The sequence below is a fragment of the Allotamlana fucoidanivorans genome (assembly GCF_006265225.1).
Lineage (GTDB): Bacteria > Bacteroidota > Bacteroidia > Flavobacteriales > Flavobacteriaceae > Allotamlana > Allotamlana fucoidanivorans.
Window position 1 is genome coordinate 1 of the sequence record NZ_VDCS01000014.1, and the last position, 57,671, is coordinate 57,671.

Sequence of the window (57,671 nt, forward strand, 5' to 3'; positions counted from 1 at the left end):
ACTCTTCCAAAGCGTATCAAAGTAGATAATGGAAGTGAATTTATTAGTAAAGTTTTGGATAAATGGGCCTATGAAAACCAGATAGAACTAGACTTCTCAAGACCAGGAAAACCTACAGATAATCCCTTTATAGAGAGTTTCAATGGTTCTTTTAGGGATGAATGTTTAAACGTAAATTGGTTTCTGTCAATGGAAGATGCGCAAGAAAAACTAGATATGTGGAGAGAAGAATATAACAACTTTAGACCTCACAGTTCCTTGGGAGATATCCCTCCCAATGAATACATCGAAATGAATTAAAATAGCTCGGATCCTCTACTTTTAACTGGTTCTTAATTTGGGAGGAGATCAAAATTTTGAGGTGTCCTAAAAAAGGAATAGGCTACAATGGGATAGTTTACAGTTTAATATAGGTAGAATTATTTAAAAAAACCTATTAACACAGAAGATTAAAACTTCACGTTAATAGGTTTACTATTTGTTAACTCAAAAAAACTATACCCTTTTAACTATGCAGCTCTTTTGTTATACTTTTAAAAGTATTCATTATTAATCCAACATCAACCGCATAAGAAATATATTGAACCCCTATTTCACGCCACATTTTAGCTTTTTCTACAGACTCAGTGAAGGTTCCTACTGCTTTATCATATTTTTTTGCGGTTTCAACGGCCAATTTCATGGCATCAACAACTTTTGGGTTATCAACCTCTCCTGGTACGCCACAAGATTGTGATAAATCATATGGTCCTAAAAATATCACATCGATACCGTCAACCTTAACAATCTCTTCAAGGTTGTTAATACCTTCCATGCCTTCTATATGAATAATAGTGATTACAGAATCATTAGCTTTTCCAAAATGATCAGCTGGTCCTATATTAGTATATTCAGCGGCTCTAACATACCGACACATCCCTCTTTCTCCTTTTGGATAAAACTTGGTAGATTTTACTAACTTGTCGGCATCAGCTTTTGTACATATTTGTGGAACTTGAATACATTTAGCACCAATGTCTAAAGTTCTTAAAATTAAAGTCTCAGAATTTTCAGTTACTCTAACCACTGGCGTAATACCTCTTGCCTCTGCTGCTCTAATCATATTTTGAACAGACTCAATACTATATGGGCCATGTTCCATGTCAATAATTACAAAATCAAAACCACTATACGCCGCAATTTCAACAATGGCAGGATCCTGCATTTTACAAAAAGGACCATATACTGTTTTTCCTTCTTTTAAACTTTGTTGTAATAAATTCTTTGTCATAATTTACAATGCTGTAGACACGCGTTTTTTAACTAAATAATCTTCAAGAGCCAAGTGTGAACAGTCATGCCCAATACCACTATTTTTAAATCCGCCGTGTGGTAAATAAATAGAATATTTCACACCATTAATCTGAATTTCACCAAACTCTAATTCTTCTGTAAAACGCTCAATACGCTTATGATTATTTGTAAAAATGTAAGATGCTAAACCAAATTCGGTGTCGTTTGCTAATTCTAATACTTCATCATCAGTTTCAAAAGGCATAACACCTGCAACAGGACCAAATGTTTCTTCTCTAAAAAGCTTCATGTCTGTAGTTACCCCAGATACAATGGTTGGTTCCATCCAATTACCGCCTTCTGGTAAGTCTGTTGGAATTTTACCACCATATTCTAGTTTACCACCTTTACCAACAGCATCCTCTATCAACTCAAACATTCTATCTCTGGCTCCTCTAGACGCCAAAGGCCCCATAAAAACATCTTCATTCTCTTTAATTCCGAAACCAACTTTAATATTTGAAGCTCTTTTAACGTACTCTGTTATGAATTTGTCATAAATATTTTTGTGAACAAAAATTCTATTTGCAGCTACACATATTTGCCCTGAATTTCCAAACTTTAATCCAATAGCCAAATTTAAAGCAATATCTAAATCTGCATCTTCAAATACAATAAATGGTGCATTTCCGCCAAGTTCCATGCCTAATTTCTTGATAGATGTGGTACTATCTGCAATAACACGCTGACCTGTTTGTGTAGAACCAATCATAGTTAATACAGCTGGAATCTTACTAGTAGTCATCGGCGTGGCCACCTCGCTACTTGGACCTGCTAATATATTTACAACACCTGCAGGGAAATTAATACTATGCATAATTTCACCAACCATATACGTTGATAATGGTGATATTCCTGAAGGCTTAATTATTAAAGAACAACCTGAAGCCAAAGCTGGTCCTATTTTATACCCTACATTTAGCAATGGGAAATTCCAAGCTAAATATGCTACCGCTACACCTGCTGGTTTTGAAATCATTTTATGCGTATGTGTATTCTCTACATCAGGAATAATCTCTTCCCTTAAATTTTGCATGGCACTTGGATACCATTCTAAAGCTTCGGTTAATCTGTCAATATCTTCTTCTGATCCTGCATAGGTTTTTCCCATTTCATGAACCATAGCAGTTCTTAACTCATACTCCTTCTCCTTGATGGCATCTCTAAGCTTCAACATCCATTGGGTTCTTTCTCCCAAAGAAAGTTTTGACCAATACTTGAATCCTTTTTGAGAAGACTCTAATGCTTTTAAGGCATCTTCTTGTCCTGCACGTGCTACCTGAGCAATGACTTCACCGGTTGCAGGACAAATCACATCATCCTTTTCGCCACTTACAGAGTCTACTAATTCACCATCAATGTATAATTTTTTATAACCGAAATTTTGTGTTTTCATTTTTATTTTACTTTTCAAATTCAGAAGCGTTACTGATAAATTTTAACTTCTTAAACTATTTTTTCTTCTCGTTTTGTTTTGTCGCAAAAGGCATACTTTTCTAACACGTCTTGGTCTATATCAATTCCAAGTCCAGGACGATCAGGTACGGCAATCATACCATCTTCCATTTTAATGGATGGGAATGATAATTTGTCTCGTAAACCATTTTCTGTTTGATCATATTCCATAAAGAAATCAGGTTGATACATTCTACCTGGAACAGACTCTATGTTTGATATAAAGTGAAGTGCCACATGTAACCCTATGGCGGTACCCCAAGTATGTGGAATTAAATCGATTCCATGAGTACTTGCCAATGTTGCGATGCGCTTTGCTTCTGTAAGCCCTCCACTGGCACAAATATCGGGTTGAATAATGTCTACCGATTTGTTTTCAATTAACTGTTTAAAACCAAACCTTAAATACTCACATTCACCTCCTGAGATTGGAATGGTCGTTTTTTGTCTCAATTCTCTGTATTGGTCATAAAATTCTGGAGATAAAGGCTCTTCAAACCAACCAATGTCATACTTTTCAATTTTTCTGGACAATTCAACAGCTTCTCGCAATGTATATGCATGATTAGAATCTACCATCAATTGAATATCTGGCCCAATAATTTCACGCATTTTTCTTACGTTTTCAACATCTTCTTTAATACCCAATCCTACCTTCATTTTCATAGCCTTAAAGCCTTGTGATATGTATAATTTTGCTTCCTTTTCAAAATCTTTTGAAGGGTTATTATAATCTGTAAAATATAACCCAGTAGCATACGGTTTTATCTTATCTCTATGGGCACCTCCTAAAAGTGTTGAAATAGGAAGTCCTAAAATTTTTCCTTTCAAATCCCAAACAGCAATATCAATAGCACTCATGGAGGCTACAAGGATACCTCTTCTCGCAAAATCGAGTGTTTTGCGGTACATTTTATTCCAAATCACCTCATTTTCTAAAGGGTTTTCTCCAACAACAAAAGGCTCTAACAACTTAATACCTGCCTCAAGCACTGTTGCCGGACCATAACCTTCTCCCCATCCATATTCGCCATTTGATGCCGTTACCTTAACCACACAGATGCATCGCTCTGAGTATTCCCATTGTGAAAAGAAGAAACTTTTAGACAACTTATCTTTTAATATGAAGGTCTCTATTTTTTCTATTTTCATAAGTATATTTATTAATAGTTGGTATTAATTAACAATCTAACCACAGGTTAACTTTCAAGGAATAAAATTAGCTATAATGTGCCTTTAATGAAACTCCATTTTTATCTCAAACAAATCAAAAATTACCTTTAAAACTCAGGTTGTTTTTTGCTAAAACACTAATTAACTCTTTTGTTGTAAACTGTTTATAGGTTTAAAAAAAATCATTAGTTAAATAAAATTTTATTTTACACCATTTATATGTATTAACAAAAGCTCTTTTTTTAAAGATTAATTTTCCATGTTCTTTTTCTTTCCTTGAAAAGTTTAAAGCTAATCAATAATTTTTAGTTTTTCACTTTTGTGATTCATTCTACTACGTTTTTAACCAAGACTTATATAACAAAAAAAAGGACTAAAATTTAATTTAGCCCATTTAAAACAACTTATCAATAATTAATTGTAAACTTCCTCTTCACTAATAGTAACATCATGTAAAACGGTTTCTTCTGGATCTTCTTTATATGTAGAAATGACCTCCATGGTACCAATACCATCTTCTTTTGAAGCGTTTGCTGTATACTGTACAGTATAGGTTTCCATTATAACATTACCGTTTTCATCAACAACTTCTTGGCCATCTTCATCAAAAACTGGTCGTTCTCTTTCTACTGTCCATTCAAAGTTATAATCTGTTTCTGATGATGTATCGGTATAATCAGTAGGTGTTTCTCCAATTAAACTCTGCGAATTTAAATGAGTTACCACCAATTGTTTTTCCTTGTACACATTAATGCGCTCTGGACCACCTTTATTAATATCAGTAATGGCATAAATTGGCTTTAGTTTGATATCTGAAGCTGCAAATCTTTCATCTTCCTCACAGGACATCGACACAACCACTAACAGGATTAGCCCTAGTATTTTATTTATAGTTTTCATAAGATTTTAATAATATTTTAGTTATGGTCTAACTTCTATTTCAATGAATTGCAAATTATCTATGTATAAAAGTTGTGGCCCCGTTACACCAACATTTTCAAGTGCATGAGGTCTAAATGTAAACCTTAAATTATCAGCTGCTGTAATATCTGCATTTAATACCACCTGATTTTCAACTGTTACCCATTTCCCCCTTTCTACATTTTCAATATCCCAAATTTGTCTACTAAATTCAGGCTTATTAAACTCCGTTCTGAATGTTTTTAAGGTTGTACCTGGTTCGATAAAAATATCATACGTCATTTTATAAGTACCAGCAGGGATGTCTTGTATTCTTGCAAGACCAAAACTCCATAAGTTCACATTAGGAATAGGATTTGAAGCCAAAGTACTGTATTTCATACTCGCATTACCATCAGACACTGGTACATTAGGTCCTTCTACACGTTCGTAAACATAAAGACCATTAGGACCATCAATAATATTACCATTACCAGTAAAATAATTTAGTGCAAACGCTCTGTTTGCCGCACCACTAGGCTCCTCAAAACTGGCGTGTGCTTTTTCTGGAATAACGTTTCCACCAAAGAACATAGCAACATTTTCAGGGCCAAAAGCCTGAAGCGTTCTATTATCTGCCGATTGTAATCCACCATTACCATCATAAGAAACTGTAATAATATCACTATTGTATATAGGTTGCGCTAAGCTAAGCTCGATAAAAATAGCATTGTCTTCTCTTACTTTGGCTAAGGCTACAGGAATATCTTGATTAAACGCACCATTTTGAACATTAACCGTGAAATGGCTCTCTGCTCCCGAAAAATCATTTACCTCACCATTTACTCTAAAAGAAATAATCTCATTTTCATCCTCTTTCAAAACACCATCAAATTGAAATGGTTGTGATGATTGAATTACTTTTACTTTTAAAGGAATCAATTTTTCAGTGTTTGATGTAGGCAAAGGAGCCGCTCTCAAAGATCTAAATGTACCTGCATTAAAAGTTCCTAATTTGTAAAAATTAATATTGGCTGGTTGTGCAGCTCCTACCCGGCTTGGAACGCCATCTGGAATAAACCAAGTGCCTCCATTAGGGCGTCCTACCACAGAATTATCAACAAACGTCAATGAAGTAGCCGCTTCTATTTCAACAACTGGCCAATTAGCCTCATCTTCTAAACTTGGCATGTCATCTTCTGTTACATTTAAAATCTCAACATCATCCTTTAATACTGAAAATGCTGGGTTTAAAAGCGCATATACATCAAATAAGAAATCTACTTGATAGGTATACACTCCATTTTCTTCTGTAATACTTTCAATAACATGATCTTTATAGGTATCACTCATATTAGAGGTAACAGGGGTGTCAAAGGTATTTATGAGCGTTACCTTGTTATCTCCCGCATTTCTAAATAACACATAGGCCTTACCATTGGTTGATGTTGTTCCTAAATTAGGATCAATAAACAATGGTAATGAATCATTTGTTTTAAATCCTTCCTTTAAAAATTTATTACCTTCCTCAATAATCCATTTTGAACTGTTCGCACCTTGTGCAAGATTAAAAAATGAAATTTGAGTTTCTGCGTTGATGGAAAATTGAGTATCTGCACCAACGTTTGGATTCAATCCTACCAACCAAGAAATATCTTCAAAGTTATCTTGCGGTGGATTATACTCTGCATACTCTTCTTCACAGCCCAAAACAGCTAAAAGACAAAAGAAAAGCGTTAAAAATTTTATATTTTTCATTGTGCTTATTTTTTAATTAATATTTGGGTTGGACGTTGTTTCTGCAAATGGTATTGGATATGTTCCATTTTTATCTTCATTATAATTCTGATTTGACAAATCATACTCATAATCAACTACAATATGGGCTTCTGAAGGTGGTGTATCGCTTCCTATTAAACTTGAATAGTTATTTCTATTAATGGTTTGCCCTGTATCCCAATTGTAATAGGAAAAATGAACTCCGTAATAAACTTCATTTGCAAGTTCTTCCAATCTATCTTTGAAGCTATAATTATCGGATTTTTTCCATCTTTGAAAATCTAAAAACCTAATATTATGACCTTCCGTTGAGAGTTCTAGAGGTTTTTCAACGCGCATTAAATGTTCCATAAGGGATTCAGCGGTGTATACTACATCATCATAAGTACGTCCTGGCTCAGATCCTGTTCCTAACAGTATAAGCCCCCATCGTTTTCTAATATCATTTATTAACTCTAAAGCGCCGTCAACATCACCCGTTTTAATTTTACACTCGGCTTGCATTAAATATACTTCTGAAAGTCTATTAAGTGTAATGTTTTTTGACGAATACGCTTGACCACCTGGTAATTCATTTTCATTTCTAACAATATCATGATTTTGATATTTCTTCCACCATGCAAACCCCCAATTCTCTCCACCAAAACGATTGTATTGACTTGTGGTCCCTTCTAGGTAATAAGTAGTTTGATTATCATCAACCACAGCTATCATCGCCGAACATCTCAAAGGTACCGCACGAAGTGACAAATCACCGTTTTCATCTATATAATAATTTCTAGGGTCTAGCGGATCCATAGGCTCTGTTTTATAAGCATGTACAGCCCAAGCCGGCCCCACGGCAGATCTTGTTTGCGCTGTTCTTACATTAACCCAGTTGGTTCCTGAATCTCCATCCCATGGTTGTAAATCTAAACGCGCTTGTTCAGGTGCAAAATTGATTTCAAAGATAGACTCGCTGTTAAACTCCCCAGCAGTAGTAAACATCTTAGTTAAATCTTTCTCTAATTCATATCCATGGTTATTGATAACGTCATCAAAATACACCATAGCCTTATTATAATCTAACTCATTTAAATAGGTTGTTCCCAAAATAGTAGCGGCGGCACCAGAGGTTACCCTACTTTCATCTCCATCAGGATATGCTCCTTTCATATATAAGTTACCATACGCATATTCCAAATCTTTTCTTATGAAGGCCAAAACTTCTTCCTTTGGAGATACTGCTTTTGCAAAATCCTCATTTTTAACTGGGTTTTTGTCTCTAATAATAATCTCTCCGTTATTATAGGAGGTATAAACATAGTAATGAAAAAGTCCTCTAAAGAAACGAGCTTGTGCCATTTGAGAAATCCATTCAGGTTGTAGATCCTCTGACACCTGTAAATTATTTAAAGCTTCAATAACTTGATTCGCTCTAAAAACACCTAAATAACAGGTTTGCCATTTATTCAACACCTGGTCTGAACTACCCGTATATAAGTGTAAATAGGCCTCTTCGGTATTTTGAGGAAACGGGCGTCCATATCCTGGATATCCCATATCAGACCTCAACATTTCTTCAAATTTATTAAGTAAACTATTTTTATGTAATACTTGATACACCGTATTTAGTGTTCCTCCCGTTTCAGCCAAATTTGTCCAATAAATCCCAGTTGATATCAAGTTAGGATTATCTTCCGACAAAAAATCATTGTCTTGACAAGCGGCCATAAAACTAAGCACAATTGCAAGAACCGTATATTTTAAAATTAATTGTTTCATAACACAATACATCATTTTTAATTAAAAATCAAAGTTTAATCCTAACATCCATTGAGAGGAAATCGGACCTGTATTTTTATCAAGCCCTCTTGCAGCAATACCCCCACCTACTTCTGGATTATATCCGGAATACTTGGTAAAAGTTAATGGGTTCTGTGCTCTTACATAAAAACGTAACCTGTTGAATCCCCATCTTTCTACGGTCTTTTTAGGAATACTGTACCCTAAAGAAACCTGTCTTAATCTTAAGTACGACCCATCTTCCAACCACAAATCACTATATCCCAAGTAGTTATCATGTCTTCTTACATCATTTTGATAAGATGGTATTGTAGAGGTGGGATTCGTTTTCTGCCATTGATACAGTAAATCTTTATGCCTTCCAAACCCGTAGGCCCAAGCGTTAAAACCATTCATAATTTCAGCACCTATTGAAGCATACCAGTTCATTGAAAAATCAAAACTTTTCCAGTTAGCATTAAAAGTATAACCTATTTCATAGTCTGGTAAACCACTTCCACTGTAAACTCTATCTTCAATATCTAAAGAGCCATCGCCATTTTGATCAATGAATCGTGTATCACCCATTTTAGCACTTCCTACAATTTGTTGATACTCTGCTAATTTTTCCTCAGTATCAATTATACCATCCGTTCTCCATAAGAAAAATGAAGCAGCCTCATGACCAACGGCTAAGGCTGTAACTCTAGATTGTTGTGGTGCTCTACCTACCAAACCAAAATCATTAGTTAACAAAAATTCTGTATTGTTATTTATTTTTGTGATTTTATTTTCATTGGTAGAAAATGTACCATTCATTCTAAAATTGACCTTACCTATTTTACCTCTGTAGCCAGCGGTTAGTTCAAGACCACTATTAGTCATATTACCAACATTTAAAACAACTTGCGCATTATTTCCGCCTCCAGTTGATGGTGGAATAAACACAGGAAAAAGCATGTCTTCTTTATCGGCATGGTAATATTCTGCTGAGAACGTTATTTTATTCTTTAAGAACCCTAAATCAATACCTATATTACTTTGAGTGGTTGATTCCCAACTTACTACACTATTCACATAGTTTGTTTGAGCCGCTCCTAAACTCAGTCCACCACCAGAAGTATGGTAATTTAAATCTTGAGTAATCCCTGCTTGAAAGGCATATGACTGAAATCTATCAACCCCTACAGTACCTTGACTTAACCTTAATCTAAAATTATTCACGGTTTTCTTATTCCACCACTCTTCTTCTGAGATATTCCATGCCAATGCCACTGATGGGAAGGTTCCCCAATGATTAAAGCTTGGGAATTTTGAGGATCCATCACGACGCACACTTGAACTCAATAAATAGCGTCCCTTGTAACCGTATTGCACTCTTCCAAGAATCCCTATGCGCGTGTCTGTATAGTCAAAACCTGAACTAACACTTTGCGTTCCTGTTGCTCCATTAAGCACTTCTATATTTGGATTAGTGGCTCCATTTCTTCTTGCCGAAAAAGCCTCACTCGTATTACTCTCAGCAGTTCCAAAAACAGTAAACGTGAATTTGTGATCATCATTTATCTCCTTCTCATAAGTTGCTCCAATTTCAGTAAGAACATTAGTAGTGAATCTGGTTCGCATATCCACATAACTATCTTCTGGCTGACTTTGTAAACGTGGTGGGTTTTGATTATTATATATTTCTTGATAAGGTCTAACAATCTTCCCAATATTATTAACCGAAGTTAAACCAAAGTTTCCTGAAAGGCTCAATCCATCAATAATCTCATAGTTCAAATTCAAGGTAGCATTTGCTCTGGTTGTTTTAAGTACATTTGTGGTACGTAGGCTCTCAATAACCCAACCTAAACGGTTAACATCATCACCTCCTTGATTTAAATCATCAAAATTATCAATATTTATACCATTTTGAGTCGGACGATATACGATGGATTGAGACAAGAGAAAGCCTTGAGGAATATCTCTTTTATCTGTATTTAAACCAACACTCGCCTGAATTCTTAACTTGTTTTTATGATAAACGGTATTTGCTCTTGTATTGAAACGTTTATATCCAGAATTAATTTGCAAACCTTCTTGATTGAAATAACCTAAATTAACACTATAGGTAATATCTTCTGTTCCTCCAGAAACATTTAGATCATAGTTTTGAACAGGGACATTCTGATTGAAAATCAGGTCATTTATATTAGTTTCATTTTGAAATTGAAGTGGCTGTTGTTTTATTTGCAAACTTGCTTGATCATCAAACCCGTTATTTACATTTCTGTTTTGAACAATATCAGCATACGTTTGTTCTAAAGAGTTCATTAAAGGAACAGCTGCATTTCTGTGCTGAATGGCATAACTTGCGTTCAATCTTACCTGTAGCGATCCTGGTTTACCTTGTTTGGTGGTAATTAATATAACCCCTGTAGCGCCTCTAACCCCATAAACAGCAGTAGAAGCAGCATCTTTTAAAATATTAATAGTTTCAATTTCTGTTGGTGGAATTTGCGGATCTCCATTTTGAACCACACCGTCAACTACATATAACGGTGTATTATCTCCTGAAAGTGATGTAATTCCCCTAATTAATATCTGAGCTTCACCACCAGGTTCTGAAGATGCTACAACGTTAACCCCTGAAGCTTGCCCTTGAAGAGCTGAAGCCAAATCGGCCGTTACTACCGAAGTAATATCTTCTGCCTTTACTTGAGTAACCGCACCAGTAACTTCCTGTTTCTTTACCGATCCATACCCAATAACTACTACTTCATCAAGTTCATCTATATCTTCATCAAGAACAACATTTACAGTATTTCCTGTAATCTTTATAGATTGCGACTGCATACCAACATAGCTGAACACCAATGTGTTTCCTATGCTCGTACTAATAGAGTAATTACCATCAAAGTCAGTAACCGCTCCAGTGCTAGTTCCTTCTACCAAAACCGTAACACCAGGAATTGGCATGCCATCAGTTGCTCCAGTAACGGTACCACTAACAGTGACCGACTGCGCAAATACATTTAGGTTACATAGTAATGCTAGCATCAAAGTAAGCCCGCTTTTAACTATGCTTTTTTTAAATAATGTTTGATTAATTTTCATTTAGTTAATTTGTTTTACTTAAACTATTTAGTTCTTCCTTTTACATTGAATATCAAGAATTAGAAAAAGCTTCTAGCTTGTATTCAAAAAATTGGCTTTAACGTAGTTAAGCTTAGTTTTCATTTTATATTGTTGTAGTTAATTTTATCATATCTTATGACATGACTATACAAAGAGACAACAAAACAGAAGATTTCTTTTTATGGCATTTATCCTGTTCTTACCCTATTTTATCCTATATCTTAACCAAATGTTAAATTTTGTGGTTTGACATAAATATGGCATGGCAAAATAGAGCAGTAACATTAAAATTTTATGGATAGAATTATGACACAAAAGATTATTTGTCTACTTATTTTTTTCAAAAAAAAGTAGACTATTTAGTGTTGGGTTTAAAACAAACAAGGCGCCTTAACCAATTAAGACACCTTACAACTTTAAACTAAATAATTATGAATATAAACTATATCTCTGCCAAGTTTCCTTTCCAGCCTTTATTAAACTGGTTAATTAACTCTTTAACTACATCTGGATAATCTTCAGCAATATTTTTTGTTTCTTTTGGATCATTTTCATGGTCAAAAAGCTCAACAAACACAGGTTCTTTTTCAGGGTTTATATAATCTTTCCAAATAACGGCTCTGTACTTGTCTGTTCTCATACCATATCCCATTAATCTCTTTTCAAACAAATCTCTATTCCATTTATCACCTTGTTGTTTTTTAATTTTAGCCTCAACTTCTTCAATAAGTGGGCCAAAATAGGTTTCTCGCATTCCTTGAGATAGCGGATTTGCTGCCCATTCTCTTAAAGCTGGGTTTGGAAACTGACTAAACACCGCTTTTTTCCATTTTTTTTCAGGGTTATCAAGTAAGGGCATAAAACTTTGTCCTTCTAAATGTGATGGCAGCTCAAGACCTGCAAGCTCACAAAGGGTTGGGTACATATCTACCAATTCAACTAAGGCTTCTGAGGTTTTTCCTCGACTTCCTTTTGGCATATCGGGTGTCCAAATCATTAAGGGAACGCGTGTAGCTATTTCATAATTTGTAGCTTTTCCCCAAATACCCATATCACCAAGATGCCAACCATGATCACTCCAAACCATAATAATAGTATTATCTCTCACTCCAGCTTCGTCAAGCGCATTAATCATTTTACCTATTTGAGCATCTACATAAGACACACAAGCTAAATAAGCATGTTTTAGAGTTCTAGCCATGTCATCATCAATAGGTCCTTTTTTCGGAATTCCGTATCTGGCACGTAATTCAAAGGATGGATGCAAGCCCATAGCAGCTCCATTCTCTGGTCCAGACGTTTGATCTGCCAACGTGATGTTTTCTGGATTATACAAATCCCAATATTTTTTAGGCGCTAACCAATCTAAATGTGGCTTTTTCATTCCCATTCCTAAAAAGAAAGGCTTATCAGGATTTTTCTCTAGCATATCCTTAAGTGTCGCAATAGCCAACGCAGCATTGTACCCATCTTCATAAAACGTATCTGGAACATCTGCCTTTTCATAAGCAGGTCCCTTTCCTAAACCATTACGTGGCGCATTCGGCCCATATTTAGCAATCATATCAGCCTGATTTTTTCTAAACATCTCTTGATTTTCCTTTAAAGCAAAACCACCTGGTGTTTTAGACATCTCTACAGTCATTTTATCCTCTGCTGGTGTTCTACTCCAAGAAACATCTAAATCTGCAAAAGCAGGTTTATGGAAAATTTTACCTGTATGCACGGCTTCATATCCATTTTGGATAAAATGTTGAGACAAGGTTACTATATCTGGGTTAGCTTCTCTAAAATAAGTAAAGTTTTCAATGACATTTATGGTTTCTGGTCTTGCTCCTGTCATTAAACTAGCTCTTGACGGACTGCAAATGGCTTCTTGACAATAGGCTCTATTAAACTTTAGGCCATCACTTGCCAAAGCATCTAGGTTGGGCGTTATGGCAATTTCGGAACCATAAGCACCAATTTCTGGACGTAAATCATCAATGGCTATAAATAATATGTTTGGTTTTTTGGAAACTACCTCTGTTTGCTCTTGTTTTGATTTACAACCGCTCAAAACAATGAGTAATACTACTATGATTTTAAAAAATTTCATAAAATATGTGTTTTCTAATTTTATTCTATAATAACCTTACCGCAAATTATAAAAATAAGGACAATACAAATTACTTTATTATACCTTAAACCTCCACTAATTTACCTTGTTTTACTAACCTTGTAAGTAAACCTTAAAAAACTAACTTTTATACTTAAAACGTAAAAACCATAACGATAAAACTAACGCAACCAATATACCCACTAAACACGACCATTTATAAGGAAGCCTAAAACCTTCAGGAGCAACCAAAATATAGGTAATCACAACTGCTGTCATAAATGCTGAAGGCATTAAAATAAACCAAACTGTTTTTCCTTCTTGCTTTACATAAACTGCTATAGCCCAAAGTACAACAGTAGCAAGCATTTGATTAGACCACCCAAAGTAACGCCAAATAATAGCAAAATCTATTTGAGTTAAGCCAAATGCTATTATAAAGATTGGAATGGTAACTAAGAAACGCTTCCATATTATAGATTGGTTAAAACCAAAAGAATCTGCAATGGTTAATCGCGCACTTCTAAAGGCAGTATCTCCCGATGTAATAGGTGCGGCCACGACACCAAAAATTGCCAATATACCACCTATTTTCCCCAGAGTAGTATTACATATTATATTGACTACCCAAGCTGCATTGTGACCTTCTTCGGCCATAGTTTTTCCTAGTGCTTCAACACCTCCAAAAAATGACATAGCAATAGCCGCCCAAACTAAGGCTACAATGCCTTCTGTAATCATAGCACCAAAAAAAACCTTTTTTCCTTGCAACTCATTAGAAACACATCGTGCCATTAAAGGCGATTGTGTAGAATGAAATCCTGAAATAGCACCACAGGCTATTGTGATAAAAAGTAGTGGAAAAACAGGATAGGTTTCTGGATCTGCGTGTAGATTTCTTAAATTTTGAATTGTCAATTCTGGTATGGTATATTCCTGAAAAAGCAGCGCAAAAAACAACCCTAAAGCCATGATCAAAAGAGAGAAACCAAACAGCGGATATATTTTTCCTATAAGTTTATCAATTGGAATAAGAGTGGCTAATAAATAGTACACAAAAATAACTAGAACTAAAATTGTACCACTCACACCTGTTAGCTCCTGCAGTATAGTAGCTGGTCCTTTCACAAAAACAACCCCAACTAAAATTAATAACACTACAGAGAAGATACGCATGAAGTATTTTATTCCTTTTCCAAGGTACTGCCCTACAATTTCGGGTATACTTTCACCGCCATGTCTTATAGACAACATTCCTGAAAAATAATCATGGACGGCACCAGCAAAAATAGATCCGAAGACAATCCATAAAAAAGCTACGGGTCCCCATAGGGCTCCTGCAATGGCTCCAAAAATAGGTCCAAGACCAGCAATATTTAAAAACTGAATCAAAAAAATTTTTCCTAACGGTAATGGTACAAAATCAACACCATCCTCCTTTGATATAGCTGGTGTAACTCTGTTTGGGTCCGCATTAAATTTGCGCTCTATATAGTTGCCATATATAAAATAGCCTAATACTAAAACCAGTATACTTGTAATAAAACTAATCATAATTTATCTTGCTTAAGTTTTCTTTTTAACAGAAAAAAAGTTGCTACCGATAACCCAAAAAGCAGGCATGAAAAAATGAGCAATACTTTCATTTCTGTGGTATTAATGAATGCTAAAATAAGCATCATAAATCCTATGATTGCCAACGTATACATAACCATCTTGGTAGGCAAACTAGAAGACTCTACAACCTCTAAGGCTTGAAATTTATCTTTAGATTTTTGAACACTTATGCTTTTTGGATTGGTCTCTTTTATTGTAAATTCTAAAATAATGAGAATAATTAACGGAACTAAAATTCCAACCGTTAAATCTGCTATTCTCATGTTACTAACTACCCATTTAGAAATTGGTTGTAATATTTCAAAACTTGATAGAAAACCATCCTGAGTCAATCCAAACTTAACCACTGCGGCCGCTAAAAAACCTATCATTGTGGTTCCCCACACAGCTTTTATTCCTATTTTCTTTGAAAATAATCCCCAAATAGTAGGTAACACTAATGGACCTGTGAGTAATGTGGTTAAATCAATTATAAATCGCGCATACCCATATCTAGGGATAAGCAAAGCTCCTGCAATAACAATACCCCCTAATAAAATGGTGAAAATTCGGCCAACAAAAACCAGTTGTTTTTCACTGGCGTTTTTATTAAACATTCTTTGATACACCTCTGTGGTAAAGGCGCCCGCAAATACATTGAGTTGAGATGTAGCCGCACTGGCTGTAGCCGAGGCCATTGCAGCTATCATTAATCCCATCATACCAGCAGGAAGTACTAAGTTGCAAGCCAAAATATAGGCCTGCTCTACATCTTGCCCAGGTTGAATAGTTCTATACACCAATGCAGGAAGCATCCAAAAAATAGGACTGATTAAATACATAGCACCAAAAATGTAAGCTGCCTTTTTAGCATCCTTAGGACTTGGTACACATGTATAACGCTGTACAAATGCCCACTCGCCTCCTATTTTAAAGAAGTGAATTATAACCCACCCTGCTAAAAACCACCATGTAAAATCGGATGCTACAGGAGATAAAAAGCCTTCGGGAGCCTTATCAAGAAAAGCACTCCACCCACCTGCTTTAGATAAAATTAAAGGAACTACAAAAATGACCGAAATAACAAGAATTACAAACTGTAGCACGTCTGTCACTAAAACGGCCCAAAGTCCACCAGAAAAGGTGATTACAATAACAATTAAACATAAAACCACCGATGTAAATGGCACAGAAAGTAATCCCGTTTCAGGATCAACCAATAAATGGCCTTCAGGCAATGGCATCAAAGCGCAAACAATTTTTGAAAGTGCATATATAGCCCCTCCAACCGCAAATATACCAAAGGTACCTTGAAACCATGTGTAAAATTGCACAATAGAACCACCAAAGCGCAATTGTAAAAACTCGGAAGCTGAATTTACACCAAGCTTACGCCAATAACCTGCTAAAAAGTACCCTACCAGAAGTGCGGCAATACCATAACACATATTTATGGCTACAGCAACAAAACCATATTGATACGCTATACCTCCCCAAACAACAAATGTACCTGCTGAAAAAATTGTCATAAAGCCAGATAATCCAGATACCCACCAAGGGGATTGCCCGCCTGCTGCGAACATATCTTTAGAGTTTTTCATTTTACTAGCAAGAATCATTCCTGCCGTTACTACTCCTAGCATATATAGAATAATGACTACATAGTCGGCCGTTTGCATTTTAGTTTAAGTTTAGTTAGTTAGTTAGTTAGTTAGTTAGTTAGTTAGTTAGTTAGTTTGCCTATTAATTATAACAACGCACTTCAAAAAGCTTTACGTTTTTAGCTCCATAGGTCTCATGACATGTAATTCTAAAGGCGGTTATTTCCACTTGTTCAAAATTGAATTTTATCAATCTTTTTTGATTGTTATCTTGAGTACCATAATCCACCCATTCCCCATCTATTTTTAACTCTAGACTTACAGACTTTAAAAGTTCGGGAGGAATTATTGTAGTATAAGCTTGATTTTCTCTGGTGTTTTTTAGCATCATGATGTTCTTTTTAACATTTGTATCGCACTTAATCTCAACAGATTTTAAGGCAATAGGGTTATGCCACTCAAAAACCACTTCAGCGTTTAAACCATTTGATTGCCAGTGATGTGTTTCTCCTAATTCATCTCGAGGTACGCCATCAACTAGCAAGTTTACATCTCCAGACGATATAGATGATGCATAAATTTTATCAGCCGTTTTGGCCAAATCTAAAGCATCATTAGCGGGTCTTTCGGGGATGTAGGCATCATCTCTTAATAGCTGTTCTTGTAACTCCACAATATGCTGATTGGCAATAGTTCTTGGATTTACATTCTTTTTGATACAAAGCGCAGCAGCAGTACCAACCGCTTGCCCCATAACCGCGCAAGTTCCCATAACACGGGATGAGGATAAAGCTACATGGGTTTGACTTACATTTCTACCAGCAAAAAGCAGGTTAGTAATATTTTTAGAGTACAAGGATTTAAATGGAATTTGATAAACTTTTTCAAAATGCTCATGCCAAAAACTTGGGGGCTCAGCCAAATTTTCTATACCTCCAGGATTATGTTCATCTAAAGGCCAACCACCAAAGGCTACCGCATCTTCATGTATTTTATGATTTATTTGATCTGGTTCAGAAAGTATATAATCGCCCATGAAGCGACGAGATTCTCGTCTTCCTGGTAAAGACCCAACCCAATCTAAAACAAAAGTATCAGCTTCAGGAAACTTTCCTGAGTTTTTAACATAATCCCAAACGCCATAAGCAAAGCCCATTAATCGATGCATATCAACTTCTGCATCAGCAATTATATCGTCATTACTACCTACTTCTACCCACCAAAATCCTTCAACAAATGGAATTATTTTTCGGTCTGGATGTGTTTTATCAGCATCAAACTTAATAGAAAATGGCGGGGCTTTATAGGGCATAGGTTTTCCCATATCTTTTGAAGATAAAAGAATTGTAGCTCCCATTTGCCATCCGTCTGGTTCATCAGGCGCATATTTTTCGTTAAACTCTTCTTTTCCTTCTCTTCCTGTTCTATAAATTGCTCCAGCAGTTGCAGCCATTAGGCCATCACCAGAACAATCAATAACCTGTTCTCCTTGAATAGTTAACAACGTTTCTGTAGATAATTGCCAGCATAAAACGGATTCTATGGTAGAATCAACCGTTATGGCACGAACACATTGTGTATTTAAAATCAAGGTGATATTGGGCTCCCGTGTAACAAAATCATACAATACATGATCCCAAACAGTAAATGAATGTTGTTCGTTATAAAAACGGTTCAGTAATAAAATTTCTTCTAAAATACCTGTTTCTCGTTCAGGCAAGCCGCTCTTAAGCTTGGTAACACCATGTACTATAACACGTATTTCACTAGAGGCGTTGCCGCCTAATACAGGACGGTCTTGAACTAAAACCACACGAGATCCATTTCTAGCCGCCGCAACAGCTGCACAAATTCCTGCCATTCCTCCTCCTATTACAACAACCTGCGTGATTATTGCTTTATCTCTTTTGGGCGTGCGCTTTTCGTCACTTCCCATTTGTATCCAATTGTCAGAAGAACGATCGGTAAGATCAACTATGTGTTTCATATAAATTAAGTTGTGTTAGTTTAAAAAAAGATTACAAACGACTTTGATATTTCTCATAAAATTTATCTACCCTTGCTTGCTGTGTTGGGGTTAGTGATTTGGTTTTTAAAACCCAATACGCCTTTCTCGCTTTTAAAAAATCTTCATCTAAGAGTTGTATTGCTGTTTCAATAACAGACGCTGAATTTTTATTTTTAAGTTCCAATAAATCTAATAGTGCTGCCACTTCTTGATAAGAATCTACTTGTGTTAATTGCTTACCAAAATTATCTAAGTATGCTTTTTCAATACTATAGTCGGTATCTACTAAAGATTTTATTGCGGCTAACCTATGTATTTTACCCCCTTCAAAAAATAAACGATTTACAGCGTAGAAATAATTTTCTTGAAGAGCCTTATCTACATATTTGAATGCTGAATTTGTCAAAGAAGGGGTTTTTAAAACTTTTTTTATTACCGTATTTAGAACTTCTTTTGAATAGATGTTTCTATTGATTAATTCTTTTAAAGCGATATGAAAATAGGTGTTATTCTCATTTAGAATAAACATTTTCAACTGTTCTAAAGAAACCGATTTCCCTGTCTGATTTTTTATTATAGACACCACTTCTCCATTAGCCCAATGCCATAAAGTAAAACAGGTTAAGGCCGCACCACGTACCGTATCTTTGTCGTCAAGTTCTAACGCTGTTGCACCAGAAAGGGCATCAACTCCTTCTTCACCATGTTCATCTGGAGCAGTTAAAATGTCATCATAGTAAACATCTTTAAAAGGCGAATTGTCATCGGCCAAAATATAGTTTAGTTTTTCATAATCTTGAGGTTCAAATAGATCTGCTTCATACTTTTCTAAGGTTTTTCCAGCCTCCAGCTCATACCTTTCATATACTCCAATATTATTCCAAAACAGCTTAACGGGTATTATTTTACACACCTCTTCTAAACAAATAACCGAAAACACATTCATGCTATACCCAACAGGTAATCCCGCCTCATTTTGCCTTTCAGTTAAAATAGCTCTAACAGAATCTTCTTCTCCTGGGTGTTTAATAACTACCTCATGATTAATAGTCTTAAATGTATTTTGATGACTCTTCATATTGCTTAACAATAAAAAAGAGAGTATTAACCACCCGTATGTTTTTAAAGATTTAAGCATAGTTAAGCATAACAACGTACTTCAAAAAGTTTTACGTTTTTTGCACCGTAAGTAGCAGTCATGTTTATTTTGATTGCAGATACTTTTGTAGAATTAAAACTAAACTTAATAAGCCGTGTTTTGTTTTCAGAAATTTCTCCAAGATTAACCCAAGCACCATCAACACGTCCTTGAAGTTGTAACGATTTTAACATCTCTTTTGGCACACTATTGCCATATAAATCGTCATTTTTACTATCTTTTCGCATCATAATGTTTCGCTTCACATTAGTATCGCATTTTAATTCAACCTTTGTTAAATTAACAGGGGTTTCCCATTCTAATTGAACATGTGCCCCCAACCCTTCTGATTGCCAATGATTAATAGTACTATCAATATCTCTAGACATACCATTGGTTAAATTTTTAACATCACCTGTCGTGGTAGTTGACGCAAATATGAGGCTCGCCTGTCTTGCTAAATCCAACGGGTCTTTCGCAGGTCTATTGGGTATAAAAGCATCGTCTCTTAGTAACTGCTCTTGTAATGCATTGATATGTTTCTGCGCTACTTCACGAGGTAAAATACGGTTCTTATTGCAAATACTTGCGGCAGTACCCACGGCTTGCCCTTGAAGCGCACAGGTTGCCATGATTCTTGATGATGATAATGCAATGTGCGTTTGACTCACATTTCTACCAGCAAACATTAAATTTGAAATGTTCTTAGAGTACAAACTTCTAAATGGGAACTCATAAATCTTTTCAAAATGATAGTGAAAATAACTAGGAGGTTCTGAAATATTTTCAATACCTCCTGGATTGTGTTCATCTAAAGACCAACCTCCAAAAGCCACGGCATCCTCAAAATGTTTATGCCCTGTCATATCTTTTTCAGACATGATATAATCTCCAATAAATCTGCGCGATTCACGACGTGCAGGCAATGAACCTACCCAATCTAATGCAAGATTTTCCGCTTCTGGAAAATGACCTGAATTTTTTATATAATCCCAAACACCATGCAAATATCCCATAAGCTTATGTCGATTTTTTTCTGCATCGGCAATGATATCATCATCACTTCCTATTTCAATCCACCAGATACCATCTTGAAATCCTGCAAATTTTCGTCGAGGGCTAGCGCCTTCATGCGAATACTTAATGGCATATGATGGCGGAGAATATTTCATAGGTCTTCCCATATCTTTAGAGGACATTAACAAGGTAGCTCCCATTTGCCATCCATCGGGTTCATCTGGCGCATAAGTTTCATTAAATTCAGCTTTCCCTTCACGACCTGTTCTGTATTCTGCACCAGCCGTAGCTGCCAACAAGCCATCCCCTGAACAATCAATAAAAATGGGCGCATTAATAGTAATTAATTTTTCAGTTGTAGCCTGCCAGCATAATGCCGATTTAATAGTATTCCCCTCCATTACGGCCTCAATAGCTTGTGTATTGAGCATTAAAGTTAAGTTTGGTTCGCGTACCACAAAATCATACATAACATGATCAAATACAGGAAACGATTCTTGTTCATTTTCAAATCGATTATGCAACAGTATTTCTTCTATTATACCTGTTTCACGTTCTGCTTTGCCCTTAATATTATTTACACCATTTAAATGCACCCGCATTTCACTAGACGCATTTCCACCCAAAACAGGTCTATCTTGTACTAAAACTGTTTTAGAGCCGTTTCTGGCTGCTGCTACAGCCGCACAAATTCCTGCTGCGCCTCCACCTATAACAGCCACATCAAATCCCACCGTTTCTTTTCTATTAGGCATGCCTGATTTTCCAGTTCCTAAGTGATACCATTTATCTTTATCCTTGTCATAAGCCATACTTTGTGAACTTCCACAAGATGTGGTTACCATTGGTATAACTCCAGCAGCAATTGCTGCTTTTGATCCTTTTTTAAAAAACTCTCTTCTTTTCATGGTTCTTATTCGTTTAGTGGGTGTTATTGTACTATTTCAGGTGTGTGTCCTTTCCAGCCTTTGTTAAATTCAACCAGTAATTTATTTACTAATTCTGGTTCTTCATCGGCAATATTTTTAGACTCGTGAGGGTCTTTCAAATGATTATACAGTTCTAAATAAACGGGAGCTTTATCTGGATGTATTCTATCTTTCCATACTATAAACCTATAGTTCTCTGTACGCATGGCATAGCCCATTAAGTCATTTTCAAAAAGATTTCTATCCCATTTTTTGCCTTGCTGTGCTATAATGCGTTCTTCCACTTCCTCAAGTAATGGTCCGAAGTACGTTTCTCGCATTGCAGGTCTTATAGGAAAAGCTCCCCACTCCCTTAATGCCGGTGATGGAAATTGACTAAACACAGCATTTTTCCATGCTATTTCTGGATTTTCAATTAATGCTTTAAAGCTTGTTCCTTCCACATGATCTGGTATTTCTAAACCTGTTAAATCAGCAAGTGTTGGATACATATCTATTAACTCTACTAAAGCATTTGTGGCTTTACCTTGCGTGTTTTTTGGCATATTGGGTATCCAGATCATCATAGGCACACGTGTAGCAATTTCATAATTTGTGGCTTTACCCCAAATGCCCATATCGCCTAAATGCCAACCATGATCACTCCACAAAATAATGATAGTATTATCTCTTACACCTGCCTCATCCAATGCTTCAATCATTTTACCTATTTGAGCATCAACATAGCTAACACAAGCCAAATAAGCATGCTTTAATGTAATAGCCAGTTCATGATCTATGGGGCCTTTTTTAGGAATACCACTCCGTACGCGCAACTCAAAAGAAGGATGTAAGCCCATTTGAGAACCATTTAATGGCATGGTATCTTGTGGTGTGATTTTTATATGAGACCTATCATATAAATCCCAATACTTTTTTGGAGCTACCCAATTAAGGTGAGGCTTATTAAAACCCAACCCCAAAAAGAAAGGTTTATCATTTTTTGCCACTAACTCTTTCAAGGTTGCAATAGCCAGCTCGGTGTTATATCCATCACTATAGGTATTATCAGGAACGTCAGCACATTCATAAGCTTGCCCCATAGCTAATCCATATTTAGCCACATCACCATATTTTTTAATCATGGCTTTTCGCGTTTCATTCCGCTCCTTAATGTTTTTTTCTAAAGCAAACCCCACAGGTTCTTTAATACCTCTAAGGGTCATGCTATCAACAGCAGGTAATCGGCTCCAAGATTTTTCATCATCTAAATCACCGTGATGAAAAATTTTTCCCATATAAACCGTTTCATATCCATTATTTTTAAAATGCTGTGGCAGTGTTATTACATCTGGGTTAACCTCTCTAAACTTTATATAGTTATGAAATACACCACTGGATTCTGGACGAATTCCAGTTAACAAACTTGCTCTCGAAGGGCCACAAATAGCTTGTTGGCAGTAGGCACGATTAAACTGTAACCCCTGACTTGCCAATTTATCCATATTAGGAGACATTGCTATCTCTGAACCATAAGACCCCAATTCAGGGCGCAAATCATCTATGCCAATGAATAAAATATTTGGTTGCTTCGATTGTTGAATTATGGGCTCTTCAAAATTTTTACAGCTAAAACATAAGACAAAAACAATACATATAACTTGGGTAGTGCTCATTAGATAAATGGATTCAATATTGACTTTAAAATTCGTCAATAACCAGAAATTTCACATGCTCACATTTATCTAACCTTTGTAATATATTACCTGTATTTAATAGAATTTGTTGATTACTTTTTCTTCCAAACCCGAATATAATCAACATACATGGTTGTAGGCATGCCTTTCAATTGTTTTTTGGCTTCTTCATCAACCAGAGGATTTACAGCCCTATTAGCATTATTAGAGAATTTCACAAAGGGTCTGCGTAAGCCCAAAGAAGCTGTAACATGCATTGGTCTATACCAATAAGTATTGGGTTTACTTCCTATTTTTTCGCCATCAACATACCAAATAATCTCTTTTTCATTGACTTCACAACCGTAAATATGATAGTTTTTACTAGGATCATCAGATAACCTAAACTTATTTAATTGGGCCTCTGGATACTTTTTGGGTCTATACCAAACGCCTTTTCCGTTTTCTTTCTTAACCAAATGAAGGTTGTGATCTGAATCCATAATGTCATCTTGATGTCCTTTATGCCAATCGAATTGTTGTAATTCTACAACATCAATTTCGCAGTAAATCACTTCTCCATCAGCCACGTCTCTATCAAAATCACTGTAAAGCCAAAACGAAGGACAAACGCCATAACCATTTTTAGGTCCAGAAACCGCTATTGCCGCCCCTTTTATTCTTGCTTCTACATAGCCCGTTGTGAAAGTGGCTTTCGATTTTAAAATTCCTGATTTAAAATACGTGCCATCATCAGATTCATTATCCGCATTATGCTGCATTGTTAAAGCTGCTACACCATTCTCAATTTTAGCATTGGCATTATTATTCCATTTCCAACCTGTAGTATTAGGCAACTTATCCTCTTTGTACCATTTACCCCAATCTAACTTGGCTCCATCAAACTCATCAGACAAACTCTTAACCAATTGCCATGAGTCACTAGGATTTGAAGTTTTAACAGGTACTTGCCCATGCACTGGAACAAATACCACTAAAACTAATAGGGCTATCAGTTTATTCATGGCATTACTTAACTTTTAGCAATAGCACCTCTTCTGACGCTAAATCAAATTCAGCATCAACAGGGTTTTCCGTCATCAAATCATGAATAGTGACAGGGGTTCCAGACTTCAATGACAGCCTAATCTTTGCAGTGTCATGCCCTACATTAAGTAAATTTACTAGGTAGGTTCCATCTTCCTGTTTAACCACGCGTGAAATGGTTGTTTTATAATCTTTTCCATTGTTTGATTCAATGATAACATCAGGCATATAATCAGCCACCTCTTCTAAAGCTACTTTTTTAATTTCTGCCATATCAACATTCTTCATCTCCATTAGTTTGCCTTTGCCTGCCGTTAACTTATTGCTACGTTTTTTACCGTACTCGTTCATAGACAAACTTTCTTCTGAATCAATAATTACAGTGCCGCCATTATTTAAATACGATTGCAATGCATTAAATTCAGCATCCGTTATATATTTTGTTTTATAAACTACAACGGTATTCCATGTACTATTATCTTGTTTTTCAATAATATTTTTGGTTACAAAACCTAAGGATAACCCTTCAAAAAACAGAGATTTGTATAATTTACCAGTTTGTGTCATATAATCTGACGTATTGATAGCCGAGGTCTCCGAATAGAATAAACGTAACGGGCGTGGTTGTTTTCTTAAGGCTACAATTTCTTCTGAAAAACTATTTAAATCATACATTACTTGAGTCACTTCATTAGTTATATGTGGCTGCATATTGTTAGAACCTGCATAAGCACCTCCTAAACCAGGATCAAAGAAATCTAATTCACCTTCTAGACGGTCTTCTGGAGAACCATCTGGGTCACGCGCCCAAAACCAGCCCATGTTAGCATCCATGCCCATTAAAGTTGCCAACCAGTACACATTGCGAACATAACTTGTACGCGAATCTAAATCTCTCCACATACCTGAAGAAAGGAAATGAGATTCAGAGTTTACATTAATTTTATCAGGGCCTACCGACTCTAAAAAATCGTGTAGAATAGCCATACCATCCCATTTATAAGCATAATTTTTATACCAATCTGAATTAATATGAGGCCTAATACTTGGGCTTCCTAAAGCTTTTGCATCATGACCAATCATTGTTGTCAATTCAGTTAAAGCTTCAAAGTCCATACCGTGTGAACGAGAATCTTCATAGAATGTTCTTGGAAATAGTTTAATATGAGTATTAGCATCAGGATTAACAGCATGTAATTCATCTTGCATAAATTTAAACCAAGACGTACTTCTATCCATGTGGTAACGGTTCCAGTCATACCAAATAGGTTTACCTTGAAGCGCCGTATCAATTGGAATTTCTATTTCTACACCATTGAAACTTTTAAATGACGAATCCCAGTTGGCATTTAGCTTTTGAATATTGTTATTGTATTTGTTTTTTAACCAATTTCTGAAATTGTTCAAAGTATATGATGAAATACCATTCATTTCTTTAAAACGATAGGTCCAATGATTCTTTTCAGAATACCAATGTGGTTCGTTAGCAAAAATATAGCCTAATTCTGTAACCTTTTTACCTTTTGTAAGCTCACCTGTACGGCGTATGATTTTACCCCATAAATCGCGTGCTACGGGGTTGTCAATATCAAATCCCGTAAATAAAGAACGTCCTTTACGAATCTCAGGTTCTTTCTTTTCTACCCACTCTGGTATACCCATAGACCAATAGATTAAGAACCCAATATTGGTGTCGGGAATGCCTGTTAGCTCTTTCATTAACTCTTCATCGAAAGTACCATCCTCTTTCAATAGAAATGAATTGATCGCGCGATCATGGTCAACAGGGTATAAATTCTCACCTCCGTGGTATAACGCCCCTAAGTGATCATTATAAATATCTTTATTGGTTAGTGGTTGCCCTACTGTTTTTGAAAAGTAATCATAGGGAAAAGATGGTTTACCATTGCTCACAAACATATTATTACCCGCTTTGGTATTTTGCCAATCTACCTTATTAACAGGACGACGCTTAATGTCTCCCGCCAGTTCTTGATTTAATGTTTCAATACCTTTATCTAAAATTTGAATCACCTTTTGTCGTTCAAAATCTGGTAACTTGGCTGCTAATGAGTCTTTATTGTCCGCATAATATCTTTCGTAACCAAATGCCATGGCAATGGCTTCTGGATTTGCTTCATCCCAATTGGCAAACTTTAAAAATTGCTCTGAAAACCAAATTATGGTCTCTTCTCTAGTGACATCAATAGATTTAGACTGCGCATCTTCCATTAAGGATTTTAAGGTTTCTATCTTTTCTCTTGCTTCCTCTTCAAGAGATAATACTTTACTTTCCTGTTTACAAGCAGCCAATAAAAGGAAAACTGACAGGTATAAGAACGACTTTGCTAATACTGATTTCATTTTTTATTAGTATTTAATTTACTATAATTTAATTAGACTTCCCTACGTTATAGGTGGTATTTAATTTTACGATATCTAATGATTGCTTTTCACCATTACTCCATAACACTTCGGCCTCGTCAATTTTAGTAGATGTGCCAAGACCTATATGAAGATTGGTGTTTAAAGGATGTGAAAAATAGGACGATGTAGCACCAACCACACGTTTATAGATATTACCGCCCGCTTTTAACGTTAATATAGCACCAATAGGAGTTACTTTTCCTGAAGGCGAGTTGCCTACGTTTACCACCACATAATTATTATCTGATTTTAAATGGTTTGTAAACAAGTGCCAGCGGCCACGTTCGTTAGCATAAATAATATCTAAATCGCCATCCTTGTCGTAATCAAACGCATCAGCTCCCATACCCGTTGAACCGACTTCTTCTCTAACAATACCATGACCTTCAATTCTTTTGAATTGCTTTCCTTCATCATTGAGATATAAGAATTGTTCAATTTGTGACGCAGAATGACCGTAACGCACAATGTATAGATCAGACCAGCCATCATTATTAAAATCACCCACTGCAGAACTGGTGGTTTGCTCAGAAATATCAATACCCAGTTTTGCAGTTACATCCACAAAAGTACCGTTTTGATTTTCCAATAATTTAGCGGGTAAATTCTTCAACTCAATTGTTTCTGGTTTTTCTACCACGTTATGTATCACTCCTGATGTTGGCGCATTTGTAAAACCTTCTATACGCCAATAATCATTTCCCAAATAACCTATATACAATCCTTTTTTAGAGGTATCTTCTGGCCAACCTTCGGCTTCTTTTTGAGTTAAAGTAAAATCTTGATGCCCATGCTTGTCTAATTTACGCTTAAACAATTTCTTTTTGGCTCCAATAAACACATCAAAATGAGGAAAGGCCATTTGTAGGTTTTCAATTTTAAAATCACCCTTAATTTTTATACTATCGTGTTTAAACGGTTCACGACGTGCAAAGAAGTAAAATCTTTTGTTCTCGGTATCATAATCACTTTCAGCATCAAAAGCATGTTTTGATCGTGTTAAAAACAAATCGAAATCAGCATCATTATCAAAATCGATTTCTGAAACACTCGTGGTCAAATTAGTGTTTGTTAAATCGCCTAGTACTGTTTCGGTCACATCAGTAAATTTGTTATTAGCTTCTCCCTGAACAGCTATAACTTTACTCCCTCCATAGAAAATCATATCGGTGATGTTATCGTTATTGAAATCAACATACGTCATACGGTCATTAAAACGATCAGCATAAGGCAAAAATTTAGAAAATTTAAATTCCTGCTCTTCATCTTTTAAATATAAAAAATGGGCTTTATCGTTTTGATTTTTGGGAGGAAACGCTGTTAGTAGCAATCCTAAATTACCATCATTATTGCCATCAATAAACTTAACCGCACGCCCTCGGCTTGCTTTAAAATGCTTGAATTCTTTCTCTTCTGAAACACTTCTATCTAAATTAACAGTATAGGCTCGTAGTTTTCTAGGGTTTTTACCATCACCGCCGCCTGGTTGAACCAAAACTTCTAACAGACCGTCGCCATTATAATCACCAATAGCTATACCATGGGTATCCCCAAAAATAAACGGTTCTCCCCGCTCAAAAACACCTTTATTGTTCCAAAACAATTCAACACGTCTTGAATGTTCAGTTAGCAGCATATCCATATAACCATCTTGATCTAAATCTGCAATAACAGCGTTATCAAATTTTCTTCGTGAACGCTCCTCGCCTGGAAAAATAGCCTTGTCTTCTGAAAAACTTAATTCAGGCATATTATTATCATCATTTTGAGCACTTATAAAACTTGGTAGCATCAACATAGCCAAAAGTGCCAAGGTTAAATAACATATGTTATTCTTATTCATTTTAATATTTAGCTTTTAGATTGAATGAAAAAGAAATGATTAATTTAAAAATCAGATCAACTTCTTCTCTTTCACAAATGTTGAAATTATATAACGGAAATAATCTTATGTCAACTCTTAATACAAGGATTAATATTAATCACATCCTAACACATGTACTTCAATACATTGATAGACTTAGATTCTTTATTCTTACCTACTGTAATATTACATAGGCTACACCTAACTTCTCGAAGGCTACTTATTTAGATTGCAACTTGTCTTGAATTTCTTCTATAGTTAACCCTTTAGTTTCTACTAGGTATTTAAATAATATTATAAGACCTATGGCCACTACAATAGCATAAATCAACAACGTAGTACTTATACCGAATTGATCCAATTGCCATGGAAAAAACTGTTGTACTAACATACTAACCAAACTAGTTATTAACGTAATAGCAGGAATGGCTATACCTCGAATAGATATGGGGAATATTTCTGAAAACAACACCCACATAACAGGCCCTACAGAGAAATGAAAAGCCGCAATGAAACTCAAAATACCAAAGAAAATTAGCATGGCATTCATAGTGGCTGACTTTTGAATTAACAACCCAGAAAAATCACGAGCATCAGCTTCACCTAAAGTTTCTTTTAGTGCATTTTTAAACTCTGCATCACTTTTATATTCTACATCAACCATTTTTTTTAAACGCTCTGCATTTGGTATCTCTTTCATTTCAGAAACAGCATCGGCAGTAATGGTATATCTGGCTTGGTAAAAGCCGAATGAACACAATCCTAAACTTAAAACAATCCATATCATGCCATAAATAATTAAGGGCCTTCTGCCTAATTTATCTACAAGAAGTAATCCTAAAATGGTAAATACTACACTAGTAAGACCAATCCAAATAGCTTGCAAGAATGAGGCATCGCTTCCTATACCTAGTTGCTCAATAACTGTTTGGGCATAAAAAAGAATGGCGTTAATACCTGTTGCTTGTTGTGCAATAGCAATGGTTAGAGCAATAATTAAAGTAACCCGCATAGGTTTACCCATAATTTCTTTAAACTGCGCTCTTAATGAATGATCGCTTGAACTTTTGCTCAAACTATCTTGCATATCGTCAATATGTTGATCTACTTGATTTTCGGGAATAAGTTTTTTTAATGTTATTTTAGCTTCATCTATACGCCCTTGAAACATCAACCAAGACGGACTTCTAGGAACTATAAACAATAATCCAAGCCATAGTATGGCAGGAATAATTTCAGTACCAAGCATCCAACGCCATGTATTAGTATCAATACCCCATTCCGAAACCCATGGCGCTCCTGAACTGACTAAATCAATAATTAAATAGTTTAAAAAATAAGCAGCTGAAAGCCCTATCACAATATTAATTTGAATCATGGAAACTAATTTTCCTCGGTATTCTTGAGGAGCAATCTCTCCTATATACATGGAGGCCATTGAAATTGATGTAAATGCCAAACCTCCTAAAAATCTGGCTATAACAAGCATCACATAACTTGGTGCAAACGCCGAAGAAACGGCTGAAACAATATACAGAATGGCTATAATTTGAATAGCTCTTTTTCTTCCAAATCTATTACTTACCCATCCTGCAAAAAGTAAGGCTAACAATACACCCCATGCTGGAGCACTTACTACTGTGCCCAACTCTAAAGTTGATAACGCAAATTCTTTTGAAATGAATTTAGTTGTTCCAGAAATTAATGCTGCATCTAATCCAAACAGAAAGCCACCCATAGCTACAATGGTGGAATAGGTAAACGCATTTTTTTTATATGAACTCATAGGTTTTAGTTTAGTTAGTTCGTTTTTTTCCCACAGATATTTGGGTGTTAAATTTACTTATTTTATGTTCAACAGTTTCTCCGTTGGACCAAGTAACAATAATTTTTGCAGATTTCACATCAGCACCTAAACCAAAATGGATTAAATTATTAAAACTCAATGAATATTGAGCTGCTGTAGAACCTACGCGTTTTTGTTGTTTTTGATTTCCATATACTATGGTTACCATAGCTCCCAAAGCTGATACTTTTTTTGATGGCGCATATCCAATATTTACAATGGCATACTTATTATCTATGTCTGCTACTGATAACACATTTTTGAATAAATGCCACTTACCGCGCTCATTACCCACAACAACATCAACGTTTCCATCATTGTTGTAATCTAATGTTTCTACAGCCATTCCTATAGCTCCTAATTCTGGGGACATGATATTAGGATTCTCAAGCTTTTTAAATATTTCGCCATTTCTATTAGCAAAAATGATGGCTTTATTCTTATACACTAAATTACCTCTTGGTACAACGAGAATATCTGAAAACCCATCATTATTAAAATCTGCAATAGCCACAGCACTCGAATTATCGTTAAAAAACACACCTGCCTTTTTTGTTACATCATGAAATTTACCTCCTTTGTTTTCTAATAACATATCAGGAAGTCCTTCTTTATGATTGTAGGCTGGATAATTTTTAACACCATGAACAACACCTGTTGCAGGTGCCCAAAGAAACCCAGCAATGCGCCAACTATTATTTCCTACAAACCCAATATACCAACCTTTTTTGTCTTCATAATTAGTGTTGTCAGGAAAACCTAGTGCGTTACTATTCACTAATCGAATGTCTTTTCCTGAATGTGTTTCTCCTTCAAACTCATAATCATATGAAGCTTCGCCAATAAAATAGGTATCGTTGTTTGGCCACTGCGATTGAAAATTTTCAAGACTTAGAATATCTCCGGCTTCTAAATCTTCAAACTGAAATTTACCCCGTTTAGTAAAAAACCCAAAGTCTTTGGTCTCTGAATTAAAGAATGTTTCACCTATTTCAAAGTCATGCCCTCGGGTAAAATACAAATCAAAATCACCATCATTATCAAAATCAATCTCGGCAACTCCTGTTACATTATCAATATCAAAAGGCAGTACTTTTTTGGTAACATCTTCAAAGGTAAAACCGTCACCTCCTTTATATATTTTAACCTTACCATGACCGTACATAACAAGATCTAAAACTTGATCTCCGTTATAATCTGTCACTAAAACTTTTTGTCCATCTGCTTTACTTGGTGCCAAAGTATCTTGTAAAACGAGCTCGCCTTGGCCGTTATTCTTATAGATGTAATTTTCGCTTTTCCCTTTTTTTGAAGCATCAGGGAACGCAAAATTCAGGAGATCTAAGTTACCATCATTATTAATATCAACAAATTGAACGGTTCTTCCTCTCATTAATGCTAAAGGTTCCTTAAAATCCTTCATAGGTACAAAATCTCTTCCTACAACACGATACATCTTTGAATTTCTAGCATTACTACCAGAACCACCGCCACGAGACATAATAACTTCTATGTTACCGTCTAAATCAAAATCGCCTGCTGAAACACCATGTAAATCTCCCATAATAATATCGAAGGGCTTAGCAAACTTACCTTTGTTATTCCAGCACACCTGAATACCATAACCATGATCATTAATTAACAGGTCTAAATATCCATCTTGATCTAAGTCTGCCACCACAGGTGCATCCCACTTTCTAAGATTTTTTTCCTGTCTTGGAAAATCTTTCTTAGCCTCTACAAACCAACCTGTACTGGTTTGAGCAGTACACACGTTAAAAAAAAAGAAATAAGCAATTACCAATAAAGGTAATTGCTTTAAAACATCATATCTATTTCTTGATCTCATAAGATATATTTATTAATTCCAGACAATTGGCATAAAAACAGTCATTTCTGCCTGCCCCCTATTGCTCCAAGCAAAGTATGGCACCAACTGTGTTTGGTAAGCTTCCCATTGCGGCTTACTTACACTTCTATACATGCCTGCTTTATTGTCTTTTCTTAATAGCAATTCGCTTTCAATTACAGTTACACCACCTAAGAAATCTGATTTATGAACCGCCTTAAGTTTTGAATCTCCATTAAAATACACATCAAGTATCTCAGTGTTTTCAGGTAAATCAGGTGATTCTATACAATATACTATAGGTCCTCGTTTTACTGCAATTTGATTCCTTACTTCTTCTATTCTTGGATGCCCTTCAATAAGTTTTATAGGCATTGGAAGATTTAAAGTAATAACATCTCCCTTAGTCCAAACACGATTAATAGTTGAAAACTGACCAGATTGCACATCTTGATCCAACGTTTTGCCATTCACTTGAATGGAAGCGCCTTCAGTCCATCCTGGTATTCTCAGTTTAATATCAAACGCAGATGATTTGCACTCTTCAATTGTTATGGTTACTAAACCATCCCATGGGTAATTGGTTTCTTGAGTAAGTTTTAAATTTGAACCATCTTTTAACTGTGTCTCTAATTGGTTGCTTCCAAAAAGATTGACTGACAGACCATTTTCTGCAATACTATAAGACCAACCTGATACTTTTGCAATGGTTCGTACTAAGTTTGGCGGACAACAAAAACACTCTAAATAAGGCTGTCTGTTTGGTGTTTCAGTAACATCGGCATGCGCCTCATAATCTCTTGTATTATTAACCATTCTAAGTGGATTGGCATAGAAATAATCTTTTCCCTCAACGCTAATACCCGACAATCCACTATTATATAATACCAACTCGATAATATCTGCGTATTTAGATTCGCCATGAATATTTAACATACGGTAGCTAAACATGGCATTACATAAATTGGCACAAGTTTCATTATAGGCAGTCATGTTAGGCATCATGTACTCATCAATAAAACCTTCCTCTATCATATCAAGGTTGGTAGAAGCCCCATAATGTGCTTGCCCCACAGCTCCTGTTACGTACATTTTTTTATCGGTAACATTTTCCCATAATCTATCTAAAGCATCTATTAAGGCCTGTTCTCCAGTTTCAGAATACACATCGGCCGCACCAGCATAATAATACAACGCTAATACAGCATGACCCACCGCTTCTTCTGAAATTCTTAGTGGCGTTCTTTCCTGAACCATATCGCCAATAGGATAACCTACTGTGGTAGAGTCGTGTTTTACTTCATATTTACCCCTATTATTAATAAATTTTTCAGCTAAGCTTAAATAACGCTTATCTTTTGTTGTTCTGTACAGCTCAACCAAGCCCATGATTTGTGTTTGATTAAACCCGAAACGACCATAATGTTTGGTCTCTGGCATAAAAATCACATACATCAAATCGGCATGTTTTATGGCAATATCTAAGAAGTTTCTTTGCCCTGTTACTTTATGATGTATACAAGCACTTATTAATAAGTGCCCACTGTTATACATTTCATGGTATTTACGGTTCTCATACCTATCTGCATCATTGCTTAATTGTATTTGAGTTTGTAAGTATCCATCATCTTCTTGTGCTTTCCCAATAATGCTAATATATTCATCAATCTCGCTAAGAAGTTTTTCATTCTTTGTATACGCATATACACATGTTTTTGCTTCAACAAACTTGTAAAAATCACCATCATGCCAAAACATACCTTTGTGCTCTCCTTCTTTTTCTCCAGCTGCTATTTTAAAATTATTTAACGCATGCCCCACATCGCCACACAAAACATTTCCCATATATGGCACCATAACCTCCTCACATTTTTTGAATTTATCAGCCCAAAAACCTCCAGTCCAATTACATGACCCGATGTTTATTTCCTTTAGTTTTTTATACGTACTCATTTTATTATTCTTTCGTTATTATGTAACTATTTTAATTAGTTTGTTTAATTTAACTATGTTTATAAGTGATTTGCTGCTTTCCTTCTTGGCAAATCTTCTTTTAAACCCTTTCTATTGAGTTTTTTCATGAATTATTAGTAAACCAAAATTAATTTAAATTCACTTCCATTTATTGATATATTTTACCAAGTATCAACTCAATTTTATCTTTGAATATACATCATTTTACTGCAATCAGAAAAAGAAAACCCATTGCCAAAAAAACAACGGGTTTCTATTTCTAAAAAAACGATTTATTAACTAAACTAACTTTTTATGACTGTTCTTTTAGAGGTAAGTTTGATATTATAATTTGACCACTTTTTCTATAATTAGAGTGCTATCTGCTTGTATTTTAAAAAAATACATGCCTGTTGGTAATGAAACTAAATTGATATTGGTTTCTGAATCCTGAGAATTAAATTCATTAACTAACTGCCCTGTATTTGAAAGCACTTGCACACTTACTTTGGTATATTTTTCTGAAAACTTTAGTGTAATATAATCTCTTGTTGGATTTGGATAAATTTGTAATCCGATAGTACTTTTTTCAATAGGTTTTGAAGATAAGGTTACACCTCCTAAGATGATATCTCCATCAATTCCTCCTACCGATTTTGAACTATTCCAAAGGGCATAAGCATTATCTTCATTTACATTCCAATTGATATGATTATAAACACTTGCTCTTACTTGATTTGGTGTGCCTGAAGTTCCACCTATATATACGCCGTAATTTTTATCCCATTTGTTAAGCGCTATATCTCCACCCGTTACGTCTATATTAAAACCAACCAAAGCTGTTGGCAAATCACAAAAGGAATTACCGCCACCAATACCCCATCCAGCTACTTGAACGCTTCCGCCATTATCAATTCCATTAGTATTTAATCCTGTTAACCACAAATCGCTATTATCGGCAGGATGCATGGCTGAATCACCCGCATAGATTAATACAGTATCTCCAGCAGGTGATAAATCCCAATCACCATCTGTTCCAAAGGTTTGCGATATATTACCTACCTGTGTTTCTATTCCCGCTATTACCGTAGTAACTACACCACTTCGTTGTAATTTAAAAATAGTCCCTGCTTCATGAGTATCTGTTGCTGTCCAACTAAATACATCATCAATGGAATAAGGACCACTATTACCTTCATTGAAACTACCATCGGTATTCCAACCTCTGTTTGAAAAACTCAAACTTGTTCCTGCGGTAATTTCTTTTAAAATAACAAAAGCTAGTTCACCCACATTTCCGCTTGCTGCCTTATATCCTACAATGGCAACATCACCGGCAGTTAACTGTGTAGGCAAAATCACATCAAAAATTAAAATACTTGCAGGGGTAGAATTCACAGAGCCGACTGTGGTAGATTGCAATGTTATGGTTACTGACTCACTTGCCTCTTCCATACTATCATCTCCCGCTACAATAGTAATTTCAGATGAATTGGTTCCTGATGCGATGGTTATATTTCCTGTAAGGGTGGTATAATCGTTACCAGCTGTGGCTTCACCACTTACGGTGTAGGTAACATCAATATCTTCTGATGCTAGAATCCCTTCTGGCAAGCTCACCTTAAACACACCATTCACATCGCCTTCAATAGCATCCGTTTCACCTGTTATACTAATTTCACTAATTTCACTTTCTAAGAGCAATTCATTACTTTCAAACAACCTATTGTAACCTGGCAATGTACCGTCATCCCATAAAAAGCTATGAGGGTGCCCTGCACCACCATCGTCATTATCAAACCATTGTGGCTTTACATCTTTAAACTCTTTTACTGTAGCCACCGCTTTATCAAGAATATCTTGAATAATTTGCTCTGCATTAGGTTCAGAAGCTCTTAAATCGGTCGTTTCGCCAGGATCATTTTCTATATCATATAAACGCCAGCTCCCGTTACCGCCAGTCTTTACAATTTTCCATTGTCCGTTAGCAATACCACCATTATGAAAACCATTATATGGTCTCATAATTAAAATATTTTCACCTGCTCTTGGATCTGTGCCTGCTATTAAATCATCCATAAAATCTACTCCATCTAATACCTTTTCTTCTGGAATAGTTCCTCCTGCCATATTTACCAGTGTAGGATAAATATCAAGAGCACTTAATTGATGGTTGTAATACGCTTTTGACGTAATTTGGTCTGGCCAATGCACAAACATAGGCACTTTATGCCCGCCTTCATTAACACTACCCTTTAAAGCCGCTAAAGGATAATTAACAGCTCCTTTACTATAAGTATACCCCCCATTATCACTTAAAAATATAATGACCGTATTATTAAATTCATTCATATCCTTTTTTAACTCTGTGACAAGGCGACCAATATTTTTATCCATATTAGTGACCATAGTAGCATAAGTGATTCTAGCTTGAGTAAATTCTTCAATTTTAGCTTGTCTTGCGGCCTCTATAGCATCTTGTTGTTCTTGAGGTGTTAGGGCATTATAAGCAGCATCTCCCATAGATGCTCTTGCCTCATCTTCCATTTTATCATCACTTACCTGATTTGCTTCAGACATATAGGTACTATTTCTAACCAAGTCTTCAAAATCTGGGTTATCGGATTTAAACTGAGCTATTTCAGCATCGGGTGCTTCTAAAGGTGTATGCGGTGCATTGTAAGCCAAATACATAAAATATGGATCGCTAGAAGGTGCATAAGTGTTTATGTAAGAAATAGCTTGATCAGTTAAAACATCGGTTAAGTAATCTTCATTTGCAGCATCGCTAAACTCACTTTCAGCCACATAACCACGATCACGCCATAAAGGATCTTGATATTCATTCGTTACTGGGTTACTTCCACCCAATCGGTTATAAAAGTTATCCTCATAACGCTCTTCAAAATAGTATTTTCCACCACCTAAGAATCCGAAGAATTCATGAAACCCTCTATCTAATGGTTGATACGAGCCTTCTTCAAAACCTAAATGCCATTTACCAACAGCAATTGTATTATAACCTGCATCTTGCAAAAGTTTAGGGAAATAAGTTTCATTAACAGGCACACCTAAATCACTGGTTATATCGTTTGGAAGATTGTATTGTGCTCCAATTCTATGAGGCATCATTCCCGTTAATAGAGCAGCTCTACTGGGGCCACAAAATGGATGTGCCACGTGTGCATTTTTACAAATTACACTGTTATCTGCTAATGTGTTTAAATTTGGTGTTGGTATAATTCCCAAATCTGCGGGAAACCCAGCTTCTCTATTAAAACCAACATCACCATAACCTAAATCATCTGCCAAAATAACAATTATATTAGGTTTCGTATTGGCAGTTTGGGCTTGAAGTTGCTTTGAAGAAATAATGGAAGTAATAAAAAGAAAAATAAATTTAAGTTTGTTAATACGCATTATAGCTATTATTTAGTTTAGACAAACAAAAATAATAGTCACAACTAAGTATCATTGGTTAAAAATTAACCATGATTAACACTGACTTAACCTATTTTTCTAATTGGAATTTAAAATACTCTTATATGGCCTCCCTAAACCCTTTAGGCGTAACTCCCATAATTTGCTTAAATTGCTTATTGAAATTGGTAATACTATTAAAGCCAACTATATAACAAACTTCTGAAACAGGGGAATTATCTTGAATCAATAATCTCGAAGCATTACGAATTCTAATTTCATTCAGAAACTGTGTAAAAGATTTATTTGTAGTCTTTTTAAAAAATCTACAAAACGAATTGGTGGTCATACAAGCCACATTTGCAATATCATCTAAACTGATGTTTGATGCATAATTATCTGAAATGTATTTTAACACAGTATCTATACGCTCAGAACTTTCGGTTGTAGATTGTCGCATGTCTGAAGACGAGAGTATTTTCTTTTCTTTTACTTTTGACAACTCATACAGAATATTTAACAACTTTAATTGTTGTTCTATAGGCGGTAATTCCGGCAACTTTATAATGTCACTATGAAGACGTTCTCCCGCATTTTCACCAAAACAGATACCAAACTTAGCTTCTTCTAAAAGATTGTTAATTTCAGCAAATTCAGGAACTTTAAATAAATCATTTCCTAGAAAGTCTTTAGTAAATTTAGTAACAATTGTTTTCACCTTTTGAACACTGCCTTCTTTGTAATACGAAGGATCGTTTCTCCATAAATGAGGTAAATAAGAACCTACTAATACTAAATCTCCTGGGTAGAATGGTTCTACACTATCTCCTACAAAACGAATACCATTACTTTGTGATATGTATAACAACTCAATTTCGGGATGATAATGCCAAGCCGCATCCAAACAAGGGACATCCCTTCTATGAATGTTTAACTTCTTAGTTATAGGGTTATCTGAATTTTTTAGTACTAGTTTCATTTAATCAAATATAACATTTTTTTATCGCGCGTAAAACTTAATGAGTGTAATTAACAAATCGTTACAAGCCAAATCATCACAGAATTTTATGAAAAAATCACCAATACAAGTACTGGTGATTTTATCTTAAATTGTAATATGGTAATTAGTTCAAACTAAAAGTTTTATCAAACTTAGGCATCCCATCAGCTTTCCACTCTTCTCCAGTTTTTACATCATGCCACCAAAGCGGTTGCACATGGAACCTGCTCCAAACTTCACCCTCACCTACTAGTTCTTTAACAACATCAGGATGCTTAGCACTTACATCTTTATTTTCACTAATATCGTTTTCAATGTTAAACAATTTCCATTTTTGATTATAGGCTTTAACCGCTTTCCATTCATTTCTTCTTACACTTACATCGCTAAAACCATTTCTATGCCTCATAATATAAATATTATCATCAGCATGTGCATTTTTTCCTGCTAAGAAATCTTCCCAAATATTTTTACCATCAAGTTGCTTTCCTTCTGGAACCTTAGCCCCAGCCAATCGCGTAAACGTTGGATAAAAATCTAAAGCCGAAACTAAATGGTTATATTTTTTTCCCGACGGAACAACGTTGGGCCAGTGAAAAAACATAGGTACTCTATGACCGCCTTCATAAACACTTCCTTTACCTTCTTTCAATGGAAAATTAGTTGCTCCTGCTGTAGTTTTACCGCCATTATCACTAAAAAATACAATAAGCGTATTATCTAGTTGATTTGTTTCTTGTAAGGCTTTAGTAATTCTTTCAATGCCACGGTCAACAGCATATACCATCGCTGCATAAGTTCTACGCTTTTCATCTTTTATATGACTGAATCTTTGCAAATCTTCTTCTTTTGCTTCTAATGGTGTATGTGGTGCATTATATGAAAGGTATAAAAAAAATGGCTCTTCTTTTTTTGAAGCCTCTGTAACAAAACGAACCGCTTCTCTTGAAAAAGCGTCTGTTAAATATTCTGTTTCATGTAACTTTTTACCATTGTGTTCTAAAGGAGATAAATAATCCCAAATTACTTTGTTGCCTTGTTTTTCTTGCTTGGCATACGCCTCACGGTATGCCTCTGGAAAATACTTATGCCCCCCTCCTAAAAAGCCATAAAAGTCATCAAAGCCTCTTTCATTTGGATGAAATTCAGGCGTAGCTCCTAAATGCCACTTCCCAATTAAACCTGTGTAATAATCTGATTCATCAAGCACTTTACTAATAAAAGTTTCTTTAGTAGAAATTCCTTGAGCTATAGTTTCACTATTAGGAGGTAAATTAAATTGAGCGCCTATTTTATGAGCATACAACCCTGTCATTAACCCCGCTCTACTCGGACCACAAAAAGGATGCGATACGTAAGCCGAAGTAAGTATAGTACCGTTATGAGCCAATTTATCTAAGGCCGGTGTAGTAATATCTTTTGATCCGTTAAAACCAACATCTGAATACCCTAAATCATCACAAAGCACCATTAAAATATTTGGTCTTTCTGGCGTAACGATTTTTTGAACTTCAGCTTGTTGAGACGTACTATTGTTTTTTGTTGAATGACAGCTAATCAAAGTAAACACAGCAAGACCAGATAACAGTTTTGAATATAATGAAGAATACATAGTTTCTTATTTAGTAGTCGTTTTAAATTAATCTAAAAATTCTCATGCATTGAACATACATGAGAATTTTGATTTTTGTTCTATTTTTTATTCATTTTTTCTCGCATCTCGTCTAGCCAAGGCTTCATTTCTTTATAAGGTTTTCCTGTAATTTTTGCTAACTCCGTATGAAATGTTTCACTAGCCTCTTTGTTCTTAGCTCTCATTTCTTCCTTTGTAATATCACCAGCTTTCATAGCCTTATTAGAGTCCATATAAGCGGTTACCATATCAAGTCTAACATCATAAAGTTTTTCTTTTTGACTATCATCTAAACCATATTCTTTTGCTGCAGCATCAACAAATATTTGGTTTTGTTGTTTATGCCATTTACTTTGCCCGTAACTTGAAGCAAAAGCTACTATCAATAATAATGTAAATACAATTTTCTTCATAATTCTCAATTTTTAAATTTAACTTAATTTATGTCTATTAATTATTTTTTCTGCCAAACTCTCACATATTCTATTTCATAATCAACCACTCCTGCTTCTTTTTTTTCATCTGGACTTTTTGCCATAAGTTCTTCCTTTGATTTTGGTACATCATGCCAGGGAAATGTTTCTTGGTCTAGCCATAAACTAATCGGTCTGTCGGCCACATACCCATTATAATCTTCTGGAAGATTTAAATTTTTCCTATTTTCTTTTGCCCATGCTGTAACTTGTTCTGCTGTAACTTCAGAGAACAACTTACCGTCCACAAAATATTTCATACCGTCTTCATTCCACTCAATACCATAAACATGGAAATCATCCGCTACTCTAAAACCAAGATCTTTTCTTTCCGTATAAGTGGGTTTTCCTGTTACTGGTTTGCTCCAATCTCTAATAGACCACCATAACTCACTATCTAAATGTGATTTCTTTTCATTACCAGTACCGCCGTATAATTCAAAAAAATCAATTTCTAGTTGTTCTCCCATGGCCCAAAAAGCACTTGAAACAGGAGCATCTGCTGCTTTACTTTTTATTTCTATATACCCGTATTTGAATTCTTTACGACCAATAAAACATGCTGTAGTAATATTTTCATATGGCATGGCTTCACCAAAAACAGGTTTTCTAATTTCATCGCTAAATGGAAAATTGGGTTCCCATCGTGTTTCAAGAATAAGTTTACCATCTACTAACCGGTAATTTCTTCCTGAAAATTGGGATGGCGCTCTACCTTTCCAAACTTTTTTATTAGGTTTATCTGGATGCTTATAAAATGGTTTTCCATCTTCAAACTTTCCTACAATATACCATCTATCTTCATCAATGGTTTCTGCATCAAACTCATCACTTACTGCAGTGTTCAGCACCCAATTACCTGTATTATTTGGATCAGAAAAAGGGACTACCTTAATGTTATTTACAGTTGCCTGACTACCTTTGCACCCTAGTGAGAGTGCTCCAATACCGCTCACCACAATAACCCCTAAAACTATTTTATTTACTAATTTTCTCATATTCTTATTTAGCATATTAATTTTCACTTTGTTGCCATACTCTTAAATACTCTATTTGATATTCTGCTGGCAAATCTTCTTCAGTTGGAATACCTAACCAAGGAAATGTTTCAGAATCAAACCAAATCCAATAAGGCACATCGGTAACCCATCGGTCAGGATCTGCACCATTATTGGTTAAAACCGATTTTAAAATAGTTCCTTCTGGGTGCAATTCACCATCAACATAAATTTTTATGTATTCAGCAGTCCATTCATAACCATACACATGAAAATCATCAGCTGTATTATGGTCTACCTGAATGTTTCGAGTATGTACAGGCCCTCTGCCATCGGGTAAATAATAGTAGTTTTTAGGATCCCAACTAATAATATTAAATTTCAATCTTTTTCTCCAAGTACCACTAGTTTTGTGTCCTCCAAACATTTCAAACATGTCTAATTCTGAGGAACGTGTGCCCGTTGTCCAAAACGAACTGGTTACAGGTGCCTTGGCAGACTTACACTTTATTTCCATGTAGCCATACTGAAACTGATTTTTACTAATCACAGCGGCTGTAGTGATGTTTTCATATTTATAAACCGTACCCCCAACTGTTTGGGTTTTATCACTAAAATTAAAGTCAGGCTCCCATTTTGAGACAATTTTCAATTTTCCAGATTCAACAACAGCATTGTTTATAGAAAATTGAGACGGGGCTCTACCTATGAAATTTGATTTGTAAATCCCATCTTTTCCTTGAATGTGCCACTTTGACTCATCTAATGTACCATCTTCAAACTCATCACTCATATCTTGGTTTAACACCCAATTCCCTGAGTTTGATTGATCAGATAACGGATAGTCTGGATTGGGTTCAGAGTTTCCACCTTCATTTCCATTATCAGGATTCTCTGTTTCAGGATTTTCAGTTTCAACAATCTCTTGAGGTGTATCAGAACTTGAACAAGATGCCATTGTTAACGCAAGAACTACAAGCACACTATACAGGCAATATTTAATCTTCATTTCAACTTTTTTTTTGACAATTTTAAACATGTAGGCTCTTCCTTATTAACAAGAACACCTCACGTACACAAAAGAAGAACAAAAGATTTAAGGATAAATGATAAAATTTACCCTCTTATAACATGATTTTACCAGTTTACAGGATTCTATGTTATTATACTATCAAATACGTAACAATAAGCCTATTATATTACTTACTAACATGAACTATTATCGCTCAAACACATTTGATGGTTTTACACTATTTTTACTTACCAAAAACCGTAATCACCAAGCTTCTTGACCCTCCAAAATCACGATGCTCACATAAATAAACCCCTTGCCAAATGCCAAGATTTGGTTTCCCGTTGGTAATTGGTATTTGTACCGATGCCCCAAGTAATGAAGCTTTAATATGTGCTGGCATATCATCAGATCCTTCATAAGTATGTTCGTAATATGATGCATTTTCAGGAACCATCATATTAAAATGGCTTTCAAAATCGGTTCTTACCGTATAATCCACATTCTCATTAATAGTTAAACTTGCCGAGGTATGCTTAATAAAAACTTGTAACTGCCCTATTTTAATTGTTTTAATTTCAGGAATAGCACTTAAAACTTCATTTGTTATGAGATGAAACCCTCTGGGGTAAGATTTTAATTTTATTTCGTTCTGAAAAAATAGCATTACTCTATATTTTTGTTGCTAGCTAATTTATCAATTATATTAAAAATACCTTCTTCCCTTATTTCAAATATTTACTATATTCACCTCATAAAATAAAATTGACATTTCATGAAAACCTATCTTGAAAACATAAAGACAAAATATTTTACTATAGTAATTATGTTTCTATTTTTCAGCAATTGTACTAATACAACGCCATTAGAGGGAGAAACGCAAAAACCAACTATTACACAATGGCACTTGGTAAATGTGTCTGGAGGTATTTCTGGGGTAAATATTGATTTTGAATTGGGAACTATTATTTGGATATTTGATATTAACCCAAATAACTATACAGATTTGCTATATGTTGAAAATAACAATGAAGATGACACGATTGAGGACGGTTTAGACCATGGGCCTTATCCTACATCAACAACCATAGCTGGAGACAAAATTTTCCTATTTGTTGATTCAGAAGAATATGGGGAGTTTATTTATTCTAACGACGATAAATTGGTTATCAATCAAAACAATAGAAGTAATGGAGAACAGGGTTCTGATGGATATATATATACCTTTGAACGCATGGTTGTTCCATTAGAATAGTAAAGAAATCAGGTTTTCTGTTTTTTCTTTCGAGCTGCAGGAAACAAGACATTGTTAAGTATTAATCTATAACCTGGCGATGTAGGATGCAAATCTAATTCTGTTTTAGCATCACCCACTCTGTGTTGATAGTCTTCTGGGTCATGCCCACCGTAAAATGTAAAGAATCCTTTTCCTTTAATACCGTGAATATACTTGGCTTCACCGTTAAACTTTGTTTCTCCTAAAATTAATACATTCGATTTTATTTCATCTCTGGTAAACGAAGTTGTTTGACCCATAAACCCTTTTACAAGTGCTGTATGATTTTGGCAGAGCATGGTGGGTATAGGATCCCATTTTGCAGAAAACTCCATTAACGAAAAATAATCAATAGTTTTTGAAACCATCCGTTTATTCGTCATATCAATAGACGAAAATTCATATATTTTAGGATTTCTTTCCAATAAAAAATCAGTAAAAGCAAATGTTTTACTGTAATCAATTTTATTTTGATACCCAGGATCACTGCCATCTCCATCAAACATAGGTTCGCAAATATCAACCCCCTCAGCAGCTAAGGCAATATCAAAACTATCTGTAGCACTACACATAGCAAACATAAAACCTCCACCAATAACATAATCTCTAATTTTTAAAGCCACCGCCAACTTTTCTTGTGATACTTTATCATAACCCAATGAATGTGCTAAAATTTCGGCATCTTTCTTTTCTTGAATATACCAAGCACTGGCTCTATATTGTGCATAAAACTTACCATATTGGCCTGTAAAATCTTCATGATGTAAATGCAACCAATCAAAAGCGAGCAACCCGTCATTTAAAACTTCTTGGTCATAAACAGTTTCATAAGGAATTTCGGCATATTGAAGCACCATGGTCACAGCATCGTCCCATGGTTGTTTGCTCTTAGGTGTATACACGGCAATCTTGGGCGCTTTCTCAAGAACTACTGCTTCCATATTTTTACTCGGGCTGCCTATTTCTTGAAGAATAGCTTCAGCTTTTGACGCCGAGACAACTTCAAATGACACCCCTCGTATCTGGCATTCTTTCTGAATAAAATCTGTATCTGGTAATAAAAATGAACCACCTCTGTAATTAAGCAACCATTTTATTTTCAGTTCTTTTTTTAGTGTCCAAAAAGCAATACCATATGCCTTTAAATGATTTTTTTGACTATCAATATCCATAGGAATTAACACATAAGATGCAAAAGCCTGAGAGGATATAAAAAGTAACAGAATGAATAGGGCTTTCTTCATAATTGTGAATGATACTCAAAAATTAAAATCTGATTCCTTTTTAATAATTAAATTATGGTTTAAGTCTTTAAAAAGGAACTTCGTTATCATCATCATTGAATGCACTTCCAAAAGCTTGATCTGGACTTGCCTTAAAATTATCTGCATTAAAAGAATCTTCTTGAACTGCACTATTCATCTTAGAATGAAATTCAAAAGGCGAATCAAAATCATCTAAATTATCAAACTTACCAAGATGTCCTAAGAATTTTAAACGGATATTCTCCAAACCACCATTACGATGTTTTGCCACAATAAATTCTGCTTGTCCTTCAGTTGGTGAACGCTCTTCATCATCCCATTCATCAATCTTATAATATTCTGGCCTGTAAATAAAAGATACAATATCTGCATCTTGCTCAATAGCACCAGATTCACGTAAATCAGATAATAACGGTCTTTTACTGCCTCCACGGGTTTCAACGGCACGAGACAATTGTGATAATGCAATGACTGGAACCATCAACTCCTTTGCCAAAGCTTTTAAATTTCTAGAAATCATAGAAATTTCTTGTTCACGATTTCCTCCATGACTAGTACCTCCTGTCATTAACTGCAAATAATCAATCATAATCATTTTAATGCCATGTTGAGATGCTAGACGCCTAGCCTTTGCTCTTAAATCGAAAATAGAAAGAGATGGTGTATCGTCAATAAATAATGGTGCTCTTTCTAAATCTTTTACTTTAACATTAAGTTGTTCCCATTCATGTTTTTCAAGTTTACCTGTACGAAGTTTTTCTGAAGACAAGCCTGTTTCGCTAGAAATTAAACGTGTTATCAATTGCACAGATGCCATCTCTAACGAGAAGAAGGCAACGGGAATGTTTTGATCTACAGCAATATTTCGTGCCATCGATAAGGTTAAAGCTGTTTTACCCATACCAGGACGTGCTGCAACAATAATTAAATCTGAAGGTTGCCAACCTGAGGTAAGTTTATCTAATTTATGAAATCCTGTTGGAATACCACTAAGTCCTTCTTTATTTGAAATTTCTTCAATTTTCTTCTTTGCTTGAATTACTAATTCTTGAGCAGTTTCACTAGACTTTTTAATATTACCTTGGGTAACTTCGTATAATTTAGACTCAGCGTTGTCTAGTAAATCAAAAACATCTTTCGTTTCATCATACGCATCCTCTATAATTTCACTAGAAATTTTGATTAAACTTCTTTGAATATATTTTTGCAAAATGATACGCGCATGAAACTCAATATGAGCTGATGACGATACTTTTTGAGTTAAGGAAATCAGATAAAAATCACCACCTGACACGTCTAATTTTCCATTCTTCTTTAACTGGGTAGAAACGGTTAATAAGTCAATAGGCTCACTATTTTCAAACAATTGAAAAATAGCTTCAAAAATATGTTGATGCGCTTCTTTGTAAAAAGCCTCGGCGCTTAAAATATCAATAACTTCATCAACACCTTTTTTATCAATCATCATAGCCCCAAGAACAACCTCTTCTAAATCAAGGGCTTGAGGCGGTATTTTACCTTTTTCTAGGCTAATCAGGGTACTTTTATCTACTCTGTATCCTGCTACTTGGTTAGGTTGTTTCATAACTACGAATGTAATTAAAAAGAAAGGGTTTTAGCTATTAAAAGTAGTTATCATTGTCAACTACTAATTAACAATTTAACTGTTAATAAGTTATAAAAATTGTGAATAAGTACAAAAAAAACTGAAACAAGTTGTTTCAGTTTTTTTACATACTAGTGTCTTAAAGACTTAGCCTTTAAATACACCCATATTTGCATATTTATCCATACGTTGAGAAACCAAATCTTCTGGTGATAAGTTTTTTAATTCTGCATATGATTTTTCAATAGCATCGCTTACCGCTTTAAAGGTCTTTTGTCTATCACGGTGCGCACCTCCAAGAGGCTCTTTAATAATACCATCAACAAGTTTTAATCGTTTCATATCAGAAGCTGTTAATTTTAAAGCTTCGGCCGCTTGTTCTTTGTATTCCCAACTACGCCATAAAATAGATGAGCATGATTCAGGTGAAATCACTGAATACCATGTATTCTCTAGCATCAATACCTTATCACCTACGCCAATACCTAAGGCACCACCAGAGGCTCCTTCCCCAATAACTACGGTTACAACCGGTACTTTTAGTCTGGTCATTTCTAAAATATTTCTGGCAATAGCTTCACCTTGTCCGCGTTCTTCTGCCTCTAAACCTGGGTAAGCACCTGGTGTATCTAAGAGTGTTACAACAGGAATACCAAACTTTTCAGCCGATTTCATTAATCGCAACGCCTTCCTATATCCTTCAGGATTTGCCATTCCAAAGTTTCTATATTGTCTAGTTTTAGTATTATAGCCTTTTTGCTGACCAATAAACATAAAACTTTGGTCTCCTATTTTACCTAAACCGCCAATCATGGCTTTATCATCTTTAAAGCTTCGGTCACCATGTAATTCTAGAAAAGAATCACCACAAATTGCTTTAATATAATCTAAAGTATATGGTCTATCAGGATGACGTGATAACTGAACGCGTTGCCACGGACTTAAATTTTTATAAATGTCTTTTTGAGTTTCCTTTAGCTTGGTTTCAATTTTACTACAAGTTTCAGAAACATCTACATCACTTTCTTTACCAATTATTTTACACTTCTGTAATTGGTCTTCAAGCTCTTTTATTGGGAGTTCAAATTCTAAATATTCCATTGAAATTTAGTGTTGCTATTTAAATCTTGGTTAGTATGCAAATATAAAAACTTTAATTATGTAAACAGGTTAAGAATTCTTTCTTTTTAATTTTCTTCGATTTTTCAATACGGCATTTAATACAACAACGCCAATAATAATCAAGGCTCCATAATAAAATGTATGGGTCATGCGTTCTTTTTCGGGAAACAAAATTACAGCCATAATGATACCATAAACAGGCTCTAAATTGTACGATAATACCACGGTATACGGACTAATTACTTTCATAACATACACAGAAGCAATAAAAGCATATGCTGTACATACCGATGCCAAAATAAACAGGTACTTTAAATCTGAAAAGGAAATATGGAAGAATGTTTCTGAAAAACCTCCACTACAGCACAAGATATAGATAGAAATAAAGCCAACACCACTTAAAAATTCATAAAAAGAAATAACTGTAGCTGTATGCTGCCTTAAAAACCGACCATTTAAAACCGCAAACAACGAGGAAAAGAAAGCAGACGAAACCCCTAATATAATGCCCTTTAAATATTTTATTTCACTTTGCGTAATTACAAAAACGCCCAAAACCACAAATAGACCAAATAGAATCTCATACCAAATGATTTTTCGTTTGTAAATAATGGGCTCTATTAGTGAGGCAAAAAAAGCGCCAGTAGAGAACATAGCTAAAGTAATGGAAATATTAGATGCTTTTATGGCTCCAAAAAAAGTAATCCAGTGCAAAGCTATAATAACACCTGCAATAGAGAGCCTTATTACAGATGCTAACGTTATCTTGATATTAATCTTAGCTAATTTAATATAGACGAACATTAATATAGATGCCATGAGCATTCTGTACCAAACTAAATTTACCGCATTTATTGATATTAATTCTCCCAGTATGGCCGTAAAACCAGCTATAAAAACTAATACGTGGAGGTGTAAATAATTTTTAAACTTAACGTTTGGCATTATACAAAAGATAAGCAGCTAAAATTCCGAAAATAACATTGGGAAACCATACGGCAACAAGCGGTGAGAAATCAGATTGCTCTGCCATAACACCAAATACTTTATCAAAAAAAACAAAAACCATGGCTATACAAATACCAACAGCCAGATTTACACCCATACCACCTCTTCGTTTCATTGAGGACACTGCTACGGCTATAATAGTAAGTATAAATACAGATACTGGCAGACTCCATTTTCTGTAAAGCACAAGTTTAAACCTTCCTACGTTTGAGGAGCCACGTTCTTCTTCTTTGGCAATAAATTCTTTTAAATCGCCATACATTTTGGTCTCAGCTGCATAAATAACAGGAATTAAATCATCTACTTCAAAATCAAAAACAGTATCTTTTTCTTTAATTATTTCAAGGGTATCTTCATTCTCCCCAATATCTCTTTTAAAATAATTAGTTAATTTATATGTGCTATCGGCTTCAATATATTTGATGTTTGATGCTGAAATTTTATAAGCCAGTTTATTATTTTCAAAATGTTCTAGTGTAAAATTATACCCCGTATTGTTTTTTACACTAAAGTTACTCACATAAATGATATCATTGTCATTAATCTGCCTAAATACGTTACTTGTTTCTACTGCAACTTTTCCTTTCTTAAAGTATTTATAACTAAAATCATTAAACCCTTCACTGGCCTTTGGCGCAAGAAATAATCCTAAAATAATCGCCAAAACAGCCACTATAAAAGAACCTATCATATAGGGTCTTAAAAACCGACTAAACGACACACCTGAACTTAGAAAAGCAATAACTTCTGTATTATTTGCCAACTTAGACGTAAACCAAATTACTGATAAAAAAAGAAATAATGGAAATAATAAATGAGCAAAGTAAATAGTGAAATCTAATAAATAAAGAAGCACTTCATTTAAAGGCACCTCATTCTCGAGTATTTTTCCAATTTTTTCAGCAAGATGTACGGTGATCCCAATAGGGATAAACAACAATAACATCATAAAAAATGTAAACAAATAGCGTTTGAGTATGTACCAGTCTAAGATTTTCATATTTACTATAAACGATTATCCATCTGTTTAACCATTTTTTTTTTCCACATTCTAAAATCACCAGCTAATATATGTTTTCTTGCTTCACGAACCAACCATAAATAAAATCCTAAATTATGGATAGTAGCTATTTGTTTACCTAACAACTCATTAACAGTAAATAAATGTCTTAAATACGCCTTTGAATATTCGGTATCAACATAAGTAATGCCCATCTCGTCAATGGGTGAAAAATCGGCCTCCCATTTTTTATTCTTTATATTTATGGTACCATGAGCCGTAAATAACATACCGTTTCTGGCATTACGTGTTGGCATAACACAATCAAACATATCAACACCTAATCCAATATTTTCCAAAATGTTAATAGGTGTGCCAACTCCCATTAAATATCTTGGTTTATCTTCGGGTAAAATAGAACAAACCACATCGGTCATGGCATACATTTCTTCAGCTGGTTCACCAACCGATAAACCTCCTATAGCATTTCCTACCGCTCCAGAATTAGCAATATATTCTGCAGATTGCTGACGCAAATCCTTATAAGTACTTCCTTGAACAATTGGAAAAAAAGCCTGACTATAACCATACTTTACTGGTATTTTTTCCAGATGATTTATGCATCTATCTAACCACCTATGGGTCATATGCATAGAGCGTTTTGCATAATTATAGTCACACGGATACGGGGTACATTCATCAAATGCCATAATTATATCAGCTCCAATGGTACGTTGAATTTCCATTACATTTTCAGGTGTGAACACATGATAACTCCCATCAATATGCGACTTAAATTTTACACCTTCTTCTTTTATTTTTCTATTAGCCGATAACGAGTAAACTTGATAGCCCCCAGAATCTGTTAAGATATTTCTATCCCAATTCATAAATTTATGCAAACCGCCAGCTTTTTCTAAAATATCTGTTGAAGGTCTTAAATAAAGATGATAGGTGTTTCCTAGAATAATATCCGGATTAATTTCTTCTTTCAGTTCTCTTTGATGCACGCCCTTTACCGTAGCCAATGTACCTACAGGCATAAAAATTGGGGTTTCAATTACACCATGATCTGTAGTTATTTTTCCAGCTCTGGCTTTACTTTGGGTATCTTGTGACTTTAATTCAAATTTCATTCCTACCATTTAAGTGGACAAAGATAAATAACTCAAATAGGATAATGATACCCTCTTTAGAAAATAATAACGCTTTGGCAACGTTTTTGATTATATATTGAAAACCTCAAAAAATTCTGAACATTATGAAACACGAAAAAACAGTTTACAATCGTCAAAACATGCAGAGACATTCCGTAAAACTATTATTTAGCTTTCTTTTACTTACAGCTTTTCCTAGTTTTTTAATAGCTCAAGAAGCCCAAGGGTTTGGCTTAAAAGGTGGTTTAAATTATAATGCTAATGGAAATTATTTTGAATCTATTGAAAGTAGCGCCGAAAAGCCTAGCGCCAACGCAGGATTCCATTTGGGTATATTTGGAAAAGTAGGTTCTAAAGTTTTTTTAAAACCTGAATTAGTATATACCAGCACCAAGAGTAGATATGATAGTGGTACGCTTAAGCTTCAAAAACTTGATGCTCCCGTACTTGTTGGTATAGATGTTATAGGCCCTTTAAGTGTTTTTGGCGGACCATCCTTTCAATATATTGTTGACTCTGATTTTAATGGTATCACCTTAGGAGATATAGAAAATGATTTTACAGTTGGACTCAATTTTGGGATTGGTTTTAACCTTAATAAAGTAGGTATAGATTTAAGATATGAACGCGGATTTAACGAAAATGAAGCTACTTTTATAAACAATAACATTATAAACACCAAAAGCCGCATTGATACTAGGCCCAATCAATTAATTTTGAGTTTATCGCTTATTTTATAAACTTTAAAAAAAGCCTCCACATCGGGAGGCTTTTATATTTTAGTTAAGATTAGACTCTGTTTCTTCTGGATCTAAATACTTAGGAATTCCATTTTTACCAATGTCGTTTGTAGGATCTCCATCCCCTTTTCCATCAGGTCCATCAAGATCTTCATTTATTGTATTTACACCATCACCGTCATCATCAGGATCGAAAAAATCAGGTATACGATCACCATCTGTATCATCATTTGTAAGTTCGCCATCACCATCAATATCTTCTTTATAAGACGGCACATTATCTTCATCATGATCATTTTCAGACATCTGATACAAATCAAACTTGAAAATAATAGGAGAATACGCTGGAATCCCGGCTGTTCCACTTGAAAAATAGGCCAATCCAGAAGGTATAAACATAACACCTACCCCATGGTTTAAAAAGTCAACCGTTCCATCCTCATTTTCTACAAAATCTTCTGCCGTTCTAAACTCAGGTACTACTTTTCTCCATCCAGGTATTAATGAGGTTAAATCAAAAGTTACTGGTGTAGCAGCACTATCAAAAACCTTATTATCTAAAGTAAACCCTTCATAATTCACCACCACATTATCAGCAAAAGTTGGTGATGGTGCCTCTGGGTTTACATTCGTATTTAAGTCTAAATAATAAACTTCATATTTGGTTTCCGCAAAAGTCACCAGCTTCATCAATGTATCATTTACTAACAATCTGCTTCCTTCAGGAACACTCTCTCCCTCTTCTAATTTAGTAATAATAAGGTCTGAAATACTAGGATTGGGATTAGGGTTAGTCCCATCAAAATCACTGGCATTATAATAATGGGTCTCTAAATAGTCTATTAACAACTGTTTATCCTCCTCTTGCTGTTCTGTTCTATCTCGTTCTGGAATTACAGGAATATCATTATCATCTTTTTTACATGATACAACACATAGGTTAAAACACAAGAAAACTAAACTTAATATCTTGAACTTCATTCTTTTCAATATTTATTTTTGCCTAAAATTTATTGCTATTTTAGCCTGCAAATTTTGAATTTAGATTTATAGGCAGGAATCTATATTATTCCTTATTTTTGAGGTCGCAAGATACAATATAATTGTAAAGTTGTGCAACAAGATTAACTAAGTTTTATTAATAATTACATGCGGGTAGACAAGTACTTATGGTGCGTTAGATATTATAAAACCAGAACACAAGCAACTGCGGCTTGCAAAAAAGGACAAGTACGTGTAAATGAAGATGTTGCAAAACCTAGCAGAGAAGTTTATGCTACAGACGTTATTGAACTACGCAAAGACCAAATTAGGTATAAACTTAAGATTAATGACTTACCGCCTAATCGTGTAGGAGCCAAACTGGTAGATATTTATAGAACCGATCAAACCCCTAAAGAAGCCTTTGAAGCCAAAGAATTATTAAAATATTCTAAAGACTATTACAGAAAAAAAGGTACCGGACGACCTACAAAAAAAGATAGACGAGATATTGATGATTTTACGAATGAAAATGAGTAATTTTATCTTTTAATTTTACAACGAACACTATGGATGTTGAAAATAACGTCATACTAAATCACCAGCAGATTAATCATAAAATAAGACGTATTGCCTTTCAGATATATGAAAGTAATGTGGACGAAAAGGAAGTTATATTGGCAGGAATTAGTACCAATGGCTATATGTTAGCTAAAAAATTAAAGCAGGTGCTTCAAAAGATTTCAGATATAACGCCTATTCTTTGTGAGGTTCATGTTGATAAAAAACAACCTTGGACAGAAATTACAACGTCTTTATCCTCTGAAGCGTATCAAAACAAATCATTAGTTCTCGTTGATGACGTTTTAAATTCTGGGACTACCCTCATTTATGGTGTAAGACATTTTTTGGATGTACCTTTAAAACAATTCAAAACAGCCGTACTAGTAAATAGAAATCATAAAAAATATCCAGTAAAAGCTGATTTCAAAGGAATATCGCTATCAACTTCTTTACATGAACACGTTAATGTCATCTTAGACGGAAAAATATTTGAGGCCGTATTAGAATAGCTCTAATAGAATGTCTTCAATAATATCATCTTTTTCCTTTCCATCAATTGAGACATGAATTTCGGCTTGATTGTAAAACGATATACGCTCAAAAAGATGCTTACCTATAAACTCGGTCATCTCTTCTAAAGTTTTGATATGAGCAATTAAAGGACGTTTTGCTTTTTTTCTTAAAAGCTTTTCTGCAAGCGTTGGAATTGTGGCTTTTAAATAAATGCTTTTTACATGAGGGGCTTCTAAAATAGTATTCATATTGTTGCTATAACAAGGCGTTCCTCCTCCCACTGACAAAATGATATCTTCTTTAGATTTTAAAACCTCTTTTAAATAATAAGCTTCCTGCTTTCTAAAATATACTTCACCTTTAGTTTTAAAAACATTGGTAACAGACATATCTTCTTTTTCTTCAATTAAATCATCTAAATCAATAAAATTGTAATTTAATTTATCTTTTAGTTTTTTTCCAATTGATGTCTTTCCTGAGGCCATATAGCCTATTAATACAATGATCATTATTACCTTACAAATTGATTATTAAAAACATAGATTAAAGCGGTGCAAAAAAACAAAAATTTCTTCAAAAAAAGCATTGTTTTATTAATTAAAGATTATATATTTGCACCCGCTAACCGCACTAGGATAGTGAAAAAATATTGACCTGGTAGCTCAGTTGGTAGAGCATCTCCCTTTTAAGGAGAGGGTCCTGGGTTCGAGCCCCAGCCCGGTCACCAAAAGCCTGAAACTCTAGTTTCGGGCTTTTTTATTCTACAAACAACCCAAACAAAACACTAATTATCAACACGTTAACCTCAACTTTTAAAATGGGTTAAAATTTCGATTATCAAAGCCTTGTTTTATTGATTAAAGGTTTTATATTTGCACCCGCTAACCGCAATAGGATAGCGAAAAAATATTGACCTGGTAGCTCAGTTGGTAGAGCATCTCCCTTTTAAGGAGAGGGTCCTGGGTTCGAGCCCCAGCCCGGTCACCAAAAGCCTAAAACGTTAGTTTTGGGCTTTTTTATTTTGATTTAGTTTTTAATTTAACATACCCAATTATAAGCTCTCCCGATGTAGTTTTACCTAGCAATTTTCCTGCAAAATTAGCGTTCGTAATACCATTTCCTTGTCCATTAAATTCAATTATTAAGTCGTTACCTTGTTTTCTCACTTTTTTTACAGAAGCTCCTTTTCCAAAATCTACAACTTCTGGTGCTCCAAATTTTAAGGAGGCTAAATTTATATCATTTTGAGCATCAAATCCGTCTTCAGAAATTACAAGAATTTTTATGGTCTTTGTAGTATTCGTTATCAAGTCTTTATTTAATAATTTTAATCGCTTATGTTTAGTTAAGGGTACTATTATATTCTTTGAATTATGGTTGTCTCTCGCCAAATCATCAGCCTTTGGAACATCAATAACTGCCAGTGATAAATGGGTTGCTCTACCAAATTCATCTTGAAGTATATGAGGTCTTTCTAATTTATACCAATATGTTTTTGTACCGTCTTCATACATTGTGCTATTAGCAGTGTAGGCCGTACCTGGATTAAATTTCCAATTTACTCCATCTGGAGATCTTAAATAAATAGCCCTATAATCCCAAAACGCATTTATAATCATATGAAATTGCACATCATCCTTCCACAAAACAGGATCTTCATAATTTGAATTTCTATATTTCTCGGGTATTATTATATTGCCTTGTATTGGCTTGGTAATAACTTTATAAGGCCCCAATGGGTTGCTTCCCTTACTCTTCATAATGGCTCCTCCTTTGGTTACAAATAAAAAAGTATCATCTAACAATTGCACTCCAGACAAGTTTCTATAAAAGCGATAAAAAAGTTCTGGTTTTTCAGGAGCCCCCTCAGTATCTACTTCCATAATACCTAAATGTTTCCATGGTCCGTTCATAGTGTTTGATTTAAACAAATGTGCTTCCCAATCGATTAAAGAATACAGCAAATAAGACCCATCATTTAAAAGAACAATATCTGGATTATGACCAAAACCGTCAGCAAATTGATAAGCGATACTATCTTTAACTTTGTATGGACCAGTAGGTTCGTTAGACTCGACATGGGCAACTGTTGAGTTTGGCCACTCCCAATGTCCTTTTGTAGCATTTGCTGGCCATCTGGTAACACACATATGGTATTTGCCGTCTTTATCTTTAACAGGTCTTCCTCCCCAATAGCTCCAGTTTGGATCTTCAATACCATTGTCTATATCTCTTGGTACAACACCTGGTGCTCCCCAAGTATTAGCGCTCAACTTTTTAAATATGGGCATGGGTTTAATTAAATCACTAAATGAAGCGCCTTTTACCATTTTCACTTTGGCTTTACTTAATTTAGAAGCCTCACTTCTATTTCCGCTGTAATCATGTGCATAAATCCAATATGTATTTTCAACACCTTTGGATGGTGTAAAATCTAAATAACTCGTTGCATTCAAATGATAGGCAATGGGTTCCTTATTTTGTCCATGTGCATCACCTCGATATACCGAATAATAGGAGACATCTTTACTGAGACTTTTATCCCAAGAAACTTTTACTTCTGCATCAAAACTTTCAGTAGCTACATTTAATGGAGGGAGCGGTTGACTACCATCTTTAAGCCTAATTGTCAATTTATTAGAACCAACAGACTCTTCTTTATTAAGCCGCGTTACCACATAAGTATATTCTACTCCTGGTATAAAACTACTATCAATAAGCGAGTTATTGGGTGTTTCTCCAATTACATGGTAGACCATATTTCCTTTTAAACTGGCCTGGCCTCTATAAACTTTAAATATAGAACTACTATCTGCATTAACATCAGTCCAACTTAAAGCAATAGTTTCCTGCTTTTGTTTTCCGTTAAGTTTTGGCCCCGCAAACTCTGGTGCTTGAACCGCTATATTGACATAGTTTAAATAAACCTTTATATCTTTTTGAGAATAAAACCTTACTCTAACAAAAGGAAGTCCTTGTGAGGCATCCTGATTATTAATCCTATAAATACCTTGAAAATGTTCTGTGATCTTATCTGATCCTTTTAATTTTACTTTTTTTGCCAATACCCGCTCATAATCACCAAAAACTAAACTTAATGATAACGTACCTTCACTAATATATTCTAAATCGGCACCAAAGCTCCAATTAATAATATCACCAACTTTTGGCTCTTGATATTTTGGATTAGAATTTAAAACCTTAGATTCCGCAATGGACTCTTCACACATTGAAAACAAGCTACCTTGATGAAGCCCAATAGCTTTTTCATCTTCTCCTTTGATGATGGAAGTTTTCCAATATGGCGATTGCTCTGCTCGTCTCCAATATCCCCAAACCATTGAAAAATCAC

Annotated in this window: 41 protein-coding genes and 2 tRNA genes (1 of these 43 running past the window's edge); 7 read left to right on the forward strand and 36 right to left on the reverse strand. The window is 34.9% G+C overall.

The window, feature by feature from the left end; translation table 11 throughout:
• On the forward strand, positions 1 to 300 hold a 300-nt coding region (locus tag FGF67_RS14020), incomplete at its 5' end, for an integrase core domain-containing protein (protein ID WP_139698394.1).
• 205 nt (positions 301 to 505) lie between these two features.
• Here the strand turns inward: FGF67_RS14020 and FGF67_RS14025 are convergent.
• The 27 genes from FGF67_RS14025 to FGF67_RS14155 form a co-directional block, all read right to left on the reverse strand.
• A complete protein-coding gene (locus FGF67_RS14025) occupies positions 506 to 1,270 on the reverse strand; it encodes an HpcH/HpaI aldolase family protein (protein WP_139698395.1) in 765 nt (254 codons plus the stop codon).
• Positions 1,271 to 1,273: 3 nt separating this feature from the next.
• Positions 1,274 to 2,728 (reverse strand): NAD-dependent succinate-semialdehyde dehydrogenase, encoded by a 1,455-nt coding sequence (locus FGF67_RS14030; protein WP_139698396.1) that lies wholly within the window; start codon positions 2,726 to 2,728, stop codon positions 1,274 to 1,276.
• A gap of 50 nt (positions 2,729 to 2,778) precedes the next feature.
• On the reverse strand, positions 2,779 to 3,939 hold the full coding sequence (locus tag FGF67_RS14035; RefSeq protein WP_139698397.1) for a mandelate racemase/muconate lactonizing enzyme family protein: 1,161 nt from the start codon (positions 3,937 to 3,939) through the stop codon (positions 2,779 to 2,781).
• A gap of 435 nt (positions 3,940 to 4,374) precedes the next feature.
• Complete coding sequence (locus tag FGF67_RS14040; protein ID WP_139698398.1) at positions 4,375 to 4,860, reverse strand: hypothetical protein; 486 nt, start codon at positions 4,858 to 4,860, stop codon at positions 4,375 to 4,377.
• 21 nt (positions 4,861 to 4,881) lie between these two features.
• The gene (locus tag FGF67_RS14045; protein WP_139698399.1) at positions 4,882 to 6,618 is read right to left on the reverse strand and encodes a hypothetical protein; all 1,737 of its coding nucleotides are present in this window, start codon (positions 6,616 to 6,618) and stop codon (positions 4,882 to 4,884) included.
• A gap of 12 nt (positions 6,619 to 6,630) precedes the next feature.
• Positions 6,631 to 8,403 carry a RagB/SusD family nutrient uptake outer membrane protein gene (locus tag FGF67_RS14050; protein WP_158293223.1) on the reverse strand — a complete coding sequence of 591 codons (1,773 nt, stop codon included), beginning with the start codon at positions 8,401 to 8,403 and terminating at the stop codon, positions 6,631 to 6,633.
• Positions 8,404 to 8,424: 21 nt separating this feature from the next.
• A complete protein-coding gene (locus FGF67_RS14055; protein ID WP_233244091.1) occupies positions 8,425 to 11,445 on the reverse strand; it encodes a SusC/RagA family TonB-linked outer membrane protein in 3,021 nt (1,006 codons plus the stop codon).
• A gap of 520 nt (positions 11,446 to 11,965) precedes the next feature.
• Positions 11,966 to 13,621 carry a sulfatase gene (locus tag FGF67_RS14060; RefSeq protein WP_139698402.1) on the reverse strand — a complete coding sequence of 552 codons (1,656 nt, stop codon included), beginning with the start codon at positions 13,619 to 13,621 and terminating at the stop codon, positions 11,966 to 11,968.
• A 141-nt stretch (positions 13,622 to 13,762) separates the two neighbouring features.
• The gene (locus FGF67_RS14065; protein WP_139698403.1) at positions 13,763 to 15,175 is read right to left on the reverse strand and encodes a carbon starvation CstA family protein; all 1,413 of its coding nucleotides are present in this window, start codon (positions 15,173 to 15,175) and stop codon (positions 13,763 to 13,765) included.
• A complete protein-coding gene (locus FGF67_RS14070) occupies positions 15,172 to 16,896 on the reverse strand; it encodes a sodium:solute symporter family transporter (RefSeq protein WP_139698404.1) in 1,725 nt (574 codons plus the stop codon). Before FGF67_RS14070 ends, FGF67_RS14065 begins: the two co-directional genes overlap by 4 nt.
• A 64-nt stretch (positions 16,897 to 16,960) precedes the next feature.
• On the reverse strand, positions 16,961 to 18,805 hold the full coding sequence (locus tag FGF67_RS14075; protein ID WP_139698405.1) for an FAD-dependent oxidoreductase: 1,845 nt from the start codon (positions 18,803 to 18,805) through the stop codon (positions 16,961 to 16,963).
• 31 nt (positions 18,806 to 18,836) lie between these two features.
• Positions 18,837 to 19,904: a hypothetical protein gene (locus FGF67_RS14080; protein ID WP_139698406.1), complete on the reverse strand. Its 1,068-nt coding sequence runs from the start codon at positions 19,902 to 19,904 to the stop codon at positions 18,837 to 18,839.
• A 62-nt stretch (positions 19,905 to 19,966) separates the two neighbouring features.
• Positions 19,967 to 21,889 carry an FAD-dependent oxidoreductase gene (locus tag FGF67_RS14085; protein ID WP_139698407.1) on the reverse strand — a complete coding sequence of 641 codons (1,923 nt, stop codon included), beginning with the start codon at positions 21,887 to 21,889 and terminating at the stop codon, positions 19,967 to 19,969.
• Positions 21,890 to 21,912: 23 nt separating this feature from the next.
• Positions 21,913 to 23,565 (reverse strand): sulfatase, encoded by a 1,653-nt coding sequence (locus FGF67_RS14090; protein WP_139698408.1) that lies wholly within the window; start codon positions 23,563 to 23,565, stop codon positions 21,913 to 21,915.
• A gap of 113 nt (positions 23,566 to 23,678) precedes the next feature.
• Positions 23,679 to 24,590: a family 16 glycosylhydrolase gene (locus FGF67_RS14095; RefSeq protein ID WP_139698409.1), complete on the reverse strand. Its 912-nt coding sequence runs from the start codon at positions 24,588 to 24,590 to the stop codon at positions 23,679 to 23,681.
• A gap of 4 nt (positions 24,591 to 24,594) precedes the next feature.
• Positions 24,595 to 26,976 (reverse strand): beta-galactosidase, encoded by a 2,382-nt coding sequence (locus tag FGF67_RS14100; RefSeq protein WP_139698410.1) that lies wholly within the window; start codon positions 26,974 to 26,976, stop codon positions 24,595 to 24,597.
• Positions 26,977 to 27,004: 28 nt separating this feature from the next.
• Positions 27,005 to 28,882, reverse strand: coding sequence for a CRTAC1 family protein (locus tag FGF67_RS14105; protein WP_139698411.1), 1,878 nt, complete (start codon positions 28,880 to 28,882; stop codon positions 27,005 to 27,007).
• 241 nt (positions 28,883 to 29,123) lie between these two features.
• A complete protein-coding gene (locus FGF67_RS14110) occupies positions 29,124 to 30,689 on the reverse strand; it encodes an MFS transporter (protein ID WP_139698412.1) in 1,566 nt (521 codons plus the stop codon).
• Between the two features lie 10 nt (positions 30,690 to 30,699).
• Positions 30,700 to 32,598 (reverse strand): CRTAC1 family protein, encoded by a 1,899-nt coding sequence (locus FGF67_RS14115; RefSeq protein ID WP_139698413.1) that lies wholly within the window; start codon positions 32,596 to 32,598, stop codon positions 30,700 to 30,702.
• A 12-nt stretch (positions 32,599 to 32,610) separates the two neighbouring features.
• Positions 32,611 to 34,551, reverse strand: a complete 1,941-nt coding sequence (locus tag FGF67_RS14120) for a glycoside hydrolase family 127 protein (RefSeq protein WP_139698414.1) — start codon at positions 34,549 to 34,551, stop codon at positions 32,611 to 32,613.
• 345 nt (positions 34,552 to 34,896) lie between these two features.
• Complete coding sequence (locus tag FGF67_RS14125) at positions 34,897 to 37,971, reverse strand: sulfatase-like hydrolase/transferase (RefSeq protein WP_139698415.1); 3,075 nt, start codon at positions 37,969 to 37,971, stop codon at positions 34,897 to 34,899.
• Between the two features lie 121 nt (positions 37,972 to 38,092).
• Positions 38,093 to 38,950, reverse strand: coding sequence for an AraC family transcriptional regulator (locus tag FGF67_RS14130; RefSeq protein WP_139698416.1), 858 nt, complete (start codon positions 38,948 to 38,950; stop codon positions 38,093 to 38,095).
• A gap of 145 nt (positions 38,951 to 39,095) precedes the next feature.
• Positions 39,096 to 40,583, reverse strand: a complete 1,488-nt coding sequence (locus FGF67_RS14135) for a sulfatase-like hydrolase/transferase (RefSeq protein WP_139698417.1) — start codon at positions 40,581 to 40,583, stop codon at positions 39,096 to 39,098.
• 80 nt (positions 40,584 to 40,663) lie between these two features.
• On the reverse strand, positions 40,664 to 41,017 hold the full coding sequence (locus tag FGF67_RS14140; protein ID WP_139698418.1) for a hypothetical protein: 354 nt from the start codon (positions 41,015 to 41,017) through the stop codon (positions 40,664 to 40,666).
• A 41-nt stretch (positions 41,018 to 41,058) separates the two neighbouring features.
• Positions 41,059 to 42,075 carry a family 16 glycosylhydrolase gene (locus FGF67_RS14145; protein ID WP_139698419.1) on the reverse strand — a complete coding sequence of 339 codons (1,017 nt, stop codon included), beginning with the start codon at positions 42,073 to 42,075 and terminating at the stop codon, positions 41,059 to 41,061.
• 16 nt (positions 42,076 to 42,091) lie between these two features.
• A complete protein-coding gene (locus FGF67_RS14150) occupies positions 42,092 to 43,084 on the reverse strand; it encodes a family 16 glycosylhydrolase (protein ID WP_158293224.1) in 993 nt (330 codons plus the stop codon).
• Positions 43,085 to 43,331: 247 nt separating this feature from the next.
• Positions 43,332 to 43,754, reverse strand: a complete 423-nt coding sequence (locus FGF67_RS14155; protein WP_139698421.1) for a secondary thiamine-phosphate synthase enzyme YjbQ — start codon at positions 43,752 to 43,754, stop codon at positions 43,332 to 43,334.
• A 108-nt stretch (positions 43,755 to 43,862) separates the two neighbouring features.
• On the opposite strand from FGF67_RS14155, the gene FGF67_RS14160 reads away from it, so the two are divergent.
• Positions 43,863 to 44,342, forward strand: a complete 480-nt coding sequence (locus FGF67_RS14160; RefSeq protein ID WP_139698422.1) for a hypothetical protein — start codon at positions 43,863 to 43,865, stop codon at positions 44,340 to 44,342.
• An 8-nt stretch (positions 44,343 to 44,350) separates the two neighbouring features.
• On the opposite strand, the gene FGF67_RS14165 is transcribed toward FGF67_RS14160, so the two are convergent.
• The 6 genes from FGF67_RS14165 to tgt all read right to left on the reverse strand — a co-directional run bounded on the left by FGF67_RS14165 (position 44,351) and on the right by tgt (position 51,500).
• Positions 44,351 to 45,607: an asparagine synthetase B gene (locus FGF67_RS14165; RefSeq protein ID WP_199240693.1), complete on the reverse strand. Its 1,257-nt coding sequence runs from the start codon at positions 45,605 to 45,607 to the stop codon at positions 44,351 to 44,353.
• Positions 45,608 to 45,674: 67 nt separating this feature from the next.
• Positions 45,675 to 47,213, reverse strand: a complete 1,539-nt coding sequence (gene dnaB / locus FGF67_RS14170; RefSeq protein ID WP_139698423.1) for a replicative DNA helicase — start codon at positions 47,211 to 47,213, stop codon at positions 45,675 to 45,677.
• Between the two features lie 168 nt (positions 47,214 to 47,381).
• Entirely contained in the window at positions 47,382 to 48,335 is a 954-nt protein-coding gene (locus FGF67_RS14175; RefSeq protein WP_139698424.1) for an acetyl-CoA carboxylase carboxyltransferase subunit alpha, read from the reverse strand.
• Between the two features lie 69 nt (positions 48,336 to 48,404).
• Positions 48,405 to 49,301, reverse strand: coding sequence for a DMT family transporter (locus FGF67_RS14180; RefSeq protein WP_139698425.1), 897 nt, complete (start codon positions 49,299 to 49,301; stop codon positions 48,405 to 48,407).
• Complete coding sequence (locus FGF67_RS14185; RefSeq protein ID WP_139698426.1) at positions 49,288 to 50,364, reverse strand: LptF/LptG family permease; 1,077 nt, start codon at positions 50,362 to 50,364, stop codon at positions 49,288 to 49,290. The genes FGF67_RS14180 and FGF67_RS14185 overlap by 14 nt, the downstream gene beginning before the upstream one ends.
• Before the next feature lie 5 nt (positions 50,365 to 50,369).
• Positions 50,370 to 51,500, reverse strand: a complete 1,131-nt coding sequence (tgt, locus tag FGF67_RS14190) for a tRNA guanosine(34) transglycosylase Tgt (protein ID WP_139698427.1) — start codon at positions 51,498 to 51,500, stop codon at positions 50,370 to 50,372.
• A gap of 161 nt (positions 51,501 to 51,661) precedes the next feature.
• Between tgt and FGF67_RS14195 the strand changes: the two genes are divergently transcribed.
• Positions 51,662 to 52,261, forward strand: coding sequence for an outer membrane beta-barrel protein (locus tag FGF67_RS14195; RefSeq protein WP_139698491.1), 600 nt, complete (start codon positions 51,662 to 51,664; stop codon positions 52,259 to 52,261).
• Between the two features lie 39 nt (positions 52,262 to 52,300).
• On the opposite strand, the gene FGF67_RS14200 is transcribed toward FGF67_RS14195, so the two are convergent.
• Entirely contained in the window at positions 52,301 to 53,242 is a 942-nt protein-coding gene (locus FGF67_RS14200; protein ID WP_139698428.1) for an FKBP-type peptidyl-prolyl cis-trans isomerase, read from the reverse strand.
• Between the two features lie 168 nt (positions 53,243 to 53,410).
• Between FGF67_RS14200 and FGF67_RS14205 the strand changes: the two genes are divergently transcribed.
• Both FGF67_RS14205 and FGF67_RS14210 read left to right on the forward strand, forming a co-directional pair.
• On the forward strand, positions 53,411 to 53,782 hold the full coding sequence (locus FGF67_RS14205; protein WP_139698429.1) for an RNA-binding S4 domain-containing protein: 372 nt from the start codon (positions 53,411 to 53,413) through the stop codon (positions 53,780 to 53,782).
• Positions 53,783 to 53,811: 29 nt separating this feature from the next.
• Positions 53,812 to 54,315: a phosphoribosyltransferase family protein gene (locus FGF67_RS14210; RefSeq protein WP_139698430.1), complete on the forward strand. Its 504-nt coding sequence runs from the start codon at positions 53,812 to 53,814 to the stop codon at positions 54,313 to 54,315.
• Here FGF67_RS14210 and FGF67_RS14215 read toward each other — a convergent pair.
• Complete coding sequence (locus tag FGF67_RS14215) at positions 54,307 to 54,828, reverse strand: shikimate kinase (RefSeq protein WP_139698431.1); 522 nt, start codon at positions 54,826 to 54,828, stop codon at positions 54,307 to 54,309. The two genes, FGF67_RS14210 and FGF67_RS14215, sit on opposite strands and share 9 nt — an antisense overlap.
• Before the next feature lie 142 nt (positions 54,829 to 54,970).
• Here FGF67_RS14215 and FGF67_RS14220 point away from each other — a divergent pair.
• Both FGF67_RS14220 and FGF67_RS14225 read left to right on the forward strand, forming a co-directional pair.
• A tRNA-Lys gene (locus FGF67_RS14220) sits at positions 54,971 to 55,046 on the forward strand.
• Positions 55,047 to 55,230: 184 nt separating this feature from the next.
• Positions 55,231 to 55,306 (forward strand) — tRNA-Lys (locus FGF67_RS14225).
• Positions 55,307 to 55,335: 29 nt separating this feature from the next.
• Here the strand turns inward: FGF67_RS14225 and FGF67_RS14230 are convergent.
• Positions 55,336 to 57,671, reverse strand: partial view of a hypothetical protein gene (locus FGF67_RS14230; RefSeq protein ID WP_139698432.1) — the 3' portion only. 112 nt of this gene lie beyond the right edge of the window; only the last 2,336 of its 2,448 coding nucleotides appear in the window; its start codon lies beyond the right edge, outside the window; it ends in the stop codon at positions 55,336 to 55,338.

Bases quoted from the DNA above. Each gene is read 5' to 3' on its own strand.
- FGF67_RS14025 (WP_139698395.1), bottom strand. From the start codon at position 1,270: ATGACAAAGAATTTATTACAACAAAGTTTAAAAGAAGGAAAAACAGTA.
- FGF67_RS14030 (WP_139698396.1), bottom strand. From the start codon at position 2,728: ATGAAAACACAAAATTTCGGTTATAAAAAATTATACATTGATGGTGAA.
- FGF67_RS14035 (WP_139698397.1), bottom strand. From the start codon at position 3,939: ATGAAAATAGAAAAAATAGAGACCTTCATATTAAAAGATAAGTTGTCT.
- FGF67_RS14040 (WP_139698398.1), bottom strand. From the start codon at position 4,860: ATGAAAACTATAAATAAAATACTAGGGCTAATCCTGTTAGTGGTTGTG.
- FGF67_RS14045 (WP_139698399.1), bottom strand. From the start codon at position 6,618: ATGAAAAATATAAAATTTTTAACGCTTTTCTTTTGTCTTTTAGCTGTT.
- FGF67_RS14050 (WP_158293223.1), bottom strand. From the start codon at position 8,403: ATGAAACAATTAATTTTAAAATATACGGTTCTTGCAATTGTGCTTAGT.
- FGF67_RS14055 (WP_233244091.1), bottom strand. From the start codon at position 11,445: ATGCTAGCATTACTATGTAACCTAAATGTATTTGCGCAGTCGGTCACT.
- FGF67_RS14060 (WP_139698402.1), bottom strand. From the start codon at position 13,621: ATGAAATTTTTTAAAATCATAGTAGTATTACTCATTGTTTTGAGCGGT.
- FGF67_RS14065 (WP_139698403.1), bottom strand. From the start codon at position 15,175: ATGATTAGTTTTATTACAAGTATACTGGTTTTAGTATTAGGCTATTTT.
- FGF67_RS14070 (WP_139698404.1), bottom strand. From the start codon at position 16,896: ATGCAAACGGCCGACTATGTAGTCATTATTCTATATATGCTAGGAGTA.
- FGF67_RS14075 (WP_139698405.1), bottom strand. From the start codon at position 18,805: ATGAAACACATAGTTGATCTTACCGATCGTTCTTCTGACAATTGGATA.
- FGF67_RS14080 (WP_139698406.1), bottom strand. From the start codon at position 19,904: ATGAAGAGTCATCAAAATACATTTAAGACTATTAATCATGAGGTAGTT.
- FGF67_RS14085 (WP_139698407.1), bottom strand. From the start codon at position 21,889: ATGAAAAGAAGAGAGTTTTTTAAAAAAGGATCAAAAGCAGCAATTGCT.
- FGF67_RS14090 (WP_139698408.1), bottom strand. From the start codon at position 23,565: ATGAGCACTACCCAAGTTATATGTATTGTTTTTGTCTTATGTTTTAGC.
- FGF67_RS14095 (WP_139698409.1), bottom strand. From the start codon at position 24,590: ATGAATAAACTGATAGCCCTATTAGTTTTAGTGGTATTTGTTCCAGTG.
- FGF67_RS14100 (WP_139698410.1), bottom strand. From the start codon at position 26,976: ATGAAATCAGTATTAGCAAAGTCGTTCTTATACCTGTCAGTTTTCCTT.
- FGF67_RS14105 (WP_139698411.1), bottom strand. From the start codon at position 28,882: ATGAATAAGAATAACATATGTTATTTAACCTTGGCACTTTTGGCTATG.
- FGF67_RS14110 (WP_139698412.1), bottom strand. From the start codon at position 30,689: ATGAGTTCATATAAAAAAAATGCGTTTACCTATTCCACCATTGTAGCT.
- FGF67_RS14115 (WP_139698413.1), bottom strand. From the start codon at position 32,598: ATGAGATCAAGAAATAGATATGATGTTTTAAAGCAATTACCTTTATTG.
- FGF67_RS14120 (WP_139698414.1), bottom strand. From the start codon at position 34,551: ATGAGTACGTATAAAAAACTAAAGGAAATAAACATCGGGTCATGTAAT.
- FGF67_RS14125 (WP_139698415.1), bottom strand. From the start codon at position 37,971: ATGCGTATTAACAAACTTAAATTTATTTTTCTTTTTATTACTTCCATT.
- FGF67_RS14130 (WP_139698416.1), bottom strand. From the start codon at position 38,950: ATGAAACTAGTACTAAAAAATTCAGATAACCCTATAACTAAGAAGTTA.
- FGF67_RS14135 (WP_139698417.1), bottom strand. From the start codon at position 40,583: ATGTATTCTTCATTATATTCAAAACTGTTATCTGGTCTTGCTGTGTTT.
- FGF67_RS14140 (WP_139698418.1), bottom strand. From the start codon at position 41,017: ATGAAGAAAATTGTATTTACATTATTATTGATAGTAGCTTTTGCTTCA.
- FGF67_RS14145 (WP_139698419.1), bottom strand. From the start codon at position 42,075: ATGAGAAAATTAGTAAATAAAATAGTTTTAGGGGTTATTGTGGTGAGC.
- FGF67_RS14150 (WP_158293224.1), bottom strand. From the start codon at position 43,084: ATGAAGATTAAATATTGCCTGTATAGTGTGCTTGTAGTTCTTGCGTTA.
- FGF67_RS14155 (WP_139698421.1), bottom strand. From the start codon at position 43,754: ATGCTATTTTTTCAGAACGAAATAAAATTAAAATCTTACCCCAGAGGG.
- FGF67_RS14160 (WP_139698422.1), top strand. From the start codon at position 43,863: ATGAAAACCTATCTTGAAAACATAAAGACAAAATATTTTACTATAGTA.
- FGF67_RS14165 (WP_199240693.1), bottom strand. From the start codon at position 45,607: ATGAAGAAAGCCCTATTCATTCTGTTACTTTTTATATCCTCTCAGGCT.
- dnaB (WP_139698423.1), bottom strand. From the start codon at position 47,213: ATGAAACAACCTAACCAAGTAGCAGGATACAGAGTAGATAAAAGTACC.
- FGF67_RS14175 (WP_139698424.1), bottom strand. From the start codon at position 48,335: ATGGAATATTTAGAATTTGAACTCCCAATAAAAGAGCTTGAAGACCAA.
- FGF67_RS14180 (WP_139698425.1), bottom strand. From the start codon at position 49,301: ATGCCAAACGTTAAGTTTAAAAATTATTTACACCTCCACGTATTAGTT.
- FGF67_RS14185 (WP_139698426.1), bottom strand. From the start codon at position 50,364: ATGAAAATCTTAGACTGGTACATACTCAAACGCTATTTGTTTACATTT.
- tgt (WP_139698427.1), bottom strand. From the start codon at position 51,500: ATGAAATTTGAATTAAAGTCACAAGATACCCAAAGTAAAGCCAGAGCT.
- FGF67_RS14195 (WP_139698491.1), top strand. From the start codon at position 51,662: ATGCAGAGACATTCCGTAAAACTATTATTTAGCTTTCTTTTACTTACA.
- FGF67_RS14200 (WP_139698428.1), bottom strand. From the start codon at position 53,242: ATGAAGTTCAAGATATTAAGTTTAGTTTTCTTGTGTTTTAACCTATGT.
- FGF67_RS14205 (WP_139698429.1), top strand. From the start codon at position 53,411: ATGCGGGTAGACAAGTACTTATGGTGCGTTAGATATTATAAAACCAGA.
- FGF67_RS14210 (WP_139698430.1), top strand. From the start codon at position 53,812: ATGGATGTTGAAAATAACGTCATACTAAATCACCAGCAGATTAATCAT.
- FGF67_RS14215 (WP_139698431.1), bottom strand. From the start codon at position 54,828: ATGATCATTGTATTAATAGGCTATATGGCCTCAGGAAAGACATCAATT.